Annotated in this window: 52 protein-coding genes and 2 pseudogenes; 26 read left to right on the top strand and 28 right to left on the bottom strand. The window is 61.0% G+C overall.

What is annotated here, in order from left to right; genetic code table 11:
• Positions 1–139: 139 nt before the first annotated feature.
• A complete protein-coding gene (locus GGR20_RS19275; RefSeq protein ID WP_183312362.1) occupies positions 140–436 on the top strand; it encodes a DUF982 domain-containing protein in 297 nt (98 codons plus the stop codon).
• 89 nt (positions 437–525) lie between these two features.
• Positions 526–1260: a YjiS-like domain-containing protein gene (locus GGR20_RS15895; RefSeq protein WP_183312361.1), complete on the top strand. Its 735-nt coding sequence runs from the start codon at positions 526–528 to the stop codon at positions 1258–1260.
• Positions 1261–1445: 185 nt separating this feature from the next.
• Here the strand turns inward: GGR20_RS15895 and gdhA are convergent, their stop codons facing one another.
• The 4 genes from gdhA to GGR20_RS15875 all read right to left on the bottom strand — a co-directional run bounded on the left by gdhA (position 1446) and on the right by GGR20_RS15875 (position 4066).
• Positions 1446–2801: an NADP-specific glutamate dehydrogenase gene (gene gdhA / locus GGR20_RS15890; RefSeq protein WP_183312360.1), complete on the bottom strand. Its 1356-nt coding sequence runs from the start codon at positions 2799–2801 to the stop codon at positions 1446–1448.
• A 258-nt stretch (positions 2802–3059) separates the two neighbouring features.
• A complete protein-coding gene (locus GGR20_RS15885) occupies positions 3060–3221 on the bottom strand; it encodes a hypothetical protein (RefSeq protein WP_420827454.1) in 162 nt (53 codons plus the stop codon).
• Between the two features lie 93 nt (positions 3222–3314).
• Positions 3315–3857, bottom strand: a complete 543-nt coding sequence (locus GGR20_RS15880; protein ID WP_183312359.1) for a DUF488 domain-containing protein — start codon at positions 3855–3857, stop codon at positions 3315–3317.
• 2 nt (positions 3858–3859) lie between these two features.
• Positions 3860–4066 carry a hypervirulence associated TUDOR domain-containing protein gene (locus GGR20_RS15875; RefSeq protein WP_183312358.1) on the bottom strand — a complete coding sequence of 69 codons (207 nt, stop codon included), beginning with the start codon at positions 4064–4066 and terminating at the stop codon, positions 3860–3862.
• A gap of 157 nt (positions 4067–4223) precedes the next feature.
• Here GGR20_RS15875 and GGR20_RS15870 point away from each other — a divergent pair.
• The 5 genes and pseudogenes from GGR20_RS15870 to GGR20_RS15850 form a co-directional block, all read left to right on the top strand.
• A pseudogene (locus GGR20_RS15870) lies at positions 4224–5075 on the top strand (HAD-IC family P-type ATPase); the annotation flags it as partial.
• Positions 5076–5452: 377 nt separating this feature from the next.
• Positions 5453–6709, top strand: a complete 1257-nt coding sequence (locus tag GGR20_RS15865) for a tetratricopeptide repeat protein (RefSeq protein ID WP_210283221.1) — start codon at positions 5453–5455, stop codon at positions 6707–6709.
• Between the two features lie 22 nt (positions 6710–6731).
• A complete protein-coding gene (locus GGR20_RS15860; protein WP_183312355.1) occupies positions 6732–7388 on the top strand; it encodes a hypothetical protein in 657 nt (218 codons plus the stop codon).
• A 193-nt stretch (positions 7389–7581) separates the two neighbouring features.
• The gene (locus GGR20_RS15855; protein ID WP_183312354.1) at positions 7582–7830 is read left to right on the top strand and encodes a hypothetical protein; all 249 of its coding nucleotides are present in this window, start codon (positions 7582–7584) and stop codon (positions 7828–7830) included.
• Between the two features lie 187 nt (positions 7831–8017).
• Complete coding sequence (locus GGR20_RS15850) at positions 8018–8503, top strand: MarR family winged helix-turn-helix transcriptional regulator (RefSeq protein ID WP_183312353.1); 486 nt, start codon at positions 8018–8020, stop codon at positions 8501–8503.
• Here GGR20_RS15850 and GGR20_RS15845 read toward each other — a convergent pair.
• Together GGR20_RS15845 and GGR20_RS15840 are read right to left on the bottom strand one after the other, a co-directional pair.
• Positions 8487–8858, bottom strand: coding sequence for a response regulator (locus GGR20_RS15845; protein WP_183312352.1), 372 nt, complete (start codon positions 8856–8858; stop codon positions 8487–8489). The two genes, GGR20_RS15850 and GGR20_RS15845, sit on opposite strands and share 17 nt — an antisense overlap.
• Positions 8855–11155, bottom strand: a complete 2301-nt coding sequence (locus tag GGR20_RS15840; protein WP_183312351.1) for an ATP-binding protein — start codon at positions 11153–11155, stop codon at positions 8855–8857. Before GGR20_RS15840 ends, GGR20_RS15845 begins: the two co-directional genes overlap by 4 nt.
• 363 nt (positions 11156–11518) lie before the next feature.
• Here GGR20_RS15840 and GGR20_RS15835 point away from each other — a divergent pair, with 363 nt between their 5' ends.
• Both GGR20_RS15835 and GGR20_RS15830 read left to right on the top strand, forming a co-directional pair.
• A complete protein-coding gene (locus GGR20_RS15835; protein WP_183312350.1) occupies positions 11519–12271 on the top strand; it encodes an outer membrane protein in 753 nt (250 codons plus the stop codon).
• Positions 12272–12396: 125 nt separating this feature from the next.
• Positions 12397–20700, top strand: coding sequence for a type I polyketide synthase (locus tag GGR20_RS15830; RefSeq protein WP_183312349.1), 8304 nt, complete (start codon positions 12397–12399; stop codon positions 20698–20700).
• Positions 20701–21518: 818 nt separating this feature from the next.
• On the opposite strand, the gene GGR20_RS15825 is transcribed toward GGR20_RS15830, so the two are convergent.
• From GGR20_RS15825 to GGR20_RS15805, 5 genes are read right to left on the bottom strand one after another with little or no spacing between them, the layout of a single operon-like run.
• A complete protein-coding gene (locus GGR20_RS15825) occupies positions 21519–22292 on the bottom strand; it encodes an enoyl-CoA hydratase-related protein (protein ID WP_183312348.1) in 774 nt (257 codons plus the stop codon).
• Between the two features lies 1 nt (position 22293).
• Entirely contained in the window at positions 22294–23064 is a 771-nt protein-coding gene (locus GGR20_RS15820; protein ID WP_183312347.1) for an enoyl-CoA hydratase-related protein, read from the bottom strand.
• Positions 23065–24267 carry a 3-oxoadipyl-CoA thiolase gene (pcaF, locus tag GGR20_RS15815; protein WP_183312346.1) on the bottom strand — a complete coding sequence of 401 codons (1203 nt, stop codon included), beginning with the start codon at positions 24265–24267 and terminating at the stop codon, positions 23065–23067.
• Positions 24268–24270: 3 nt separating this feature from the next.
• Positions 24271–25080, bottom strand: a complete 810-nt coding sequence (locus GGR20_RS15810) for an enoyl-CoA hydratase/isomerase family protein (protein ID WP_183312345.1) — start codon at positions 25078–25080, stop codon at positions 24271–24273.
• On the bottom strand, positions 25077–26606 hold the full coding sequence (locus tag GGR20_RS15805) for a long-chain-fatty-acid--CoA ligase (protein WP_183312344.1): 1530 nt from the start codon (positions 26604–26606) through the stop codon (positions 25077–25079). Before GGR20_RS15805 ends, GGR20_RS15810 begins: the two co-directional genes overlap by 4 nt.
• Positions 26607–26788: 182 nt before the next feature.
• Between GGR20_RS15805 and GGR20_RS15800 the strand changes: the two genes are divergently transcribed.
• A complete protein-coding gene (locus tag GGR20_RS15800; RefSeq protein ID WP_183312343.1) occupies positions 26789–27544 on the top strand; it encodes an IclR family transcriptional regulator in 756 nt (251 codons plus the stop codon).
• Position 27545: 1 nt separating this feature from the next.
• Here GGR20_RS15800 and GGR20_RS15795 read toward each other — a convergent pair whose 3' ends face one another.
• The 6 genes from GGR20_RS15795 to GGR20_RS15770 form a co-directional block, all read right to left on the bottom strand.
• Positions 27546–29042, bottom strand: coding sequence for a 3-hydroxyacyl-CoA dehydrogenase (locus tag GGR20_RS15795; protein WP_183312342.1), 1497 nt, complete (start codon positions 29040–29042; stop codon positions 27546–27548).
• Positions 29043–29051: 9 nt separating this feature from the next.
• Complete coding sequence (locus tag GGR20_RS15790) at positions 29052–29825, bottom strand: SDR family oxidoreductase (RefSeq protein WP_183312341.1); 774 nt, start codon at positions 29823–29825, stop codon at positions 29052–29054.
• Between the two features lie 14 nt (positions 29826–29839).
• A complete protein-coding gene (locus tag GGR20_RS15785) occupies positions 29840–31144 on the bottom strand; it encodes a TRAP transporter large permease (protein ID WP_183312340.1) in 1305 nt (434 codons plus the stop codon).
• On the bottom strand, positions 31123–31644 hold the full coding sequence (locus GGR20_RS15780; protein ID WP_183312339.1) for a TRAP transporter small permease: 522 nt from the start codon (positions 31642–31644) through the stop codon (positions 31123–31125). The genes GGR20_RS15785 and GGR20_RS15780 overlap by 22 nt, the downstream gene beginning before the upstream one ends.
• Before the next feature lie 37 nt (positions 31645–31681).
• Entirely contained in the window at positions 31682–32662 is a 981-nt protein-coding gene (gene dctP / locus GGR20_RS15775; protein ID WP_183312338.1) for a TRAP transporter substrate-binding protein DctP, read from the bottom strand.
• Between the two features lie 1013 nt (positions 32663–33675).
• A complete protein-coding gene (locus GGR20_RS15770; RefSeq protein WP_183312337.1) occupies positions 33676–34122 on the bottom strand; it encodes a hypothetical protein in 447 nt (148 codons plus the stop codon).
• Positions 34123–34754: 632 nt separating this feature from the next.
• On the opposite strand from GGR20_RS15770, the gene GGR20_RS18820 reads away from it, so the two are divergent.
• The 3 genes and pseudogenes from GGR20_RS18820 to GGR20_RS15755 all read left to right on the top strand — a co-directional run.
• The gene (locus tag GGR20_RS18820; protein WP_246349689.1) at positions 34755–34937 is read left to right on the top strand and encodes a Z1 domain-containing protein; all 183 of its coding nucleotides are present in this window, start codon (positions 34755–34757) and stop codon (positions 34935–34937) included.
• Positions 34931–35071 (top strand): hypothetical protein, encoded by a 141-nt coding sequence (locus tag GGR20_RS15760; protein ID WP_183312336.1) that lies wholly within the window; start codon positions 34931–34933, stop codon positions 35069–35071. Before GGR20_RS18820 ends, GGR20_RS15760 begins: the two co-directional genes overlap by 7 nt.
• Before the next feature lie 304 nt (positions 35072–35375).
• Positions 35376–35633: pseudogene (locus GGR20_RS15755) on the top strand (DUF5131 family protein); the annotation flags it as partial.
• On the opposite strand, the gene GGR20_RS19145 reads toward GGR20_RS15755, so the two are convergent.
• Complete coding sequence (locus tag GGR20_RS19145) at positions 35626–35799, bottom strand: AIPR family protein (protein WP_253560371.1); 174 nt, start codon at positions 35797–35799, stop codon at positions 35626–35628. The pseudogene GGR20_RS15755 and the gene GGR20_RS19145 sit on opposite strands and share 8 nt — an antisense overlap.
• 950 nt (positions 35800–36749) lie before the next feature.
• Here GGR20_RS19145 and GGR20_RS15745 point away from each other — a divergent pair.
• Both GGR20_RS15745 and GGR20_RS15740 read left to right on the top strand, forming a co-directional pair.
• Complete coding sequence (locus GGR20_RS15745; protein WP_183312334.1) at positions 36750–36914, top strand: hypothetical protein; 165 nt, start codon at positions 36750–36752, stop codon at positions 36912–36914.
• A 248-nt stretch (positions 36915–37162) separates the two neighbouring features.
• Positions 37163–38029 carry a hypothetical protein gene (locus tag GGR20_RS15740; protein ID WP_183312333.1) on the top strand — a complete coding sequence of 289 codons (867 nt, stop codon included), beginning with the start codon at positions 37163–37165 and terminating at the stop codon, positions 38027–38029.
• On the opposite strand, the gene GGR20_RS15735 is transcribed toward GGR20_RS15740, so the two are convergent.
• Positions 38026–38247 carry a hypothetical protein gene (locus tag GGR20_RS15735; protein ID WP_183312332.1) on the bottom strand — a complete coding sequence of 74 codons (222 nt, stop codon included), beginning with the start codon at positions 38245–38247 and terminating at the stop codon, positions 38026–38028. The two genes, GGR20_RS15740 and GGR20_RS15735, sit on opposite strands and share 4 nt — an antisense overlap.
• A 199-nt stretch (positions 38248–38446) precedes the next feature.
• Here GGR20_RS15735 and GGR20_RS15730 point away from each other — a divergent pair, with 199 nt between their 5' ends.
• Entirely contained in the window at positions 38447–38761 is a 315-nt protein-coding gene (locus GGR20_RS15730; RefSeq protein ID WP_183312331.1) for a hypothetical protein, read from the top strand.
• On the opposite strand, the gene GGR20_RS15725 is transcribed toward GGR20_RS15730, so the two are convergent.
• From GGR20_RS15725 to GGR20_RS15690, 8 genes are all read right to left on the bottom strand, one after another.
• On the bottom strand, positions 38742–39833 hold the full coding sequence (locus tag GGR20_RS15725) for a hypothetical protein (protein ID WP_183312330.1): 1092 nt from the start codon (positions 39831–39833) through the stop codon (positions 38742–38744). The genes GGR20_RS15730 and GGR20_RS15725 overlap by 20 nt on opposite strands.
• A gap of 126 nt (positions 39834–39959) precedes the next feature.
• Positions 39960–40361, bottom strand: coding sequence for a hypothetical protein (locus GGR20_RS15720; protein ID WP_183312329.1), 402 nt, complete (start codon positions 40359–40361; stop codon positions 39960–39962).
• A complete protein-coding gene (locus GGR20_RS15715) occupies positions 40304–40873 on the bottom strand; it encodes a DEAD/DEAH box helicase (RefSeq protein WP_210283220.1) in 570 nt (189 codons plus the stop codon). Before GGR20_RS15715 ends, GGR20_RS15720 begins: the two co-directional genes overlap by 58 nt.
• Before the next feature lie 10 nt (positions 40874–40883).
• Positions 40884–41477: a hypothetical protein gene (locus tag GGR20_RS15710; RefSeq protein ID WP_183312328.1), complete on the bottom strand. Its 594-nt coding sequence runs from the start codon at positions 41475–41477 to the stop codon at positions 40884–40886.
• A 17-nt stretch (positions 41478–41494) separates the two neighbouring features.
• Positions 41495–42376, bottom strand: a complete 882-nt coding sequence (locus tag GGR20_RS15705) for an ATP-binding protein (RefSeq protein ID WP_183312327.1) — start codon at positions 42374–42376, stop codon at positions 41495–41497.
• A gap of 1 nt (position 42377) precedes the next feature.
• Positions 42378–42863, bottom strand: coding sequence for a hypothetical protein (locus GGR20_RS15700; protein WP_183312326.1), 486 nt, complete (start codon positions 42861–42863; stop codon positions 42378–42380).
• 11 nt (positions 42864–42874) lie between these two features.
• Positions 42875–43084 (bottom strand): helix-turn-helix transcriptional regulator, encoded by a 210-nt coding sequence (locus GGR20_RS15695; RefSeq protein WP_183312325.1) that lies wholly within the window; start codon positions 43082–43084, stop codon positions 42875–42877.
• 206 nt (positions 43085–43290) lie between these two features.
• Entirely contained in the window at positions 43291–43980 is a 690-nt protein-coding gene (locus GGR20_RS15690; protein WP_183312324.1) for a hypothetical protein, read from the bottom strand.
• Between the two features lie 111 nt (positions 43981–44091).
• Between GGR20_RS15690 and GGR20_RS15685 the strand changes: the two genes are divergently transcribed.
• Positions 44092–44754, top strand: a complete 663-nt coding sequence (locus tag GGR20_RS15685; RefSeq protein ID WP_210283219.1) for an XRE family transcriptional regulator — start codon at positions 44092–44094, stop codon at positions 44752–44754.
• A gap of 13 nt (positions 44755–44767) precedes the next feature.
• Positions 44768–45622, top strand: a complete 855-nt coding sequence (locus tag GGR20_RS15680) for a DUF3427 domain-containing protein (RefSeq protein ID WP_210283218.1) — start codon at positions 44768–44770, stop codon at positions 45620–45622.
• 35 nt (positions 45623–45657) lie between these two features.
• On the opposite strand, the gene GGR20_RS15675 is transcribed toward GGR20_RS15680, so the two are convergent.
• A complete protein-coding gene (locus GGR20_RS15675) occupies positions 45658–46359 on the bottom strand; it encodes a thermonuclease family protein (protein ID WP_246349674.1) in 702 nt (233 codons plus the stop codon).
• Here GGR20_RS15675 and GGR20_RS15670 point away from each other — a divergent pair.
• The 8 genes from GGR20_RS15670 to GGR20_RS15635 all read left to right on the top strand — a co-directional run bounded on the left by GGR20_RS15670 (position 46349) and on the right by GGR20_RS15635 (position 56595).
• Complete coding sequence (locus GGR20_RS15670; RefSeq protein WP_246349673.1) at positions 46349–46657, top strand: hypothetical protein; 309 nt, start codon at positions 46349–46351, stop codon at positions 46655–46657. The two genes, GGR20_RS15675 and GGR20_RS15670, sit on opposite strands and share 11 nt — an antisense overlap.
• Before the next feature lie 315 nt (positions 46658–46972).
• Positions 46973–47425: a DUF2924 domain-containing protein gene (locus tag GGR20_RS15665; protein ID WP_183312320.1), complete on the top strand. Its 453-nt coding sequence runs from the start codon at positions 46973–46975 to the stop codon at positions 47423–47425.
• A complete protein-coding gene (locus GGR20_RS15660; protein WP_183312319.1) occupies positions 47422–48747 on the top strand; it encodes a recombinase family protein in 1326 nt (441 codons plus the stop codon). Before GGR20_RS15665 ends, GGR20_RS15660 begins: the two co-directional genes overlap by 4 nt.
• On the top strand, positions 48744–49124 hold the full coding sequence (locus tag GGR20_RS15655; RefSeq protein ID WP_183312318.1) for a hypothetical protein: 381 nt from the start codon (positions 48744–48746) through the stop codon (positions 49122–49124). Before GGR20_RS15660 ends, GGR20_RS15655 begins: the two co-directional genes overlap by 4 nt.
• Positions 49125–49198: 74 nt before the next feature.
• Complete coding sequence (locus GGR20_RS15650; protein ID WP_183312317.1) at positions 49199–51637, top strand: N-6 DNA methylase; 2439 nt, start codon at positions 49199–49201, stop codon at positions 51635–51637.
• Positions 51634–52791, top strand: coding sequence for a restriction endonuclease subunit S (locus GGR20_RS15645; protein ID WP_183312316.1), 1158 nt, complete (start codon positions 51634–51636; stop codon positions 52789–52791). The genes GGR20_RS15650 and GGR20_RS15645 overlap by 4 nt, the downstream gene beginning before the upstream one ends.
• Positions 52792–52823: 32 nt before the next feature.
• Positions 52824–55895 (top strand): type I restriction endonuclease subunit R, encoded by a 3072-nt coding sequence (locus GGR20_RS15640; protein WP_183312315.1) that lies wholly within the window; start codon positions 52824–52826, stop codon positions 55893–55895.
• Positions 55882–56595: a M48 family metallopeptidase gene (locus tag GGR20_RS15635; protein WP_183312314.1), complete on the top strand. Its 714-nt coding sequence runs from the start codon at positions 55882–55884 to the stop codon at positions 56593–56595. Before GGR20_RS15640 ends, GGR20_RS15635 begins: the two co-directional genes overlap by 14 nt.
• The last annotated feature ends 439 nt before the right edge of the window (positions 56596–57034 follow it).

The raw sequence follows: 57034 nt of genomic DNA, 5'->3' as shown, positions 1-57034 counted from the left end.
GCTCGCAGCTAATAGAAAACAGTGTAGAATCTCAGCAATAACAACAACACATAAGACAAAACGTCCTCAGACTTGAATTACTGGAACAAATATCAATATTTATACTGATCAAATCTACACGTCAAAAAGGAGATGCGGAATGGGCACTAGAAACTTCAAAAAACCGGTTTTCCTCTCGCTCAAACAGAGCGGCGTTGCGAGCTATCGGGTCGATAATGCCGCTGACGCACTGGATTACCTCAAACGGTTTTGGTCCAGCCCTCGAACGATCGAATATCGGCGCGCCTATGCGATTTGCCTGAGCGCCTTGGACAATCTGGGGTCAGCAGAGTCGGCCCGAGCCTATCTTATCGCCGCGGCGGAACGGGCTGGTGTCCTCTACCGCCTACACGACCGACTGGGCCCAAGAAGAAGTCGAACCGACGCCAGAGCATAGGCCGAGGCATATCGCGCCTGAACATGTCAGCCAGTTTCAACTCGTCCTGCGCCCGAGCGCGCGGGCTCTTTTAGCTGAGAGGACTTTCCATGCAGATCAACCATCCAACCACCCTTACTGCCGACGATCATGTGATGCTCGCCAGGTTTATGCGGGCGCTTTCAGAGAGTGAGAAGTCACTAGCCGCGATGGCCCGGCGTAAGCTCGAAACAGCGGTGATCCTTCATCCCCAGGCTGCAGCTGACGACTTGGTGAGCAGCGGCCGCCGGGTACGCTACTGCGTCAATGGCGCGATCGAAGCAGAACATGCACTGACGTGGGACCTGCCTAAAACTGCCGCCGCGTCGGCGATTTCGCTGCGGCGGCCGCTGGGACTGGCTCTGTTGGGTCTGCGCACCGGCCAGAGCGTAGCTTTCCCGACTGAAGCCGGCATCGAAACGGTAGAGGTGATCGGTGTGTCCGCTGCACCGGGCACCTCGACGGATGCGGCGCCGAGACCAGTGACGGAACCCGCGAAACTGCACCGGGTCGCGGCAGCGATCAACCGACAGCTACGATCAGCGCTGGCGCGTATGCAAAAGGCACGGGCTGAAACAACCCTCCGGCAGCTTAGCGACGGAACGCTCAGAGACATCGGCATCACGCGTAGCGAGATCCCGTATGTCGCTGGCGTTGTTGCTGGTCTGATACCAGCTGCGACGACTGACGAGCTACAATCGGACGGAGACGCCCAGAATGTGCCTCGCCCCGAAGCGGAAGGCACTCAGGCAGCGAGAGGAGGAGCTCGGCGATCCGCCGATTTCGAAATGTGCTCCAAGGGCTAAGCGGACCGTGCACTGAGCCGGACATTTAGTAACCATGGGCCAATCGGGCCGCGATGAGCTCCAGCGCAAATTCCCTGACCCAGATGACCCTATCGAAACAGGAACTCCACCGGGCAAAAAGCCCGCCAACCTGAGCAAGGAAGCACTACGTGCCGCAGTCTCAAACAGGTTGCGCTTGCCAAGGATCAGATTACGCCCAATGTGCGCATGGCATCGGCTACCCTGACAAAGCCGGCGATGTTGGCGCCCAGCACATAGTCACCCGGTGCGCCATATTCGTCGGCTGTGCTGGCGCAATTATCGTGAATGGTTTGCATGATCTCGGCCAGTCTTGCCTCGGTCTTGTCGAAGCTCCAGCTGTCGCGGGAGGCGTTCTGCTGCATCTCGAGGGCCGATGTCGCGACCCCGCCGGCGTTGGCAGCCTTGCCTGGCGCGAACATGACCCCAGCCTCCCGAAAGATGCGGATAGCCTCAGGGGTTGAAGGCATGTTAGCCCCCTCCCCCACAGCGACAACGCCGTTGGACACCAGGGTCTTGGCGTCCTTGCCGGTAAGCTCGTTCTGCGTAGCGGAGGGCATAGCGACATCGCATGGGACGTCCCAAATGGACCCTTCCCCGCCTTTAACGAAGTGAGCACCACCGCCTGCTCCCTTGAGCTCCAGATAGTTGGCAATGCGCCCGCGGCGGACCTCTTTAACCTCCTTGAGTAGCTCAAGGTCTATCCCCGCTTCGTCAACCACATAACCAGAGCTATCGGAGACCGCGACGACCTTGCCGCCGAAGGACTGCACCTTCTCGACACTGTAGATCGCAACGTTGCCAGAGCCGGACACCACCACCGTCTTGCCTTCGAAGCTCTGATCTTTGGTCGCAAGCATGGCTTTTGTGAAATAGGTGTTTCCGTAGCCGGTTGCTTCGGTACGGGCCCGTGAGCCGCCATAGAACAGCGCCTTGCCGGTGAGCACACCCGCTTCGTAGCGGTTGGTCAGTCGCTTATACTGGCCGAACATATAGCCGATCTCTCGCCCTCCCACACCGATGTCACCAGCTGGGACGTCGGTGTGCTCCCCGATGTGGCGGGACAGTTCAGTCATAAACGATTGGCAGAATCGCATGACCTCGCCATCGGACCGTCCCCGCGGGCTGAAGTCCGACCCGCCCTTGCCGCCTCCGATGGGCATGCCGGTCAGAGCATTCTTGAAAGTCTGCTCAAATCCCAGGAACTTGATGATCCCGACGTTTACGGAGGGGTGGAAGCGAAGGCCACCTTTATAGGGCCCCAGAGCCGAGTTGAACTGAACTCGAAAGCCACGATTGATCTGCACCTGCCCCTTGTCGTCCACCCAGGGCACCCGGAAAATGATCTGTCGCTCGGGTTCGCAGATGCGCTCAATGAGGGCATGCTCGATATAATCGGGCCGCTTTGCGACCACCCGTCCGAGGCTTTCCAGCACTTCGCGAACCGCCTGGTGGAACTCTGGCTCGCCCGGATTGCGGTGCAGCACCTGTTCGAGGAGCGGTTCCAGTTTCTCGTCGATCATCGGTTTGCTCTTTGAGTCCGTAAGCACATGGTCGGGAACTCATTATCTCACTGAAATCAGGATCGCGAACAACAAACAGGCATTCTGCCCATTTTTGTCGCAGCAAAGCTGATCTCGAGGTTTTGGGACGGAGCTGCTCCCACAGGGACAGACCTGGCCGGTTACTTGGTTCGTGCAGACGCGGGCGGTAGGACGGGTTGCTACGTCACCGAGCAGGGAAAATCATGCGTGGGAGTTGCCTCAACCTCACCGCACCTCTCACATGTCCGGCAGAAAGACTGTAAACAACCCGGCTAATGGCAAAAAAGAGCATAACCAGAAGACATGCTCTATGCTGGTGATATCTGCCGAGGCACCGAGCGCGGCGGCCGCGATTCCGCCGGCACCGAAGGCAAAACCGAAGAAGATGCCGGCGATCATTCCTATTCGTCCTGGCATGAGTTCCTACTCGAACACTGAATAGCCCGCGTTCTGTAGACACCTTCGGCGACGAACTCGCGCGGCTCTATATGTCTAAGTGGAGACAACTGGGTAATGGATGCTACCGTCAATGAGGACTTTAGATCCAGGCGTAATGGCCGCAGGCACAGACCTTCCCACGTCCATGATGTGAAAGACTTGCACGTTCCTAGACAGCAGGTAGTCGGTGATGATCCTACGGTGACACCGCCACCAAACGGCTTCGGAGCACATAAGCGTCAAACGAGCTGACATCGCGGCGACGATGAGTTCAGCGACAACGGTCTGAAACTGAGGCGTCAAAGCATAATCGGCATAGTTATGAAAGCTCCGATTACGCCATAAAGCGTTGATGTCGTAATTCTTTTCTTGCTGCTTTGTCCGTCGCCCTCCCAGATCAGCCCAATGCTCGTACCCTATTTGAACGTCCTTCAAAGTGCTCGGCAGCACATCGAAATTGTATTGTGGGTTCGATCTCGAGCGAGGGAATGAACGGACGTCGATCACCTTTTGAACTTGCTCAGCTCGCAGCATCTCGATGAAGATTGCCACGTCGCGATCAGAGTGACCTATGGTAAAAATCGGGTTCTGGCGCATCGTCATATCCTGCGCAACGCCGACCCTTTGTGTGCGGCCACATGATCTGTCTTGTCACTTTTGATTTCATATTGGGGTTCGTCCCTGGAAGCGCGGCGAGTATGGCCCTTGTAAGAGAAGTCCTTGGTGTGGATCTTGCTGATGGTGCCTGACACCCATCCTGCCTCTGAATTCCATTTAACGTGATCACCCAATGAAAAAATGGTCATGCCGGAGCTCCTTCTTCATCGGCAATGGGGCAGCTTAGAGTATAGTTCCCATTCGCTAGGATCTTAGAAGTACTCGGCTTCGCTCGCGTCCAGCAGGAAGTGACGAGCAGACCTGGCGCCGCACCAAGTTCACCGTTTACCTCAAACCATTTCGCATATGCTTCGCATGGCGGCGGCGCTGGAGAGCGGGTCTTCTCATCCACTGGCGATGGCGATCCTGGCAAAGGCCAAGGAGCTTAAAGTGCCGGTGCCGCCTGCCTTCGGTGCCAAGGCACTTGCCGGCAAGGGCGTGTCCGGGAACATCGGCGGGGTCGAGGTGCTGCTGGCCTCGCCGGCCGCTGCTGCCGAGATCGAGGATATAGAATCTGACCTAACAGCGCGCATGGATGCGTTCAACGACGAGGGCAAGACGGTTTTCATGATGGTGGCCAACGGGCAAGTCGCGGGCGTGTTTGCGATCGGGGACGAGGACCGTCCGGATGCCGTCGCCGGGTTGAAAACGCTACGGGATGCCGGGATCACCCCCCCCGTCATGCTGACAGGCGACAATCGGCGCACGGCGAAGGCTGTTGGCGCTGGCCTGGGGCTCGAGGTCAAGGCCGAGCTGATGCCAGAGGACAAGCAGCGGATCGTGCAGGAGATGCAGTCGGCCGGTCAGATCGTCGCCAAAGTCGGCGACGGCATCAACGACGCGCCGGCGCTGGCGGCTGCAGATATCGGCATCGCCATGGGCGGCGGTACCGTTGTGGCGCTGGAGACAGCCGACGTTGCGGTACTGCATGGGCGAGTTACTGACATTGCGGCGATGATTGCCCCGTCCAAGGCGACAATGGGCAACATCAAGCAGAACATTGTCATCGCGCTGGGGCTAAAGGCAGTGTTCCTAGTGACGACCATCGTTGGGATCACGGGTCTTTGGCCTGCCATTCTTGCGGACACCGGGGCAACCGTATTGGTTACGGTGAACGCCAAGCGGCTGCTCGGATGGCAACCAGAGCAGTCAGCATGACCATACGCTTTGCTGGCTTTCTATCGTGCAGCGGACAGTCCATTTTCAACCCTACTGTCGTCATCGTCTTTACGTGAGCGGACCGGCCGCTTTAGGAAATTGAAAAGCCAGCCCGAATGGCGGAAATGGGGCGCTCACCTGCCTGGCGGCTTATAGAAGCCCCCTGCCCTCAGTGCCAACTTCGTAGGCCACAGCTGGAGGGCGCGTTGCTGACCAGCAGAAACCGATCCCATTTTCGTCGTAAAGGACTTCCCCTGCATCCTCCAGGATCTGTCAGTTTGCGCCGGGATGACGCGCCCCCTCCGTCCCGTTCGCACAGGTCCGTAGACCGGTCTTAAGCATTCGATAGGGCTTGCCCCGAAGCTCATTCTCATTTAATGATCAGTGATCATTTTAAAGAAATGACGATGCTGAAGAAATGGGTTGCTCCTTTGTCAGGCTTGGTATTGGCAGCCCTTCCCGCGGACCGGGCGGTATTGGCCGGACCCGCTAATGATTGCACGCGTATCGCGGCATCACCCTTCGAGCCGGGTTACGAAAGCAATCCTCAGCGCATCATTGATGTGCAGCGTGCTATAGCCGTCTGTGAAGCAGCACACTTGGCAGCCCCCGAAGATGGCGCAATCGCCGCATGGCTCGGGCGGGCCTATCTCGAAGCGTTCAATGACCGGGCGGCAGTGGCATCCCTCCAAAAGGCAGCGGCGGCGAACCATGCAATAGGGACCGCTCTTTATGCAACGCATCTCCTTGATAACCCACACATGGAAGCGGACCCGTCCCGAGCGGTATCGATGCTTCGCCCACTTGCCGAAGCGGGCCTCGCGCTAGCGCAACACGGCCTTGGTCGTGCCTATGACTTTGGTTACGGCATCGCCCCCGACCCGAAGCAGGCGGTCACCTATTATCGGCTCGCTGCAGACCATGGCTATTCGCGAGCTCAGGCCGCCTTGTCCTCACTCTACGAACTGGGCCTGGGCGTCGAGCAGGACCATGGCCAGGCCCTGCGCTGGGCCCAGGAGGCCGCGTCGCAGAACGACCCCTATGGCATTTGGCAGTTGGCCTGGCTTTACGAAAACGGTTTGGGCAAGGAACCGGATCGAGTTGAAGCCATCAGGCTTTATCAGCGCGGCGCCGACCTAGGAGATCCGCTGGCCCTCAATCAACTTGGTCACATCTACGCCGAGGGCATTGGTACGAATATTGACGAAGTGAGGGCAATCGCACTCTTCTCGCGCGCAGCAGCTACAGGCGAACCCCTCGCCATCGCCAATCTGGGACAAATGTATTTGCTTGGAAAAGGCGTTGCAGCCGACCCGGAATATGCCGGCGAGCTGTTGTTGAAGGCAGCAGAACTCGGTGAGCCCACTGCGATGGTCGCCTTAGGTCATCTCTATACCACCGGAGAGGGCGTTTCTATCGATTATGCAGAAGCTTTGCGCTGGACACTCAAGGCGGCAGACCTAGGAGAGCCACTGGCGTGGAATAATCTGGGCAACCACTACGAAAAAGGGCTCGGTGTGCCGCGCGACTTGGTCCTAGCGCGGCAATGGTATCAGCAGGCTTTGGATGCTGGTGTCGAACTCGCTCGCCGGGGGCTTGAAGACGTCACCATCCTCGAAAATACAAGTCGCTAGACACAAGCTTAAGGATAATTACATGCGCACGACCCCTGTAACACTAGTTATGGTCGCGATGTTGCTGTCACTCCATCCAGTGCTAGGCTCGGAAATCGATCAGACCAACGATCTTAGATTGCGGTGCGGGGTCGGATATCTTCTCATCGCGGACATGCCGGAAATGAACAATACGGCCGAAGAGAGTGCGGCGTTTAAGCGTATGTCGGATTCTCTTCTGAACCATGCCGATACGATTCTCGCACAACAGGGAATTTCCACCGTGGAGCGGGAAGAAATCGGCGAGCGTTATACTCGGGAAATGGACGAGATTCTGCAAAAGGACCTAGAGTTGGGATTCGATCCCGATGACTGTATCGACCTTGTGGCCGAAGCCGATGCCGTCGCTGAAGCAGCAGCGCTCGATGCTGAGATCGACATCTACATGACCTGCGGCGCAGGCTTCCTTGCCGCCGCACGCGTCAAGCAAAATGAAGGCGAAACAAAAATTGCGGCGGAGCTCGAAGCCTTGGGCACACGGCTCGCAGGTCTCGGGGATGACCTGATGATTGGGGCTGGATACAACAAAACGGCACGCCATCAGGTGGGGCAACTCTACGGAGAGTCCGTAGGAGCAAAGTTCAATTCGGGCGAAGATCTCAAATACGACTGGGACACTTGTGCAGGTCTCGGCCAATAGACCACGCCCGCCGGGGAAAGCAGCAGATGGGCTTTGAGGCGCAGGTTTGACCGGCGGGCAACCTATCAGACGCAAAAACAAATCTCAGAAGAGCGGTCCCTTCGCTGCAGGACCACTGAGGACCAGGTCGGCGTCCGGCGTGGAACCGAGAAGGCTTTGAGGAACTCATTCTAGCGATGCATTGGAGGGGATTATGATGCTGGAAATGGGATTGATAGTCGGCGGCGCCGCAATTCTTGGCGGTGCGTTATACCTGCGTCGGACCATGCCCTGGCCCTTCAAGTATGAAGAGAAAAACTACCGTCGCATGCCTGACGGAACCTTTCAGAACGCCAACAAGCAGGTAGTTGTCGATGCAGCGCTCATACCGCGCTTACGCAAAGCGTACGAAAGCGCAAAATATGGCGAAAAGGACATGTCTGACTGGCCGGACGCCGACTGAGCCACGAGCGGGACTGCTTGTACGGAGTAAATCGCTGTGGCGACTAGAGAGCGAGACGGTGTTCGTTGGCCGCCGGTGCCCAGAGCTCGACTGCCAGCAGAACCAGATCGCCGACTTGCTTTCGCCGGCCCGTATGCCATATCTGGCGCTGCGCCGGGTGGCGTCGTATCACCCTGGGAGGGTCCATTTGACGTCTGGCACTTCCCATCCATCGAAAGCCGACGCAGCCCTGGCCGGTCTGCTCGATCAGGTGACACGGCACATCCACTCCAGCAACCACGCCGCTGACCTCTATCCGGCGCAATGGAGCGCCTTGCGCTATTTTGCCAAGGCGGACCCCCCGCACCGTAGCGCCATATCCCTGGCGCGTTATCAAGGGATCGAGCCCGGCCCGACTACCCGGACGGTGCGAACGCTGATAACCAAGGGACTGCTCGAGGACGCAGGATCGCTTGGACGTGGCCGTATCCGGCGCGTCGATGTCACCGACAAAGGGCGCGAACTGCTGCTGTCCGATCCCCTGAACATCGTGGTTGAGGCACTAGCAAGCCTTGAGGGAGTCCAAAAACGCGCACTTGCAGAGGCGCTTGAACGCATGCTGGTCCGCTTGCAATCGCAGAAGCGACAGCCTGAAGATGGCGGCCCGGGCGGCGCAGTTAGCGATTCAGAATAGCCTGAACCAATTGCTCCTCGTCGAAAGGCTTGACGAAGACGCGCTCAGCACCCCAGACCTCGGCTAGTGAAACGGCAGTCTCGACCGTGAAGTCCGGCCCACCGCCCGTCATCGCGAACACTCGCAAGTGGGGAAACTCGGTTGTCAGCAGCTTCATGAGCGAGAGCCCGTCCATGCCGGGCATCCAGATGTCAGTTACCAGCACGTCGTATGGCGCGCTCCGGAGCCGAGCGAGGGAGTCAATTCCGGTTGCTGTAGTGTCGACTTCGAAACCGGCCTGCCGAAGGCTGCCGGCAACAGATTCCAGCAGGGGTGCAAAATCGTCGCACACGAGGACCCGGGGCGAATGTTTCATGAGCCGGCGCCTCCTTGGGCGAACGCGATGACCACGGACGTGCCCTGGCCGGACACGGATTCAATGCGGGCCGTCGCGCCCCAACTTTTCAGCAGCCCGGCCACGACGGAAAGGCCCAGCCCCGTGCCGCCGCTCTGCGGGCGCGTGGTGAAGAACGGCTCAAAGGCGCGCGACGCGACATCGTCGGACATGCCTGAACCGTTGTCGCGCACAACCAAACGGGGGGTCGCCCCTCCCTCCAGGATGACCTCGATGACACCCTCATTGTCTATGGCGCGCATGGCATTGGCCACCAGGTTGGTCATGACCTGCAGCATCTCTCCCGCATGAATTTCTGGGCATTCCAGCTCAGCAATATCTGCTTTGAGCGCAATGCGCGGCGGCAGGATCGGCCGCACGGTGTCAAGGCTCCGGCGCAAGGCGGTGCTGATCGGCAGGCGGGTGGTGTCCTGATGTTCGACCGCCGTTGTAGAGCGCAGGGATGCCACAATGTCGCGCATGTCTTGGGACAGTTCGATGACCGTGTCCATGAGCCGTACGGTCTCATGGTCGTCCTGGGCGCGGCGCCTGGCCTGTCGCGAGAAACTCATGATGGGGTGCAGGAGGTTATTGATCTCGTGGGCGACATAGGCTGCTAGCTGTCCGAGGGCGGCCATTTTCTCGCGACGTGTCGACTGTTGCAGATGCGCATCCCGCTCAGTCGCGTCAACCAGAGTACCGGCAAAGCCCGATACCCGCCCGCGCGAGTCGCGTGCAAAAGTGCCGCTGATCAGAACCTCCCGGCTCTTGCCGTCATGGTCAAGCACGGCGAGTGCAACATCCCGGAAGGGTTCCCCCTCTTCGAGGCAGCGTCGAATGTGGGCCAACGCCGAGTCACTGTGGCGCGCGACCGCGGCCAGTGACGGCACGAGAGGCTGTCCAACCTCGAGGGACAGGTCGGCAAATTGTGGACCTTCGAGGTAGGTGATGTCTCCCTGGGCCGTAGTTTCCCAAAAGCTATCTGCGGCGCTGTCGGCAAAGTTGCGGAAGCGCGTCTCCATGAGCTCGGCTCGCTGGCGCAGGCGGCGCTCGCGATGCTGCAGGCTGTCTGAGACCAGCACGCCATAACAGAGCAGCGAAGCGGTGGCGCCGACATAGAGTGCGTTGGCGAACAGTACCGAGGCACCAATGCCGGGGAACAGGTCCAGCGCCAGCCGCAGGAACGCCGTGGCTATGGCCGGTGACCAGCCCAGCAGGAATAGAATCGCCCGGGTGCGCGTTCGCCAGAGTGCAACCACTGCGACCGCCAAGCATATCACTAGCGCCAGCATCCCTGCGAAAGCCGAGAATAGGCGCACGAATTGCTCACCTACCAGTGTTTCGCGGGCTGTCTCGGCGGCTAGCAGCCCGAAGGCAATGGCAGCAATGTTGAGAGCGCGATCTAGCCCCTTGGACCAGGACCGGACGTCGAGCCAGTAGCGGGTAAACGTCAGAAGCGCTGCATAGATGAGGATGGTTGCACTGAGGGAGACAAGACGGGCAACTGTCTCTGCGCCCGGCAAGATGTGCGTATCGAGGATGCCCCTGTCGGCGAGCATGTAGCAGGTGAAAGCGACGATGACACCAACCAGCGATCCGAACAAACGGTCCCGCAAAGTCACGGCCATGACCCCGATATAGACGGCCAGACCCAGCAATACGCCGGAAAGGATGCCCAGCGTGACTGATTCCAAGCTGTAGTCGCCTATCAGCACCTGGAGGGGGCGCAGGTGCAGCATTGCACGCATCGAGGAGCCGGTGACGGTGCGCAAGTAGAGTGTCTTGCCGGCGATATCTTCACCCTCAAGGGCAAAGATCGGATAGCGCGTGAGGCTAGACCAATCACCGCGCCGCCATTGCATCTGCCGGTGGCCGTCGTCCCGAGGTATGAAAAGATCGGTGTCCCGCGCCCGCGTCAGCTCCAGGGAAATCCCGTACTCGCCCGGGTCGAGTCGGGGCACTTCGATGCGGAGCCAGAATGCAGCCGTCGGCGCTGGAGACACGCCGCGGTTGGCAATGTCACCGAAGAAGCTGTCGCCCTGTTCCAGTATGTCCTGGAGCCTGAGCGAACCGTCCGGATCCACCGCCGACATGATGCGTCCCGCCAGCGCGATTTCGTCCCGTTCTGCGGCGGGCCTGCCAGATAGCGATACGATATCGTCGCGAACCGCCAAGATGAAGATGATGGCAAGGCAGGCCATCAGCATCAGCCAGATCAGCCGCAGGCCCCCTTTGCTGAGCCGCTGCGATTCGTGAATCCAGTAAAATCTGTCGGCCATGAACGCGGCGCCCTCCTCGCTGCGAAGTACGGCAGTACCCTATGCCTTGGCAGAGCGCCAAACGGTTTGTGGCCTTGCACCGCTGCAATCTGGTCACAATCGCCGACCTTTTAAAAGCTCAGTGATCTTTTTAATTGTGTCTTTGAGATAAAGGTGCTGAATTCCCGCTCACCCGAAGGAGTTCAGGGTCGTCCAATCGATGCATCACGCCAATTGCGCCGACGCCGACTTCGATGGGAGGCAATCCGGCGCGCATGCGGAATCTGGCGCCGGCAAAAAGACAGCCCGCGACCGATTTCCGGACCAGCGGGGAGGGCAACACAAAGCGCGGGTCCGAGGGCACTGCGTGCTGGAGATACTATTATGCATTTCAAAGGAATGGCTGCCGCTTTGGCGGTTTCCCTATTGGTGGTTAGCGCGGCTTGTGCAGCCGATCAGGCGCTGCCCCAGGTCGATGCCATCTACATGGCCGACGATGCTGCCACGCTGAACTGGTACGCATCTGCCAAGATCGGTGTGGCACTGCCGGGCACGATCAACATGACAGCCACCGCTGGCGGCCTCCCGGACCTGAACGGCGACGCCCGCTTCAAGGCCGGCATCGCGGGGGCTGTAGCCGTCGGCAAGTATCTTTCGCCGAACTTCCGCGCCGAGGCCGAACTCGCCGTGGCCAACAATGCCGGCGATTCGTTCACCGGTGCATTTGCTGGCGTCGCCGGCCAGACTACGGGGACCCTGACAGGCAGCGTGACCACCGTCTCCGTGATGGCAATGGGCTATTATGAATTCTCCCAGTTCGGGGACTTCGTGCCTTATCTGAGCGCCGGCCTCGGCGCCGCCAACATCAATTCCAACCTCACTTACAACGACCCGGGCGCGCTCGGCTTTGCCATCAACGGTACGATCACCGGTAGCAGCACTGTTTTCGCCGGGCGCGTCGGCGCCGGCTTCCAGTATGCCTTGTCGGACAACGTAGAACTCACGGCAGACTACACGCTACTGGTCGGTTCGCGCGCCAACCTGACGTTCACCGGGGCTGGTGGCGTGGGGAACCGCAATGTCAATGCCAGCGTACTGGGCCATGTCCTCGCGGTCGGCCTCAAGGCCCGCTTCTGATTGAAGCAGAGGGGCGCCACTGCCCGCCGCTCTGCACCGAGCCCGTCGCCGGCCCTCGACCGCGTGACGGGCCCATCTTTCCGTTCCTAGGCCGGCTCCCGACCGGCCCGAAAGACCTTGACCGCATGAGTGAACGCGCTTCACCCCCACCGGGCATCGCCATTCTGGGAATGGCTTGTCGACTTCCTGGTGGCATTGACGATGCCGAGACCTTCTGGGAGTTGCTGCACGCTGGGCGCTCGGCGATCACTGAATTGCCGCCCGACCGGTTTCTGACCAATGCGGTTTTCGATCCGGACAGGGCCGCCACTGGACTGTCCTACAGCAAGTGGGGCGGCTTTCTCCGCGACATTGCCGGCTTCGATCACGGATTCTTCGGGATTTCACCGCGCGAGGCCGAGGCTATGGACCCGCAGCAGCGCCTGCTGCTGATGGCCGCCTATGAAGCCATGGAGGACGCCGCCCTCACGCGCGCCGACCTGCAACTGGCTCGCACGGGCGTTTTCGTCGGCGTGTCGGCCGCCGAATACGCCAATCTGCAACGCTATCGTCGGACCCAGGGCGATGCATTCACCGGCACCGGCGCAGCCCTGAGCATCGTGGCCAACAGATTATCGCACCGCTTCAACCTGAGCGGGCCTAGCTATTCCATCGACACTGCTTGTTCGTCTTCGCTCGTAGCCCTCGACCAGGCAGTCCTCAACCTTGAGCGAGGGAATTGCGACATTGCCATTGTAGCGGGCGTGCATGTGCTGGCCGATTTCGGTGGTTTTGTTGCCTTTTCAAAGGCAGGCATGCTCTCGCCGACCGGCGAGATTGCCACCTTCGATGCCCGCGCCAACGGTTATGTCCGCGGCGAAGGCCTGGGCGTGGTCATTCTCAAGCGGGAGCCCGACGCGCTGGCGGATGGGAATCGCATCCTCGCCCGCATTCGCGCCACGGCGGTCAATCAGGATGGGCGAACGCCGACCCTCACCGCCCCAAACCCGGCAGCACAACGCGCCATGCTGGAAACTCTCTGCCGGCGCGCAGAAGTCGACCCGATAGCGGTCGACTATGTAGAAGCGCACGGCACCGGCACACCGGTCGGCGATCCAATCGAGGCCAGCGCAATCGGTGTGGTTTTCGGGGGCGAGCGTCGCACGGCCTCGTTGCCGGTAGGCTCGGTCAAGCCCAATATTGGCCATCTGGAGCCGGCCGCCGGCATCGCCGGGCTGATCAAAGCCATGCTCGTGGCCAGAAGGCGCCAGGTGCCACCCAATCACGGATTCCGGGACCCCAACCCCGACATCGCCTTTGACGCTCACAACCTGGTGGTTCCGAACGAAGTCGTACCGATTGGCCGGAGCGGACAGCCGGTTCTAGTGGCGGTCAACTCCTTCGGATTTGGGGGGACCAATGCCAGCGTGCTGGTCGAGTCTGTTGAACTGCAACAGGCCGGGGCAGCAGCCCCGCCGGAGCTTAGGCTTCCGACGGCCGTGCCACTGTCCGCCGGTTCCCCGGCAGCGCTCAGCAGGCTTGCGGAAAGGACCGCGCAAGCGCTCGATGCCAGCGCGGCAGGGTTCGAGGACAAAGTCGCCGCGCTCAGAAGCCGGGATCCCAAGCCTTGGCGGCGCACCTTGGTCCTCCATTCAGAAAACGAGCTGGGCCCACGCCTCCGCGAGCTAGCTACTGGGACAACTGAGCCGACTAGGAGCCTTGCCGAACCTCGGCTGGCATTCACCTATGGCGGGCAAGGCGGACAATGGTGGGCCATGGGCCGCCGTCTGCTGCTCGAAGACGCCGCATTCGGCGACGCGTTCCATGCGTTCGAGCAGAGGTTTCAAGCGCTGGCAGGTTGGTCGGTACGCGAGACGCTGCTGGCGACTGAGCAAGCTTCTCAACTTCACCGTTCGCAATACGCTATGCCTGCGCTGTTCGGGCTTCAGCTGGGGCTCTCAGCATATTGGACTGCGCAAGGCGTCCGTCCGGAGTTCGTCATGGGACACAGCTTTGGCGAGGTGGCTGCAGCGGTGGCCGCCGGGGGCCTGACGCTCGATGATGCGACCAAGCTGATCCATGTGCGAAGCCAAGTACGGGATCGCATTGGGCGCGATAGCGCGATGTTGGTAGTGGGCGCGCCGCCCCGCACTGTTGAAGACCTTATCCCAGAAGCGCTGAACATAGACCTGGCCGCGATAAACTCTGCCGGCGTAGTGACGCTCAGCGGAGAACAGGAGGATATCGTCACCCTGGAGCGGCATCTGAGGCAGACACGACCGGATTGTTTCGTGCGGCGGGTCCAAAGCGATACTGCGTGGCACTCGCGGTTGTTGGACCCGCTGGAGGACTGGTTCCGCGCGGCACTGGGCGACATTGCTTGTCGACCACCCGACTTGTTGTTCATCTCCACGGTGACCGGGGAACCAGAGAGCCGCCTGGATGCCGACTATTGGTGGCGAAACCTCCGTGAGCCGGTGCGGTATGCCGCCGGCGTGCATCAGGCGCTTGAGCTCGGCACCAATGTGCTGCTTGAAATATCGCCGCATAGGGTCCTCACCGGCAGCAACGCGACCATCGCTGCCGAAGTAGGAAAGCCGATCCGTGCGATTGCATCGCTCCAGCGGGAAAAGGATGATTTCGAATGCCTCGCAAGGGCAGCGGGTGGCATCTGGGAAGCCGGCCTGGATCTGCCCGGAGCACGGCCGGGGCCTATCTCTGCAAATGAGGTTCGACTGCCCAACTACAGCTGGGACCTGACCCGCCACTGGCGCATCTCGGAAGAGGCCAAGGCGTTGCTGCTGACCGCGCCGAGCCACACACTACTCGGCCGGCGCGAGCGCAGCCCGGGGTACTCCTGGTCGAACGAGATCAGCCTGGCCGGCAATGCCATGCTGGCCGATCATGCCCTGGGTAGCAGTGTCGTCTTTCCGGCCGCAGGCTACCTTGAACTCATGTTGGCTGCCGGCAGGGAGGCCTTGGGCGAGGGTACGCTGGAACTCGAAAAATTCGCCATTGTCTCAGCCCTCTTCATGGGTCCTCAGGACGAGGTGCTGATCTCGACGCGCTTCGATCCGTCGACCGGGCAGATTGCCGTTCACACGCGCCTGCGGCAGAGCAGCGAGACGTGGACGCTGCGGGCCACGGGCCATTTGAGGCTGACCGACATTAACCCAAGACCCGTCCCCGCATCGTGGGAGCGCGGCACCCTCCTTTCGGCAGAGGAATTCTACGCCGAGGCCGGTCGCTTGGGTTTCGCCTATGGTGCCGCCTTCCGGACTATCTCTGAGCTCGAGATCTTCGAAAGCGAGGTCCGAGCACGACTCGTGCTCCCGCCGAATGGCGCCAGCCCGATGCAGGGCTATCTTGCGCACCCGGCACTCCTCGACGGGGTTCTCCAAACGGGTCTGGCCTTCGCCTTTGCGGATGACCCCGTCGAGCCGAGGCGGCTCCTGCTGCCCACGACAATTGCACGCGTAATCTGCCATGCGGCCTTGCCTCCGCAGCTTATCGTAACCGCGAAATCTCGTGCGACCGATGATCTCGGCGCTGATTTCTCGGTGACGGACGAGGATGGCAATCCACTTCTTTCGATATCGGGCCTGGGCATGCGCGAAGTGCCACAGCTCGCGCATGATCAATCCACTTCTGGTCCGCATTTCGTAGTCGAGAACTGGATCGAACAAAGCGACGGAGCCGCACAACCGGCACAGCCGGAATTTTGGCTGCTGACCGGACCGGGACTGGCAGACCATTCCCAACATGCAGCGCTGGACCTGGTGCAGATCGAGGATCGGCTGAGCCAGTCGCCGCGCATCGCCGAACCACACATTGTGTTCGTCGCTGCTCCGTCCGGACCGGAATGCGACGCCGTCGCATCCGCATATGAAAATATCCTGGCGCTGATCAATCTGGGCAAGGTCCTTCGCTACTCGGCCCGCTCGGCACGTCTTACCATCGTGACGAGGGGGGCCAGATCTCCAGATGGGCGCGGGATCGACGAGGCAGGACTGGCTGCGAGCCCGCTCGTCGGCTTGGCCCGCACCCTGGCCAGCGAACTGAACAATGTACGCGTACGACAGATTGATCTGGGGCCCGAGGACCCGCTGGAGCTGTTCGAGACGGTCGCGGCCGAAAGCCAGGAAACCGAATGGGCGCTGCGGGGCGACCGTCGCTGGGTGCCCAGGCTGAATCGGATTGAAGGCCAGGACCTGCCAGTGCAGACGACTTTGGCGACGCCTGCGACGGACAATTTCGCATTGACCATGACCGCGCCGGGCTCGCTGAGTGGGCTATACCACGACAGTCGCGACATGCCCTGCCCCGGTCGCGGTGAAGTGCTGATCGAGACGGCCGCGGTCGGTCTCAACTTTCGGGATGTCATGGCCGCCACGGGGCTTCTGCCGCAAAAGGCCGAGGCGCGGCCGGCGTGGCAGACCTTGGGTCTTGAATTCAGCGGCACCGTGCGGCAGATCGCACCGGGTGTCGTAGCCGTGCAGCCGGGCGACCGTGTGCTCTGCATGGGCAAATTGGCCATGCAGGCTTGGAGCGTACGGCCGGCAGCCGAGGTTGTGCTGATCCCCGATGAGATGAGCTTCGAACAGGCGGCCAGCATCGGCTCGGCTTTCGCCACCGCCCATTACGGATTGGAGCACGTCGCGCGCATTCGCCGCGGAGACCGGGTTCTCATCCACCTCGGTACAGGCGGGGTGGGGCTCGCGGCCATCCAGATCGCCCGCGCTCGGGGCGCGGAAATCTTTGCAACGGCCGGAAGCGCGACCAAGCGCCAGTTCCTGCGCGACATGGGCGTCGACCATGTATTGCATTCGCGCAGCCTCGCCTTTGCCGACGAAATCATGGCCCTGACCGGCGGCGAGGGTGTGGACATCGTCCTCAACGCGCTTTCAGGACATGCACAGGCAAAGAGCCTGTCGCTGCTTCGTCCCTTCGGCCGGTTCCTGGAAATCGGCAAACGCGACGTCTACGACAACCGGCAGATTGGGCTCGAGGCGTTGGCGCGGAATATTTCCCTTCACGTCATCGATCTGGCCGCAATGAACGAGCAGCGGCCCGAGCTCCTGCCCCAGGTATTTTCAGAGGTCATGGAGGGTTTCAAATCCGGTAGGCTAAATCCGCTCCCCATCACCAGCTACCCAGCGGCGAGGGCTGAAGAGGCCTTTCGGCTGATGGCCCAGGCGAGGCATATCGGCAAGATCGTGTTAGACTATCAGCAGGGACCGGTGCCGGTTCGGCAGAGGCTGGACCAGGTCGATGTGCGTCCAGATGCGGTCTATCTCGTGACCGGCGGGACCGGTGGCTTCGGCGCATCGGTCGCTCAGTGGCTCGCAGAGAAGGGCGCAGGCCGGATCATACTCGCGTCCCGGAGCGGGCGCCTGAGTGAAGAGGCGCGCCCTGTAATCGACAGCCTTGTTGCCCGTGGCAGACAGATCGAGACCATGGATCTCGATGTGACCGACTCTGTGGCAGTCGACGCCTTGTTTGCCGCGCTGCATGCCGAAGGGGCGGCACTGGGGGGCGTGATCCATGCGGCTGCCGTTCTCGGCGACGCGATGCTCGGCCAATTGACCAAGGACAGCGTTGAAGCCGTGCTCGCGCCCAAAATCTTTGGGGCATGGAACCTGCACGCGGCAACGCGAAATTACGGCTTCGATCCCGACATCTTCTGCTGTTTTTCGTCCATCGCCCAGACGGTGGGATCTGTCGGACAGGCAAACTATGTGGCGGCAAACGCCTTTCTTGAAGGACTGGCCCGCCACCGGCGCACGCTTGGACTGCGCGCCCAAACGATTGGCTGGGGCCCCCTGCAGGACGTCGGCATGGTGGCCCGCAACAAGGCCATGCTTTCCTACCTCGAGAGTGTCGGCTTCAAACCCATTTCCAACGCGGACGCCCTGGCGGCCCTGGACCTTGTCCTGGCGCGGAACGTCAGCAATCTGGACTATGTGGACGCCGATTGGAACGCGGTGGCGCGCGCCGCAGGAGAGAAAGGGCCTCCGCGCGTGCAAGCCCTGACCCGGTCAGAAATGACTGGCGGACAACCGCTGTTGAGCGAACTGTCGCAGACACCGAAAGGCGGCTGGGCACCCCTTGTAAGTCGAATGCTGGCCAGGGAAATCAGCCTTGCCCTCAAGCTTGACGGGAGCGAGATCGATGCGGCCCGCCCTCTGGTCGATCTTGGGTTTGATTCCCTATCGTCGATTGAGTTGAAGAACCGCATCGAGGCTCAGCTCGGTAGTGCTATTCCAGTGGGAGCATTTTTCGGTACGCCAAGCATCCAGTCCCTGACGGCACAAATTACTGCCCTTGCCGAGGAACGCTTGGCCCAAGGACCGGCGCAAGCCGGCGGAGAGAATGAGGCCGAGGGTCCCGGGGAGAGCGATGATGCGGACGTCCGCAGACACCGGGCTTACTGGTCGGCGCATGCTGCCCGCTGGCCCTGCGCGACACCATTCGCCAATCGCCAGCACCCCAGACTGCCATCTGGTCCACCAATCCGCTTCGGGCCGACCGAGGCCTTGCGCATAGACCTCGACGTAACAGAGAGTGGTGCGAACCAACCAACCGACACGCAGTGGCTTGAGGCCTTCGGCCGGGCTCTGGCGATTCAAATCGACCAAGAAAATGTTCTGGTTGCTGCGATTGTTGCAGATGGCGTCGTCCCCGTTGTGGTCAATGCCCGGGACAGCACCGACAGCGTGCGTCGTCAGCTCGAGACGGGCCGTCCGCACGCCAACTTCCCGATCAGTTCGCTTCCGCGTGAGACCAGTTCAGGACAAAGCAGAGCATGGCCGACACAATTCGCGTTCTATGGGTCGGACGTCCCGCTGCAAATGCCGAGGCACGACCTTGCGGCCGCAGTCTCACGGTCGGCGGACGGTATCGCCCATCTCACCTTTGCTTTCGACAGCACGGCGCTCGACACCGACTTCATTCGTGCGCTTTTCCAAAGCACCTTGGCATGCTTGGCCATCCGGTGGGACGGGCAGGTGCAGTGGGTCTGCTTGGACGAGGGCGAGCCAATCAGGCCCATGAACGCTATGGATCGGGGGGTAGTGGCGAATGGGGATGACGCCCTCCTCACGCCGGATGCGATGAGGCTGCTTGACCTGATCGACAGTGACAAAGCCAGCAGGCAGTTTCGGCGAGCCTGGACACTGAGCCAGGCGATCCGCATCTCGCCAGGCGTGGATCCCGTCCGATTACAACTGGCGGTCTCGACGCTGACCGAACGGCATGAGAATCTCCGGATTCGTTTTGAGGGCATGAGGGGACATCGGCGCCCACGCCTCGACCCCGAGGGCTGCGCCGTGGCTACGCATGATTGCCGCCCGACCCCGCCCGAGGACTACATGACTGTCGTACGGGTGTTGGCCGGCAGAGCGTTGCTGCCTGAAGGAGAGCATCTGTTCGAGGCGCATCTACTACAATTCGACGGTTTCGATGTTGTGGTCGTCAAAGTCTTCGAGCTCGTCGCGGACGGCTGGTCGTTAGCGCTTGTCTGCGATCAACTGATCCGGGCCTATCTCGGATTCGATCTGGGTCCCCTCCCCGCCTCTCTGGCCGAAGCCAAATCTCTCCTTGCCCAATGGGCAGGCGACAACGATGCGACCGCCGCCATGGAAGCGCTGCCGCCACTCCCTTGGGTCAATGTTGGGCGTCCCCCGGACCCGAGTCGGCCCGCAGGGCCCTGGACGCTTGCAAACAGCGAAAGGCTTACCGTTCGATTGGCCCCTGCCCAGGCCCGGTCGCTGCGCCAATCGGCGCGCGCCCTTAGCACCACGGAAAACGCGCTTCTTGCAGCAGCCTATACCAAGGCGATAGCGGCCGCAGGGGGCGTCGATGATGTGCTATTGCATGTGGTTCAGCCGGGGCGGTCCGTGGCGGCGCTCGAGAACTATGTCGGCTTCGTGCGACGAGGCGCGGTGTTGGCCGCGCGTGATCTGCGCCACACCCCCCTGGCAGTTACTGCGCGAACCATCGCCGATCAGTTCCTCACCATGCCCGGGGCCGAGCCTCATGACATTCACGCCGATAAGCACCGCATGGACGAAGTTGGGCTGTCCGCACAGGCCTTTCCAAGCCGCTTCGGATACGCCCGGCTTCTTGCCGACCGGACATTGAACGACACACTCATGGGAACGCTGGCTGATCACCAGGATACCATCATTTCCGCCTTTTCTCTTGAGATCGAGCCACTCGACTTAGACCTCTTCGGATTGCAGGAAAATCAGCTCCAACTGCGTCCTCTGTCGCGTATTGACGGCATTGATCTCAATTTCTATTTCGACCGTGATGTGTTCACACCACAGGATGTCGAGGCCATTGCTGAGGGTCTTGTCAGCCAACTGCTCGATCTTGCTCAAGGACCAGATGAAGGATCCCTCCTTTCCCCTGTGCGCATGCTCCTTGACGAATTGACACCAGAGTGACTGGATTCCTGGATATTTGGCTGATCGACCTTGAAGGCGACGCCGAGCGCCTTTCGGCTCGAACGGACCTTATTGGAGCGATGGAGCTGAGGCGCAGTGAGGCCCTGTTAAGGCGGGCGGACCGGGTCGCGTATCTCGCCAGTCACGCTGGGCTCCGTATTATCTTGGAAAAGTATGGCGCGCCGAGGGGGGAACTGTTTCGCGACGAGTGCGGCAAGCCGTATCTGGTCGGCGCGCCCGAATTCAGTCTATCGCGCACACGCGGAGTTGCCATCGTTGCTGTCGGAGACAAGCCAGTGGGCGTAGACATAGAAGCCATTAGACCAGTCGTATTGACCGAGCCAGTCGTAACTTGGACGGCAGAAGTGCGTGGGGTCACTACGCTTGAGGCCTGGACCGCCCTTGAGGCATGGGCGAAATGGAAAGGCTGCGGGATGGCGCGACTTCTGGGATGTCTTGGACGCTCTGAAACGTTGCGATCAAACTGGCTCTCACTGGCACGCAAGCGACTGGGGACCGTCTTGCTCCCGGGCCACGCCCGCGTTTGCGCAGCCATCTGTAGTGACGCAGAGCTCCCATTGCACGCCCTGAGATTATAGCCGTTTAGGTGACGTCCCCTCTCTACCCCTTTGCCGCCACCTAGGTTGGGTAAGCAGACCGGCGGCTCTCGGGAAGTCGTGGTTGCAGTCTGAACGGCAGGAATGGGCGCGCACCTGCCCGGCGGCTAAAATACCACACCCTACTCGCCAACGTCGCAGGCGGATGCGGGGCCAGCGCCCAATTGCGCCGATTTGCGCACGCATCCGTCAGCCTCCTCCTTAAGAGCTGCGGTCGATAAAGGAACGCAGTGCCGCGCGGTAAGCAGCGCCTTGACCGGCGCGTGTCTGGGCAGCGGCCTCTCGCTTGAGTTGGGTCTCCAGATCGCTGTCCAAGCTCGCCGAAAGCAGCGACTTCGTCGCTGCCATCACATCCCGCGACCGTCCGGCCAGTTTTTGTGCCGTTTCGCAGGCAATGACGTTCAGATCTTCTGTCTGTTGGGCAGTTTGATGAACCAGTCCCCAATCGAGCGCCTGCAGGGCGTTGATGGGTACTGCTTCGAGAAATGTTGAGGTAGCGCGGGCCAGACCGATCTTGCGGGGAAGCAGCCAACTGGCACCACTATCCGGAACCAGCCCTAGCCGCGAAAAGCTGAAATGGAAACTGGCATCATGACTCGCCAGAACGATGTCGCACGCAACCGCCAGGCTGGCCCCCGCGCCGACGGCAAGGCCCTGGACGCACGCGATGGTAGGTTGTGGAAGCGTGGCGAGTTCGAGAATGATGCGGTTGATGCCCTCTTCAAGCGCGACCCCAAGGTCGATGGCCGTGCCGGCAAGGATCGGCGCGCGCTCCGCAAGGTCCTGGCCCGTGCAGAAAGCCCTCCCCGCGCCGCGCAAGACCACACAGCCAATATCGGCGTCTGCGCCGACACGGCCCAGTACGTCTAGCAGTTCGTCGCGCAACGCAATGGTGATCGCATTAAGCTTGTCGGGGCGGTTGAGGGTTACATAGGCCACACCCTTGGCCGTCTCAAGCGTAACGAGACTACTCACGCTATTCGCCCGTATAGGTCGGTTTGCGTTTTTCGAGAAACGCATTCATCCCCTCTGCCTTGTCTCTGCTGGCGAACAAAATCTGCACCGCCTTCCTCTCGAGCGCGAGGGCGGTCAAGAGCGGCGCGTCGGCACCGGCAAGGATCACTTCTTTGATCTGGGCAACCGCAATGGGCGGCAATGCGGCGATTTTTTCGGCCAACTTGAGCGCGGTATCGAGAACCGCGTCATCTTCGACAATGCGGCTAACCAGTCCCATCTCGAATGCCTCCTGGGCCGAGATGATTTCACCGGTCAGGCACATGAGCATCGCCCGGAACTTGCCCACTGCGCGGGTAAGTCTTTGCGTGCCGCCGGCGCCTGGCATGATCCCTACCTTTACTTCGGGTTGTCCAAGTTGCGCACTCTTTCCGGCAAGAATAATATCGGCATGCATCGCGAGTTCTAGGCCGCCGCCGAGTGCAAATCCGTTGACGGCTGCAATCACCGGCACCGGGCATTCCCCAACCGCCGCCCAAAGGCGTTCGGTGTGGCGATGATACATCTCGATGGCATCAATCCGCGACATGTCCGCGATGTCAGCCCCAGCGGCAAAGGCTTGTTCGTTGCCGGTGAGCACCACGCAGCGGAGCGATGTATCGTCGGCGAGATCTCGGAAAATCGCGGCCATTTCCTGGCGAATGGTGAGGTTGAGCGCATTGCGCACCTCTGGACGGTTAAGCCTGACGAGGGCAATGGCGTCCGACGGGCGTTCTATCAGAACCTGTGCCATTTACGCGGCCTCCAACATGAGTGCGATACCCTGACCAACACCAATGCACATGGTGCAGAGCGCACGCCTGGCATCACGATCCTGCATCTCGATGGCCGCCGTGAGCGCAAGGCGCGCTCCGCTCATCCCGAGCGGATGACCAAGCGCGATGGCGCCACCATTGGGATTGATGTGTTCAGCTTCGTCTGGCAGGCCTAGCTCGCGCAGGACGGCGAGCCCCTGTGCGGCAAAGGCCTCGTTGAGTTCGATGATGTCGATGCTCGAAACGGAAATGCCGAGCCGCTCGGTAAGATTGCGGGTGGCCGGCGCCGGCCCGATACCCATGATGCGCGGGGGAACGCCCGCGGTGGCGAGGCCGGTGACACGGGCCAAGGGTGTCAGCCCATATCTGGCGATGGCGGCTTCGGACGCCACAATGAGCGCGGCGGCGCCGTCATTGACCCCCGAGGCATTGCCGGCGGTGACACTGCCCCCGTCCCGGAAGGGCGCGCGCAGCTCGGATAGCGCCTCGAGTGTCGTTTCGCGCGGGTGTTCGTCCGTATCGATGACAATGGGGTCGCCCTTGCGCTGGGGCTTTTCCAGCGCGACGATCTCACGGGCCAGCCGTCCACTCTTCTGCGCTGCGGCGGCCCTTTGCTGTGAGCGCAGGGCGAACTTGTCCTGGTCCTCGCGCGACACCGAGAAATCCTCGGCGACGTTTTCGGCCGTCTCGGGCATGGAATCGATGCCAAATTGGGATGCCATCGAAGGATTGACGAAGCGCCAGCCAATGGTGGTGTCGAAGATGTCCGCCTGCCGGGCGAAGGCGGTTTCCGCCTTGGGCAGGACGAACGGCGCGCGGCTCATGGATTCGACGCCACCGGCAATGATCAGATCGGCCTCGCCGGCCTTGATCGCGCGGGCAGCCTGACCGACGGCATCCAAACCAGACCCGCACAGCCGGTTGAGCGTGACGCCAGGCACCTCGACGGGCAGGCCGGCCAGAAGACCGGCCATGCGCGCGACATTGCGATTGTCTTCGCCCGCCTGATTGGCGCAACCGAGGTAGATATCGTCGATCCGGGCGGTGGCAAGCGCCGGGTGATCGGCGATGAGCGCCTTGATGACATGAGCTGCCAGATCGTCGGGTCGGAAACCGGCCAGCGCCCCGCCGTACCGGCCAATGGGCGTACGGACCCCCGCGCAGATATATGCATGTGCCATGATCTAAACAGCCGAGTTGGGATCGAAATTGGGACGGCGCTTTTCCTTGAGCGAAGCCAGCCCTTCGCGCGCATCGGGACCGGTGAAACCCATGAATTCGAGCGCCAGCGACGTGTCGAAGGTGGGGCCCGCCATGCGGAACCAGTTGTTGAGCGCGTATTTGGTCCAACGCAGTGCCGAGGGCGAGCCCTTGGCGAGCTTGCGGGCGACTTCTAGGGCCTTTTCCTGCAGGTCGGCCTCTTCAACGCACAGCGAAACGAGTCCGATACGCTCCGCTTCCTCGCCACTCACCGCTTCACACAGCATAAGGTAATACTTGGCCTTGGCCATGCCGCACAGCAGCGGCCAGACGATGGCGGCGTGATCGCCTGCGGCAACGCCGAGGCGGGTATGTCCGTCGATGATGCGCGCTGTCCTGCTAGCAATTGAGATATCGGCCAGAAGCCCCGCGACAAGGCCGGCGCCCACTGCAGGACCCTGCATGGCCGAGACCAGCGGCTTGGAGCAATTGATGATGTTGTAGACGAGGTCGCGAGCCTCCTTCCAAACACGCGTCAATGTGCCGAAGTCTTCGGTCATCTCCTTGACCAGATCGAGGTCGCCCCCGGACGAAAACGCTTCACCTGCCCCACGGATAATCACCGCATTGACCTGCGGATCGGCATCGATATCGCGCCAGACGCGGACCAGTTCGCCATGCATCACAGCGTCAGCGGAATTGAGGCGACCAGGATTGTCCATGGTGATGCGCAGAATGCGCTCTTCGGGCCAGTCGAATTTGAGCCGTTTATAGTCTGCGTAACGATCGCTCATATCTTCTTCTCCCTGTCCTTCCAGTAAGGTTCGCGCAGGACATTCTTCTGTATCTTGCCGATCGGGGTTTTGGGGAATTCGGTGACAAACTTGACCAGGCGCGGGCGTTTGAAGCGGGCCAGATGCTTGGCGCAATGCTCGACCAACACCTCCTCGCCGAGTGCTTGGCCAGATTTCAGAAGCACATAGGCCGCGGGGACTTCGCCCCATTTATCGTCCGGTATGCCAAACACGGCGCATTCGGCGACGGCAGGCAGCTCGTAGATGACGTTTTCGATTTCCTTGGGGTAGACGTTTTCACCACCGGAAATAATCATGTCCTTGGAGCGATCGACCAGAGTGATGAAGCCCGCCTCATCGATGGTCCCCACATCGCCCGTCCAGCCCCAGCCGTGGCGGAAGAACGCCTTGGTCTGTTCGGGCTCGTTGTAGTACTCGAGCATGACATTCTCGCCGCGCGAAACGATCTCGCCAATCTCGCCGGGCTTGACCGGCTTGCCTTCGGGATCGACCACGGCAACATCGACATTATAGGCCTGTCGTCCGATCGAGGAGAGCTTCTCGGGCAGGTACCAGTGGCGCAGGGCAGTGAGGACGCCGACTTCAGACTGGCCATAGATCTGCGTGAGTTTGAGCTTCGGCAGCTTCTCGAGCAGCGCACGCTGCACCCAGTCCGGCATGGGCGCACCAGCAAAGGAGAGCTTCTCGAAACCTGCGAAATTGGCCGCATCGAAATCGGGATCGGAAACCATCATCGAGGCCTGTGTGGGAACCATAAATGCGGCCGTCATCTTGGTCCGCCGCGCCATGGCAGCGAAATCGGCGACGTTCCATTTCGAAAGCAGGGTCACCGTTGCACCCACCAGCATGGCAGGCTGAAACATGATGTTCAGCGCCGCCACATGGAACATCGGGGTGACGATGCCAACCACGTCGCGCTCATCGATCGATTCCTCGACGACCACGGTATGCGCGGTGATCATGCGGTTGCGGTGGCTGCACAGGACGCCCTTGGGGCGCCCAGTCGTGCCACCAGTGTAGGTCATGGAAAACGGATCGTCTTCGCCTATGTGCACATCCGGATAGTCTGCTGAGCCCTGGGCAAGCAAACCTTCGAAGGTCTGGAAATCAGCGCCCTGACCGATGACGATGACCGACTTGAGCTTGGGCAGTTGGCTGCGGACGGCAGCGACCTTGTCGAGGAAGATGTCTTCAATCAGGAGCACCTCGACATCGGCCTTGCTGAGCACGAACTGTAGCTCTTCGGATGCGTACAGCACCGACACATTGACCAAGACTGCCCCGGACCTGGCCACGCCAAAAAAGGCAGTGGCATATTCGGGCCGATTGCGGCTGACAATGCCAACTTTAGTGCCTTTGGCAACGCCCAGATCGATCAGGGCATTGGCCAACTGATTGGCGCGTCGGTTGAGATCGGTGTAGCTCAGGCTGGCATCCTGCCAGAGCACGGCCGGCTTGTTGGGGAAGCGCTCAGCTGAGCGCCGAAGCATGTCACCGGTCAACATCGGGCTTTGGTGTCCTTGGGTCGGGGCGGGGTAAGTCGCCGTCTTTGGGGGTGAACGCGCCATCGTTCCGGCTCGGCGCAGCGGCTTTGTCGGCTCGACTTTCGGGGATGGCCGTGATAATCGCAACACAGAATTGCGAAATAGCATTCCGCTGTGCGGAATACTTTAAGGTTGGGGGAGCCATGGCCAGCGACGATCGGCAATTTGTAGATGCTCTGGCAAGGGGGTTGGCCATTCTGGAGTCGTTGTCACGTGCGCAGCGACCCTTGAACAATGGCGACATCGCGCGCGCCACCCAACTGGCGCCGTCCACCGTTTCCAGGCTGACCCATACGCTGACGGCGCTGGGCTATACGCGGCTGACGCCCGGAGGCCGGGCTTATGAACTGACCCCCAAGAACCTGACCTTGGGCTATCCAATCCTTGCCAGCATGTCGCTGATCGAGCGCGCGCGTCCCCATCTCAAACACATATCTGACCTTACCGGCGAAACCGCAGCGCTTGCCGTGCGTGACGGCCTCCACATCACTTTCGTCGAGGTCGTGCCCGGTTCCAATATGGTTGCGGTGCGGTTGGCCATGGGTGGGCGCTTGCCAATTGCGGTTTCGGCGGCCGGCATCGCCCTGGTCGCGGCGATGCCCGAACGCGAGAGCCGCACTATCGCAAGCCGCGTACGCAGCTACATCGGCAAGCGTGAAGGCGACCTCGATACATTCAACCTCTGCCTCGCCCAGGCGAGGGAGGAGGGTATAGCCATCATCCGGGACGCCTGGCGTCCCGGAATCGGTGGGGTTTCGGTCGCCGTGCAGGCGGACAACGATGTGACAGCGCTCACCATCCCGGTCGCAACCGGCAGCGTCTCCGAGCACACCATGCGGGGGCCCCTTGCCGATGCGCTGCGCGAGGTGGCGCAGAGCCTGGGGCGCGGCGCGTACTAGTTCAGCTCGCCATCGCCGAAAGCCCGAGCTGGGCACGGCGGCGCAACCACTGACTGGGGCGGTAGCGGTCATCGCCCGTCAGGCGCTGGATCTGGGTCATGATCGTGTAGAGCTGATCGGCACCCATGGCGTCGGTCATCTCCAGCGGCCCACTGGGGTAATTGAGCCCCAGCCGCATTGCTGTGTCGATGTCGTTGGGCTTTGCAAGGCCGGTCTGGGCCATTTCGCAACCAAGGTTGGCAATCATTGCGCAGATGCGCTGTGCGATGAATCCTGGTGAATCCGCAATCGCCGTCACAGCGCGACTCTGCAAAAGCAGCGCCACGACGCTGTCTCGCGCCGCAGGGTCGGCGTCTGGCGCAGTCATGACGGTGATGCGCCTGGTGGTGTCGACGGCCAGATCGAGGGCCACAAGGCGCCTGTGATCGGCGCCCGTGCGCTCGCTCAGTGCGGCGCAATCTTCCCCAATCGGGGCGCAAAGGATTGGACAAACCCCGTCATCAGCGGGCAGCACCGAGAGATCAAGTTCGCGGGCGAGAGCGACCAGCGCCTCGTTGGCTTCGAGCAGCGACACAGTGTGCGCGGGCGGTGCCGAAGATGTGGCGTCGGCGCTCGGTCGAGCCGCCCCATCGCGATAGTCGAAGAAGCCCCGGCCGGTCTTGCGACCCAACTGGCCTACATCGAAGAGATAGCGATGGAGCGGCGTTGAGCGCAGGCGTGGGTCCGAGAAGTGGCTTTGATGGACAAGGGCGGTCACCGGGTAGTTGATGTCCATGCCCGTCAGATCCATCAGCTCGAAAGGCCCCATGCGGAAACCACAACAATCGCGCATGACCGCATCGACCTGAGCGGGTGTCGCGACATTCTCGTGGACGATGGCGAGGCCCTCCGTCGTATAGGCGCGTCCACCGAAATTGACCAGAAAGCCCGGCGTATCACGTACTTCGACAGGAACCCGACCCATCTCGCGCGACAGGTGCATCAGTCCGTCAACGACCTCGTCGGCAGTGTCGGGAGTGCGGATGACCTCGACGAGCTTCATCACCGGGACTGGATTGAAGAAATGGAGCCCTGAGATCCGGCTTGGATTGGGCAGGCCCGAGGCGATGGCGCCAATGGGGATCGACGAGGTGTTCGACGCGAGGACGGTATCTTTCGCGACCATGGCCGCAAGCTCGGCGAACAAAGCCCTCTTTGCATCAAGGTCTTCAATGATCGCTTCAACGATGAGCCCGCAACCGGCAAGGGCCGACAGGCTCTCGACCACCTGAAGTTTGGCAACAAGCATATCGACCACATCCTGGCTGGCCTTGCCCTCCGCGACGCGCTTTTCCATGCGCGTGATGATGCCAGCCCTGGCAGTCGAGGCTGCGCCGTGGCGCTGGTCAAAAATCAGAACGGTGCGGCCTGAAGCTGCGGCCACCTGCGCGATCCCGGAGCCCATAGCGCCGGCACCGACGATGCCGATCACAAGGTCGTTGTGGGTCAAATCGGTCACGATAGTCTCCTAGATCAGCGCACGAACCAGCCCACCATCGATGGTCAGGTTCTGGCCGGTAATGTAGTTGGCATGGCGCGAGCACAAGAACGCGCAGGTAGGGCCGAAATCTTCAGCCAGACCGAGGCGCTGCATAGGGATCGACTTGGCCATGTTGGTCTTGGCTTCGTCTTCGCTGACGTCCTGCGCCTTGGCCTGTGCAGCGTAAACGCGGTGCAGCGCGCCGGTGTCCATCAGCCCGGGAAGCAGGTTGTTGACGGTTACACCCTTGTCGGCAACCTCACGCGCCAATGACGCCATGGCTCCGGTAAGGCCCGCCCGCACACCGGTCGCAAGACCCATATTAGGGTAAGGCTCGCGAACCGTGAACGAGGTGATATTGACCACACGTCCAAAGCCGTTGGCGATCATGCCGGGCAGCACGGCCCGGGTAAAATCGATCGCCGAGAGCATGTTGGTCTCAATCGCTTTAAGCCAGATGTCGTGCTCATGATTACCGAAGGGGCCCGGCGGGGGACCACCGGCATTGGTGACAAGAATATCTATACCACCGAGCTCTTCATGCGCAGCAGCGAGGATATCGCCCCGCGCTTCGGCGGTCGACACATCACCGGCAACCCAGTGTGCGCCAATGACGGCGGCTGCCGAGGCGGCGCGCTCCGCGTCCCGCCCGTTGATCACGACCCGTGCGCCTTCTTCGGCCAGTGCCTTTGCACAAGCATGTCCAAGGCCCTGACTGCCGCCCAGAACGAGGGCCCGACGCCCGGAAAGTCCCAAATCCATGGTGTGATAATCTCCTAGAGCAGCGCGGGAACAGCGAGGATGATGTCGGGGAAGGTCGCGAACAGAGCAATCGCCAGCATGCAGATGCCAATGAATGGCAGGGCCGCGCGATAAACGCTCTGGATTGACGCTTCCGGAATGACGCCCTTGAGCGCAAACAGCGTGTAACCGAAGGGTGGAGTAATCCCACCGATGGACATGTTGATCAGGAAAATCATCCAGAACCAGAGGGGATCAAAGCCGATCGCACTGATGATGGGCGTGTAGAGCGGTACAAGCATGATCATCAACGCGATCTGATCGATGAACATGCACAGGACGAACGGCACGAACTGCAGGAGAATGAACATCAGGACCAGCGGCAGCGCCAATTCAGTGACGGTCTGCACCAGCTGCGAGGTCGCCCCGCTCATGTTGAGCACCTGACTGAACGAGACCGAACAGGCCATGATGATCATGATCATGCCCGAGATCGACGCGGTCGAGCGCAGGGAATCACGGATGGTGGGCCAGTTGAGATTGCCAAACATCGCACACACGACGACTGCCGCGACACAACCCACGGCGGCCGATTCCGTTGGTGTCGCGATGCCCGCGAGGATGAAGCCCAGGATCACGCCGATGATCAGCAGGAAGGGCAGCGCTTTGACCACCAGCATTAGGCGCTGTTTGAGCGGCAAGCTGGTGTCATCGCTGATCGGGGCCAGGCTGGGATTGATGCGGGTACGGATCACGACATAGCCGAGAAACAGGATTGACAGGATGAGGCCCGGCACGATGCCGGCAATCAGGAGGGCCGAAATCGATACATTGGCCAACATGCCCAGGACGATGGCCATGACGCTGGGTGGAATGATCGGGGCCAGGCTGGACCCGGCCAGCATTGTTCCCATTGAGAGCTTTAGATCGTAGTTCCGGGCCTTCATTTCGGGCCAGAGCGACGAGCCCATCATCGCTGCGACGGCCATGGCCGAACCCGACAGCGCGCCGAACAGAGTCGAGAGCAGGATGGAAACTACATAAAGACGGGCGCGAATGTTGCCCACCACCCCATCAACTGCGTCGAACAGAATTCTCACCGAGCCCGAACGGAAGAGTAGCTCGCCCAAGAGCACGAACAGCGGAATGGCCGCCAGCGACAGCGACGTGCTGGTCGAAAACATCGAGTTGATGATCAAAGTCACGCCGTTGAAATTGCCCGAGATCAGGAAGAGACCGGCAAGATTGAGGGCGAGAAAGGCGATAAAGACGGGAAGGCCAACCGCAAAGAGGGCCAGGAGCAGGAAGAACGCCCCGCTCAGGAATATGTACCACTCCATTTAGGGTCGTCCTTGTGGGAGGTGAGAAAGGTCGCCAGCAGGTGCCGCAGGAAATAGAGGCCGGAGCTTGCAATGCCGTAGACGATGACGCCGGTCACGATCCATTTGGGGATGCGGGTCGCCGCGATCATGGAAATATCGTTGGCAATCTGACGGCTGGTTTCGATGCCGCCAAACCACACCAGCATGGCGCAGACCATAACGGCCAGCAGCAGCGAGAAACGCTGCATCCAGACCGATATTGCGGGACGGGAAGTTTCCACCACGAATGTCATGGCCGCATGGCCGGAACTGCGGGACAATTCGGGCGCGGCGAGAAAGGCGATGAAGGCGAAGGCGACAGCGCTTGTGTCCGGCGCCCAGTCGGTCGGCGCACGAAAGAAATAGCGCGAGACCACTTCAAAGGCCGTCACGGCGGTGAGGTAGAACACCGAGGCCATGGCGACCCAGAAGGCCAGGCGGGTGACACCGTCATGGATGCGCGCAAGCAATGTGAGCATTGTCCGCTCCTTTCCGATGTCACCCGCCCGAGGAGGACTATTCTGCCGTCAGGCCCTTCTCAAGGGCCAGCTGATGCAACGCGGCGCCATCTTCCCCGGCGCGGTCTTCGACCTGGCGCCAGACGCCTTGGGCAAAGATGGCCTCGACGCGGTCGGCATATTCGGGTCCGAACTGGGTGATCTCAAGCCCTGCCTCCTGCATGGCAGCATCTTCAGCTGCCCACAGACCCTCGAATTCGGCACGACCCGAGACTTCGAGCTCCTCGGCCGCTTCGATCAGGATCGACTGCTGGTCCTCGGAGAGACCGTTCCAGGTATCGAGATTGATGAACAGCGAATGGTTGTTGATACCGAACATGGGGCGAGTCATGTAGCTGGCCACTTCATACCAACGATAGTCCATGGCCCCGAAAACCGGCCACGCAGCACCATCGACAACGCCGCGCTCGAGCGAGGAGTAGATATCGCTAGCCGGCATGGTCACAACCGAGCCGTTAAGCGTGGTCACGAAGTCATGATAGGTACCCGAGGCACGGATACGCCGGCCCTCCAAGCCACCATCCTCGCCGATGGGGTCGCGCAGCATGACGTGGTAGCCTGAGGCGGCCGAGAAAACGCCGAGCAGCTTGAGGTTGTGTTTGGCATAGTGTTGATCGATGAGATCGTAGAGACCGCTCTCGCGACGGGCGGCCGGATCGTCGGTGACCGCGTCCATACCAAACACCATCGAGGTCTCGCCGAGGTGGTAGGCACCATGGGTGAAGAGCATGTTGAACAGGCCGGCTGAAACGGGCTGAAGCTGCTCGAAGGGCGGAACGGATTCGGGGCCGCGGAGGTCGATATCGATCTCCCCGCCCGACTTTTCGTTGACAAGATCGATGTAGCCCTGCGCAAAAACCGGCACGGCGTTATAGGTCTCGTCCCAACTCGACAGCATGGTCATCGTCTGAGCGTACGCAGGGGCAACACTCATCATTAGACCCATGGCCGCGGCAGCGAGCGTGAAGCTCTTCAACATAGACTGGTCTCCTCACCTGGGATGCTTTTCTTGGGAGCGTGGTTGAATTCCACGCCGTTCAATCTGTTGCCACCAAAGCTGGACTACCCCGCTACCGTCAAGCGGAATTGCAGAAATCCATTCCGCTGTGCGGAATAGTATCAGAGCCACCGTTACTCGCTCTTTGCCGTGAATGAAATGTTGTCGCGACGCGACCAGTCTTGGTTCGATACCGATCGGCTTGGCCTCTGGCCGCAGCATTTATGGAGGATGCGCTGCCTTTCAAGATGCCATGGTAGGCACCCTGCCTGTGTTTCGGCGTGCAGATTTGACCCCCTGATGGAGTGGGCCCATCCGACCAAACACAATCAGGTTTCGTCTCTGACCATGAGGCGTGCGTATTGATGCTCGAAATGCACCGGGCTGGCTACATTGACGCGGCGACATTTCCGAGGATCTGAGATGACCAGACCGGCTATGATCGCTGTCATCCCCATCCCGCGGCGAGTGCTAGATATGCGCGATCGGGCGCACGGTCTTATCGATGCTCGCAATCGGGCCGCTGCAGCACAGCTCGCGGGAGAGCATGATCTAGAGCCGACGCCGTCCATCGCCCAGCCGTGTTCGACGGTCTTGAGCGTCCAGCGCTGCAGGGGTTGGCTTGCCAATATGACACCCCGTTCGTCGCGCGGCTGCAGCGCGGGCGCGGAAAGCGGCTTAGGGCTAGTCGTTGTGCAGGCAATCGTCGCATAGCCCGTGCCCACCGGCAGATGCCAGCGCCGTCGAAAATGGCCGGTGGCAATGGATGCACTCTGCGTCGTGTGTTCTGACGTCTCGAATAGCCTGCTCAGCGGCCTTTTTCGCGGCGCCTGTGTTCTGCCTCAATCTCTTCCTTGGTGAATTGTGTCATGGACGGCCTCCAGGCGAACGATGCTTGGTTTGGCCAAATCAGGCGAGAGCGCTTGAAGCGCGTTCGCTAACTACTCGAGACTCGCCCCGGCCGACACTGGGGATTTTCCTGTCCCCCGGTCGAGCTATGCCTCTCCCGCGTATGGCACGACCTGGTCCCAATCTTGCGATTCTTCGCCACTGGTCATCGTCTTTAACAGCGAGCCAAAGTTTGGCTCGTAGAACACCCCCGACGTGGAGCGCAAATAGTCTATCAGTGCCAAGGAATGCGGCGGCGCTGACCATTCAGGCGCCTCCCGCATATAGGCCCAGTTGGCCCTCTCGGCGACGGGGGTGGCGTACTCCTCGGCGAGCTCGTCGCCCTCGGCACAAATGAACAGCAACGCCTGGCCGGAGTTCTTGTGACGCAGCTCCCACCACCCGCGCATCACGTCGCCACGGTGTGGGTCATACATCGGCACCAATAGTAGGCCGTTGCACTCACGTGCCTCGGCTTCATTGGGCCACATCCCGCGCAAGTCGGGGTGGTTTGGGTTGCGGTGTCGATACACCCACTGCCAGGTGCTAGCCATTTGCGCCTCCTGTTTTGCTCGTGAAATTACAGAACCGAGTCCGGTCGGCGTCAAGTGCTTGTTCTTCATTTGTTCACATCGTATAGTGAGGCGCTCAGACGATTGAGGCCGGCATGACCATTGCAATCCGCTTGAACACCGCAGAACAGATCCGGAGGGCGAAGGAAGCCCATCCGAGAGCGACAAAGGAGGAATTGGCGACAAGCTTGGGTGTCACTGTGAGCCAAGTCAAAGCTGCGCTGGCGTATCGCCGGCCGGGCCAGAGTCGCAGGTCGTCACTCCGAGAATGAGTATGACTCGAAGCCGCCGACGACTTGAGGCTTGCAGGCTCAAACACGCCGCCGAAGAGGGGCGGGCAATCATCTACTCCTGCCAGGCCTGCTGAAACGAGACGGCCTTTCTGGCCACGGACGTTTTGGACCTACACGGCGACGCCCTTTGCGAACATCTTCATTCATGACCGCGGGGAGACACAGGAACACGGACCGGACCTCTTCCCGGCAGCCTCCATCACACGCCTTGCGGCACAATCGAACTATGTCGGGCCGGGTCGCGTCTTCGGATCGGCTTCCAGCACGCCCGAAGATCTGCCCCTAGTGCGTCCGTTGTCGGACAACGAGTTCCAACCGTGGATGCCGCCGCGACACAAGAACGGCTACCGGCCGCGATGGCAGGGAGAGGATCGTGTGCCGGACTCGCTCGCAGAAGCGATCCGTTCCTTCGTCTATGCCTGTGCGGTGCGGAAGCTGCGCGGGCAGGGCAGCAAACACTCCTCGATGCTCATCCACGTTACCCAACCACGCGGAACATGTTGAAGGCGGAAGCTTTGCCGCAGTGGGTCAAGCTCTCGCCAGAGGACCGGATGAAGGTTCTGCCTTCTATAACCGGGTATCGCGCCTACCTGGCCAAGAACAGCGATCTCGAAACCATCCATTTTGCCGGTATCTGAGCTATCGGCGCTTTAGGGGCTATGCCGAGGCCGCTGCTACAAAGCCCGAAAGCATTGAGACATGGCGGGACGTCTGGCAGAGGCGCGAGAGTTTGCCGTCTGGCCCGTTTGGAAATGGGGGCCAGTGCCCGGTCATGCCGGATGCCGCGTCCCCATCGACCTTATTAAGTCGGGTGATGACACCCTTGGCAGGAGGTCAAGGCTGCATGAGTGCCCCCCACCAAGCGTGATTTGAGTTCCGCTTTCGTTCTCACTACAGTTTTTTTACCGGGCGCACTCATTTTGAAGGGCAGGAGTGGTTGCTATGGCCGATACCTCAATCGAATGGACGGATGCGACGTGGAATCCGGTGGCTGGCTGCACCATTGCCACGGCAGGCTGCACCAATTGCTATGCTATGAGGATGGCGGCCCGCCTCGAGGCCATGGGCGTAGAGAAGTACAACGGCCTTACTCGAAAGTCGGGTGGGCGGGCGAAATGGACCGGTCGAATAGCGCTCGATCAAGCCGCGCTTGATGTGCCGATGACATGGAAAAAGCCCCGTAGGGTCTTCGTCAATTCTGGCCTCCGTTCACGATCTGGAGCCCCTTAACCGCTGTAATGTGGCGGGCGCCGGTCTCGGCGTCATGCCTGACCTCAATCTCGTCGACAGTAGCCACAATGCCATTGTTGTAGGCCATGAAACGATCCGGACGCGTGCGAAGCGTGTCGCGAATCCCCCGGTTCACCTTGCCCCTTGCCTGAAGGAATGATCGGACGTTCTTCTCGAGAAGTAGCGGACCATATCTGTCATAGAGCTGGAAGAGGATCTCCCCGGGTATGAGGGCGAGATAGGCGTCGTAGTCTTGGGAAATCTCTGGCGCGTGAAGGCAACGAAGCCCTTCGTCGGAGTAGATCGTGAAATCCACCACGATCTCGTCGCGGGGCAGCCCTGCCTGAACCAGCCGGTAGAGCCTCTCGATGTCCACGACTTCGAATACAACGAGAAAATCCGGCCGGAGCCGGATCGGGAGAACGCTTTCGCGAGGGCAAGTGGCGGAGAGGAAGGGAAACGGCGCCACTCAACAAAATCAATGACTTACGCTGTCGCAATCGAGGCGTTTTGTCACCATTTGTGACTTCACTTTTGTCGCCTTGCCGCGCGCCCGTCAACATGGAAAATTGATAATGGCGGGGTGAGCTGATGGTCAGACGATTCGTAATATTGAGCGCGACGCTGGCGCTTGTTGGATGCGATGCACAATCGGAATCCTTCACTCTGTATCGCGACAGCCCAATCGATCCTTCAATGCGAATTCACATTTCGACTTTCGATAGTTCGGAAGGGGCTGATTACAATCAAGAGAATTGTCGGCTTGCGGCAGACCTATTCGGGCAACAGCCGGGAGTGGTGTCGCGCTTCTGGTGTGAAAAAGGCCGCTTTGAGCGATGAGGGTTCTGCGTTTTCTCGGCCAGTTGTTTCTAGTATCTGCGGGCATCGTCATCGGAACTTTCTACGTCCTAACCAATCACTCGGTAACGCAAACGGCGCTTACCTGCACGGGCACCTGGGTGCGTGGAGCAGACTTCATTCGAGGCCGCCCGGAAACTGTTATGGCGGTGATCGAGGAATATAGGCCGTGGGTTTTTGTGGACAGACAGCGATGGCAATGTGCGCGCCGAGTCTAGGGAAATACCAATGGCCATCTACTTCCCTCATATGCGCAGGTTTGGTGCAGAGCCAATGGTCAACTACCAGTTCAGCAAGGATAGCGGTGGCCCGATATTGGGCGGCTATCGCGGATCCTTCAGGGAATTAACACTGCAGTTTACTGAGGACACTGTGTTCGACGGCAAGTGCTAAGCTGTGAACAGAAACCGAACAAACTTGCGGCCTTTTGCGTTCTATGACTACGGTTACCGTATTGCTTTTGAGGGATGCGGATGGCCGGAAGCCAAGTCTGGAACAATATTGCAGTGGCTCTTGGGGCGGAACCTCGAGAGCACCCAGTGCTCAAGGGGGCGTCTGGACTTGAGCACACATTCCTTTCAATTGCCGTCGATGACGCGACAAAACGAATAATACTAGTGTCGAGCGAGCCAGACTCAAGGATGGCCGCTCTCACGCAAGTCGATGTCCAAGCGGCGATGCCAGACATGCGCATCTTAGTAGCTCGACCCATTCTCCTCGATCTAGGTGTCTTGTCGCGGCAACTTGTCGAAAAGATCGGCTCCAATCAATTTCACGTCGGTAAAGCTATAGCTGCGATTGACCGGTTCTCTAAGCTACCGAAGTCGAAACAGGACAAAATATTGACTTCCGCTGTCGGCGTAGGCTTCGATAGGTTGAAAGTTGCTTTCGAGCACGTTTCCCTTCCAATGCTAGCGCAGTTTGTTACTGTCTTGCAGCAGGCCGCCAATTTTGATTGGGAGTCCGCCATAACTGCTGCTGCCGAGAAGAATCCAAATGCAATAATTAGCTTGGCAGGTCTTACAGCGATCGACAACATGGCGCTTGATCGGAAGAATGGGATTTGTCCCATTCCGCTGTATGAGCTTGACGAAGCCGAGTGGAGAACGCTCTCGACGTCGAAAGATGTTGGGGAGGTGAAGGAACGGCTCGAACGGATGGGTGTCTATCAATACTTTTTCCCACCCGAAGATGATTTGGCGCTTGGCTTCATCGATAAGGGCCTCTCGGGCGCGGCGGCGCTGCAGAACGCAGTTACAAAGACCCAGGAGCTGGGCCATCAGATTGCTGCGCCCACACTGACTACGGCCGCTGGCGACGTTCGCGAGACCGTCGAGCAGTTGCAGGAGCTCGGCTATGTTGTTGAAGGCGAGTTTGGATATGAGGTTTCAGCAAGCGGCGAAACGCGGCGCGCCAACTTTAAAATCCGTCCACAGGAGAGCCTGTTCTCCAAAATCCTTGGTCGGGTCAGTGTAGGCGTGACCTTTGACCCGACCAAACTCGGTTAGGCTGTTGCTGTCTCGGCCTCGATGATGCCACGCCACTTCGCCGGCCAGATGTTGAGCATGCCGCCCAACTGGTCGGCGACCATATATTCCTCGACCTGGCCGGAGAACGGGCAAAGCTTGACGCCCAGGCGCTGCCGGAGCTCATCTTTAATCGAGAGCCGGAAAAGCAGGTCGGCCCATGTCGCTGTCGAGAGGTAAGTCGGTTCGTCGTAGTGCATCGTATGCCCCCAATCGGTGATGCAGGGAATCATCGCGGGGAACCGACTCGCGGTCAACGATTTTTATCGTTCTATTTCAGTATGTTAAAGTAAGTAAACTTATATTTATCTGCAACTCAGTTGCGGCTCTCGCGCGAACTTCTGTGATTTTGATGAAACGCCGATAGATCGTTTCTCGTGTTACTGATAGGGCTTGTTTATGGAGACGCTTTTCTACACCATGATGCCATTGGCGGCGACGGGGTTCGCTTGGGTGGCTTATCGTCATCCGGCGGAATATGGCAAGGTGAGCGGCGTCATTATTCTATTAGGCCTCGCTGTGCTGGTCGGCATTGCGGGATTCTCCATCGGCTGGAATTCCGCCGTCGCTAGGGTTGAGGATCAAGCGACTGACATTCCAAAAGCGATGCCAGAGTATCTCTGGCTAATTCTCTATTGGACAATGGGCGTGATCGCCTACCTGCACCTGCTGCAATTGCTGCCCATCATTGGAATTAAACACAAGCCGGACTAGGCTTCGCCAGTCCGGGCACTAGACCAACCGTCCAGTCCTGCTCGGCTAGAGCGCGCAGCGAGCTCGAGACCATCCCAACCTTGTCGGTGCCGAGCGCCGTGACCGTGCCGGAGCGGGTCTTACTGAAATAGGCCGTCCAGCCATCGGCGTCATAGAGCTCGGCGACCTTCACCTGGCGCGAACCTGCATGGCCTTTGATCTTGCCGCCGGCCGTCGCCAGGGCACGCTTGAGGGCGTCGAGCTCGACCATGGTCGCCTGGTCGAGGCAGACGACACCATGGGCGTGCAGCCGGCCGGCAGGGCTGATCTCGAGCTGCACCGCGAACGGAAGCACCTTGCCGAGTTCGACCTTCATGGCGCGGTTGATGTAGGTGGCAAGAAGGCCGGCCGGGTCCCTGGACGCGCGCAGGGCCTCTTCGCGTGCCTGGGAGAGGTTGAGCGTGATCGCGGCGCCGTTCCTGGTCTGGCTGGAGCGGATGGCCTGGGCGAACTTGTCGGCCGGCGTCGAGCGTGACCAGGTGGTCGAGCTGATGACGGTTGGCAGCTTGAAGGGAGAGGCCGGGGTGCCGAGCAGGTGCGAGAGGGGTGACGGCTGGCTGGTGCGCAGACGCTTCCACAAGGGGATGATCGGGGTGGGCTTGGTGGGGGTGTATGGAGGGGTAAGGGAAGCTACTGGACAAACACCAGCACCATGGGCCGGAGAGGTCGGCGTTCCCTGGGCAATCGCGGGATTTTCGGCGCTGGAATTTGTCGACGTTTTCGTGCCGGCCGGGGTGGTGGCGTCGTCGGCGAACAGTCCCTCGAGCTCGGCCAGGATCGCCAATTCCTCGGCGCTCGGCGTGATGGTGGCGGCGATCGGCGCGGGGGCAAGCTCGGGAGCCGGTGCAGCGACCGGAGCGGGCGACGGCTCAGCCAAGAGCTCGGCCAGCATGGCGTCGAGGTCGGCCAGGATCGGATCGACTACAGTGGGTTCGATGACAGGTGCCGACCGACCCACGACAAGGCGCCGAATGAAGTCGACAAAGCGCACCAGTCCGCGTCTAAATCCTTGATTTTCTTTCTGAATTTCCATACTATAGAACTGTTCTCTCCTGAACCGAACTTGTAAGTGCAAAGCTCTCGCGATGGCCGTCGCGGGAGCTTTTGTTCAGCGCGTCCGTTGTGCGGAATGCGCCGTTCATATCAATCGTTATAGCGTTCAGGCGGTCGCGACTGCGCGAACGATGTCAGCAAGCTCGCGGGCGATCGACGGTGCCAAGGTGCGCTCCCCCCGACCCCCCTCCCCCACGATCTTAATGCTGGTGCCGCGCCGCGACACGCCGACGTGCTGCTCGGCGCCACTCATAGCTAGGTTGAAATCGCGCAACTCCTGCGAAAGCTGGTTGAGGGCATCGGCGTTCTCACGGTCGAAGGCCGCATAGCCGTTCGGTGTCTTGGGAGTTGCAAAAAGGTAGAGCGTTGTAGCGAAAGCCTGAGCGAGCTCGTGGCCAAAGACACGCTTGAAGTCGCCAAAGTCGATCTCGACGTTGTCGCCCTTGCGGATCACGTCGATCGTCGGAATGGCGCGGTCGAGGTTATCGGCCTTGATCTGCTGCTGCACATATTCGCCGATGAGGTCGAGAACACCGGGCGCAGCCCGCGCTTATCGCCCCGGTTGGGCGTGGCGGTAACACCATAGATGCGGCACATGGGATTGCGCTTGAGCGCGGTGTCGATGATGCGCCGATAGCTGTCCGCCGCCGCGTGATGGGCTTCGTCGATCACCAGGAGGTCGAGCGCAGGGATCTGATCGAGATTGCCGGCGCGTGCCAGCGTCGGCACCATCGCAAAGGTAACCTGTGCGCCCCAGGATTTCTCCCTGGCGTCAACGACCGAGGTCGTAATCGTCGAGTTCACCCGACCAAACTTGCTGCGGATCTGAGTTGTCAGCTCGTCGCGGTGGGCAAGCACGCAGGCCTTGGCTTCGGTCTCGGCGACGATGCGCCCAGCGACAGCAGAGAGCATGATCGTCTTGCCCGCTCCCGTCGGGGCGACGCCCAGAGTGTTCCCATGTTCGCGGAGCGCGCGGACGCTTCGCTCGACGAACTGCTTCTGGCGGGGGCGCAACAGCATGGCGGCGGCCTCACTGCGCCCAGGACGGGCGCACACCCGGCTGCGGCATTGAAGTGTGGGCAGGCTGAGATTGAGGCTGGAACTGCGGCGGCTCCACCGTACCGGCCGCGCCCATGATGGCGGCGTATTCCTTGTGGTCCGGCGTCACCGCCGCGCGAACCTCGTTCTTCTCGTCGCCATTGGTGTCTGTGCCGATGTCGACCTTTGCGACGAACTCGAGCCCGTCGAGATCGGCGAAGCTGCTGATGCGGCGGGCAGCCTGCGCCTGTGCAGAAATGTCCTTGTCCGAGATGCCGCGCGCAGAATTCAGCATGCCGCGGATCAGGCTGCGGCCCATGTTTGCCCAATCCGGCCCTTTTGGGCTGTAGAGCCCGATCAGAGTGAAGATCTTCCGTCGGGCATAGGGCCCTTCGAGCACCGTGAACTCGCCCGAGAGATAGACCGAACCGGTCGTTCCCCGCGTGGCGTATCCACCGGTCCAGCCCTGCGCCGGGTCGTCGAAGCCGCCCGGGCGGATCGTCAGGCGGACCTTGGCCAGCGTGCCCTTGGGGATGATGTTGGTGTTCTGCTTGGCGTCGTTGAAGTCGTTCCAGGATCCAGACATGGCTGGGCTCTCCTCGTTCAGGCGGTTTCGGAATGGGTGTCGGTGGCCGGAGCGGCGGCGGTCGGTGATGGGCTGCGGTAGTCGAGCCGCTCGGAGGCGGGTTTCACCGATCCGCGGATCTTCGCCATGAGACGGCCGAGATGCGGCTCCTCAACAGCCAGGAGCCGGCCGGAGCGGTCCTTCGCGGGGAAGTTCCAGGAATTGATGGTCTGGCAGACAAAGGCTCGGTATGGCGTGCCGGCCTCGTCCTTGATCTCGGCCATCGTCAGGACTTCATCGACGATGCCAGGGAGCTCGAGGCCGGTCTTGGACCCGTCGATCTGCGCCGAGAAGACGCGCCGGTTGAAGTCGTCGAGCTTCTCGTCGAGGATCCCGACGAACCAGACGTTCTTCGCTCGCGTGTGCTGCAGATGGGTGAGCCACGCAATCATCTCGCGGCCGTGCAATCCGTATGCGCCGCGGATGTCGGGCTTGCCCGTCTTTTCTGAAAAGGCTTCGGGTTGACCCTTGCACCACTGGAAGCAAAGTCTGGCCGCCACGGTGATCGAGTCGATGAAGATGGTCTGGTAGCGGTCCAGCGCCGCCGGATCGCCGAAGCGCTCGCACACTGCAGCGTGATGGGCCTCGCTGTAGACCTGGTCGTCTCGGAGCGCTGGATTGGGCCCGCCAATGAAGACGGCGAAGTCACGGCATTCGGCCCATGTACGCGGTCGGACGCTGTCACCAGACCAACCTTCGATGGCGAGGTCGCCCGCCTCCAGATCGATGAAGAGTGTGGTGGCTGGATCGAGCGTCCACAGCAGAGTGGTCTTGCCGATGCCGGACTTGCCGAAGATCGCGCCCTTGATGCCGCGCGGTTCGGCGAGCCGCTGATCGGCCGAGATGATGGGGAGGGTCATTTCATTCCTCCCCGGCCCGGATGAGCCTGAAGGTCATCTTGCCAGTACGAACGGTACGAGCCGGTTCGAAGATCTTGCGGATGTGAGAGGGCCAGGCTGCGTAAGCGCGCTCGGTGATGTCGAATTTCGTCCTGACGTATTCGGCAGGGTCTTCGCCAGCGGCTCTGATCTTTTCGACGAGTGCGGCAAGGATATGCTGATCCCAGTCGACCCTCTTGGGCGTGGTCACGGCAACGACGACGCCGTCCTCGTCCGCAAGGCGTACGGTGCCGGTGTCCTTTGCGGCCTCCAGGCGCGCCATGGCGGCGCGGTCGGTGTATTTGACTGCGATGGCGCCGTTGAGCCACTCGCTGATCGCCTCGGCGGAGCGCAGCCGTTCGCCAGCTTCCTCCTGCAGACGCGCCAACTGCTCGGCCGGCAGAGCGGCGATGTCGCCGACCGGCATGAGCCCGAGATCGTCAAGTGAAATGCGGTTGGAATCTCTCATCGCGGCACCCCTCACGCCGCAGGATAGGTGAAGGTGCGGGCAGTGCTCGCGCGGATCTGCTCGCGCTCGTACTCCTCAATGTCCTCCAGCCGGTACACGACCCGGCCGCCCAGCTTGACGAAGCGCGGGCCTTCGCCCGTCCACCGCCACCGCTCGAGCGTGCGGTGCGAGATGTTCCAGCGCGCAGCCAGATCAATTTGGTTGAGGTGTTTCGTAGCCATCTGTCTGTCCTTCGGTTCCAGTCGAAAACCTGCGGAGAGGATGGCGAAGGATCAGAACTGCGTCGTCGGGACGGAAAGTGGATCGTCAGGGGATGAAATAGGATGATTTTCCCACGCCGAGGCGGATGGCTGGGGGATGTTGATCAAGCAAGCCAGGCTCGTTGAAAGCGAAAAGCCCCGCTGAACCGGGCTTCTTGGTGGGGGGATCAGGAGAACTTAATGTTGAGCCGATATCGGCCGCGCCGATCGGACTGGATGAGCTTGCGCCATTCCGGCTGTGTCTTGAAGAGATCAGACAGCCGGGTGCAGGAGGAGCCGGCATCCGCCAGCACCGCCTTGCCGTGCTGCCATGGGCACCCGTTCATGGCGGCGTCATGGAGGATTTTCACGACGCGAGCCTGGAACTGCCCGAGCATGTAGGTTCGCTCTCCGAGTACCACCTCGCTGAAATCATCCCTTTGCTCGAAGACGATCTCGGAGCCGCGCCCCGTGCCCGCCAGTCCGTGCTTGGCTTCAGCCCGATCCCGCTCATCTCGCCGGACAACTAGTTCATCCTGCTTGATCAGGATGCCGTTCTCCGGCTGCAGCACCACGCAGTAGCGGCCAGAGGGAGCATCGAAGCGCTCCACGCGCAGCGCACCCTCGTGGAACAGACGATAGGCGTCGTGAGCCCTAAGATCCTGAAGCCCGTGAAATAGATTCTGATCTTCGGGGATGCTGCACCACTGGCCCTTATCCACCTCCTCGTAGATGCCTTGTTCCAGGCGAACGCCATAGAGGCGCACCGAGACTTTAAGCAGTCCGTTTTCGGCAAGGTAGACCAGATCGCGGTGAGGCAGTTCCCACCGCTCCTCCAGCTCTTCGAGCGCAAAGTACTCCTTCTCGATGCCTGCCATGCGACGGACTCGCCCACTACCATTCGTTCCGTGTTTGTTCTATTTCCTTGACGCGGACGAATCAATCCGTCTATGTCCACATTATCCACATTTTGGATGGTCCAGATGCAGATGAAGCTCGCCGAACGGCTCAGGGCACGCGCTCAGCAGTTGGCAATGAACGCGCGCGAAGTGGCGGAACAGGCCCGCGTGAACCGGTCGTTCGTATACGACATCATGCGCGGACGGTCGGAGCATCCCAACCTGGAAAAGCTCGACAAGATTGCAAGGGTACTCAAGGTCGATCGCAGCTGGTTGCTGCATGGCAGGGGCGAAGTAGAAGGCGAAGAGCCCGTAATGGGCGAAGAACCGGACGGGTTCGTTGCCATCCCCTCAGTCGAGGTCACTGCCTCGATGGGCGGCGGGAAGCTCGTCGCCGACGAGGTGGAAACCGGGGAGCCCTATCACTTCAAAAGCTCGTGGATCACCCATAACCTGCGCGCCAACCCGGCGAACCTGAGGATCATGCATGTCGAAGGCGACAGCATGATGCCGACCCTTCACGACGGAGATGTCGTCCTCGTCGATCTCGGTCGCGCTCTCCCAACTCCACCCGGCATCTTTGTGCTGTTCGATGGAATGGGCTTGGTCGCCAAGCGACTGGAACATATCCCCAACTCCGACCCACCACAGGTCCGCATCATCTCGGACAACACGTTCTACAGCCCCTATGAGCGGACGGCCGAGGAGATCAAGATTATTGGACGGATCAGGTGGTTCGGGCGAGAGATTTGATGGGAGAAACGCAGTGCCTTCATACACATCACCGCAGTTGGCGCTGGAGCACATCTACACGCGCGATGATCTGAGAGGCATCTTCGGCATCACGGATGCAACGCTCAACACCGGTGTTTTCCGGCCGAAGGACACTTCGTCCATCTGGCTCTTCATTACCGAGGAGAAGACATCGGATCGCACGCAGTACCGCGACCGCCTCGAAGGAGAGACCCTGTACTGGCAGGGGCAAACATCAGGCAGAACCGATGCGCTCATCATCGAGCATCAGCCCCGCGGCCTCGAACTGCTAGTTTTCTTCCGCAGGCGCAAATACGAACACCCCGGCGCCGGTTTCCGCTACCTTGGTCCATTCACTTACGTCAGCCATTCGGGAAGTTCTCCGACAAGCTTCGTCCTCAGGCGGCAAAATCAGGAAATCGCTGTCATCCGGCCCGAGGACGCCGATGATGAGGCGTTTGATCCCTCCAGCGTCGATGATGCGAGGCAACGAGTGCTGCGCTCGATTGCACAGCGCCGCGGCCAACGGGCGTTTCGCGACGCTCTGATGAGCGCCTATGGAGGGCGCTGCGCGATAACTGGTTGCGCTGTCGCAGACGTCCTCGAGGCGGCGCACATTTATCCATATCGCGGAGCGGCCACGAATGTCGTTTCGAACGGGCTTCTCTTGCGGGCCGACTTGCACACGCTGTTTGATTGCGGCCTGATCGCCATCGACGCCGTCTCGAGAACGATTCTGGTTTCTTCACGGCTTAACGACAGCGAGTATGGCGAACTTCACGGCCGAAAGCTGCGCTCGCCGCAAACTTCAGCTCAATTGCCGAATGAGGCCGCCCTCAACATGCACCGAGCTTCAGCGGGACTCTAACGCAGTCCTTGCCACGGGCGGCGCCGTCGTCGTTCTCATCGTTGCGCCCGCCGCCAACCAGCGTCTTGCGCTTCAGCCTCGCTGCAGAACCAACGCTCTCCGGCACGCTCGTTGATCTGAGTTTGGTCATAATCGCGCATGCCTGGAATGTGATAGATCTGCTCGCCACTCCTGCTGATGTTGCCCTTGATGCCGCAGCCGTCCGACGTCACCGGCGCAATCAGAGGAGCGACAATTGAAGAGTTCCGTTGCTCAGCCCGCCACTCCCATGGCGGCTGAAATTCGCCCTGCCAGAGCCCTGCTTTCGCGGCGGCGGCCACAGACTGCTCATTGGCATAGGCGCCGCTACTGTAGCGCGGCCAGTCCAGAGCCATGCCGGCGCGCACCAGCGCAGCTGCCACGTTCACTCCGTCCGCCCGGAAGCAGTCGCCCACAACCCTACCGTACTGGTCGCGCTCCACGAACTCGCAGCGGAGAGGTCGGGATTGAGCCAGCAGTTTGTCGAGTGCGCCTGCCGCAATGGCTCCGCAGCGGTATGATCGCTGATGCTGGTCTTGGCAGAGTTGCGATGATTCCGGCGCGTCGATGCCGTTGATCCGGACGCGTTCGCCGGCGATCTCGATTGTGTCGCCGTCGATGACCGAAGCACGACCAATCAACGGCTGGACGCTCTCGGCGCCATGCGCCGATACTGCCGGACTTGCAACAAACGCCAAAGCGGCAAAGATGAACGGCAAGAACGCTGGTGGGGTCATTGGGATGTTTTCGGCTATTTCGGAATGGTTTGAAAGACGCCGTGAACTAAGGCGGCTTTGTCGGGATGATGCGCGTCAGCTTATCAACCGGAATCCACTCACTGCCTATTATGATGCGCAACGTGCCGCCGCTCGCGCGCGATTTTCAGGTGATGGTCGTGCATTTATGCATTGGGCGCGTGTCGCGGCCGAAGTCGCGCGAATCAGCGACGCGCCAATGAGCTTAGAAGTTGTCGAAGCGATTGTTGACGAGGAAGAGCGTAGAGCCAAGTCCTCGTAAGCGGATTGCGCAGCACCGCTCGACGCTGCTTTTGTTTTCTAGTGGCTACTCTAACGCGTTGTTTTTGCTGTTCTTTCCGACATTTGCGTGGTTGCTTCCCTGCAAGACGGAGGCAATCGAAAGCATGAATCCACTTTCCCCGGACCGAATGAGCCCAGCTGAGCGTCGCGCAGCACTTTGCGCGATCCTCGGCCGCGGACTCGTCCGGCTGCGTATGCGCGAGCAGACGCAAGTCTCTGACGATACTGGAGAAAGTTGCCTACACTTGTCGCCCGACCAATGCCGTCATGCAACCGCAACTCAGCGGAGCAACGCATGACCAATCTCGATCCGATCCCCGCGCGCCTGGCCGCGCTGAAGACCACGCCGACTCCCGAACTGAAACAGCAGTGGCGCGAACTCTTTGAGTCCGAGCCGCCAGCCTTCAACCGTCGCTACCTCGAGAGCAGGCTGGCGTATCGTATCCAAGAGCTCGCCTACGGCGGCTTGAAGCCGGAGACGGTGAAGCGCCTTGAAGCTCTTGGCGAGCAGCTTGATGGCGGCAATATCACCACCCGCCGCATCCGTGCCGATCTCAAACCGATAGCGGGCACGCGCCTTCCGCGCGAATGGCAGGGCGTCGAATACATCGTCACGGTCACCGCTGACGGCTTCGAATGGCAGGGGCGGCCCTACAAGTCGCTGTCCGCCATCGCCCGCGCGATCACCGGCACGCGTTGGAACGGTTGGGTATTCTTCGGCCTCAAGAACCACAGGGGGCGGACGTGACAAAGTCGCTCGACAAATCGAAGGTCGTCCGCAAGCTGCGGTGCGCCGTCTACACCCGGAAATCGTCTGAGGAAGGGCTGGAGCAGGAGTTCAACAGCCTGCACGCCCAGCGAGAGGCCTGCGAGGCGTACATCGCCAGCCAGCGGTCCGAGGGCTGGGTGCTGGTTCGTGATCAGTATGACGACGGCGGCATCTCCGGCGCCACGCTGGAACGACCCGGCCTCAAGCGATTGATGGCCGATATCGAAGACGGGCTCGTGGACGTGGTCGTGGTCTACAAGATCGACCGCCTCAGCCGCTCGCTCGCCGACTTCGCCAAGCTGGTCGAGGTGTTCGACCGTAACGGCGTGACCTTCGTCTCCGTCACCCAGTCGTTCAACACCACCACGTCCATGGGGCGGCTGACGCTGAACATCCTGCTCTCCTTCGCGCAGTTCGAGCGCGAGGTGACGGCCGAGCGCATCCGCGACAAGGTCGCGGCCAGTCGGAAGAAGGGGATGTGGATGGGCGGGGTGCCGCCCTCCGGCTACCGCGTCGAGAACCGGAAGCTGGTGGTAGACGAAGAAACCGCCGCGCATGTGCGCTGGATCTTCGCCCGGTTCCTCGAGATCGGGTCCTGCACCGAACTGGCGCGGGAGGTCGGCGCACGCGGCATCCGCACGCCGCGCGGCAACCGCATCGACAAGAAGTATCTCTATCGGCTTCTCTCCAACCGCGCCTACATCGGCGAGGCGGTCCACAAGGGCGACAGCTATCCCGGCGAGCACGAAGCGATCATCGACCGCGAAACTTGGGACAAGGTTCATGCTATCCTGCAGGAGAGCCCCCGCAAGAGGGCTGCCCGGACTCGCGCCGACACGCCAGCGCTACTGAAGGGTCTGTTGTTCGGTCCCGGTGGCGCCGCGTTCTCGCCGACGCACACCCGAAAAGGCGACCGGCTCTACCGCTACTATGTCAGCCAGACGGTGCTGAAGCACGGCGCGGGGGCGTGTCCCATCGGCCGCGTGCCTGCGGGCGAGATCGAGGCCGCCGTCATCGACCAACTGCGTGCCGTCTTCCGCCAGCCCGAGATTATCGCGGGCACGTGGAAGGCAGCGCGTGCTCACGCCGCCGACATCACTGAGGCTGACTCTCGCGCGGCCCTGCAGCAGCTCGACCCGCTGTGGGACAAACTCTTCCCCGCCGAACAGGCCCGCATCGTGGCGCTGTCGGTGGAGCGGGTCGACATCGGCGTGGACGGCTTGAACGTCCGGCTGCGCGTGGACGGCCTTAGTGGCCTCGCGCGCGAGATGCTGGCCGGCGACATCGGAGAAGCCGCATGACCCGCCGGGCTCCGATCCCCGAGACGGTGACCCTCCACGTACCGTTCCGCGTCGTGAAGCGCGGCGGTCGGAAGGAGATGCAGTTGCCGGAGGGAGCCGTGCAGCCAAGGCGGGCCGACAACACGCTGGTCAAGGCGCTGGCCCGTGCGTTCCGCTGGAAGCGGATGCTCGAGTCGGGAGACTTCGCATCGATTTCCGAACTGGCAGAAAAGGAAGGGATCGCCTTCACCTACATGGCGCGCGTCCTCCGCCTGTCCTTGCTGGCGCCCAACATCGTCGAGGCGATCCTGGATGGCCGACAGAAACCGGAAGTGACGCTGGCGCGATTGCTGGCGCCGTTTCCGGTTGAATGGTCATGGCAAACATCGGATAGATAACACAATCCCCTGAGCACCTTCAGCATACCGTGCCGCCAACTGGGGGCAATGCAGTAATCTGGCAGGGGCATCGAATGGCCATCAAGAAGAGCGACATCTACAGGTCCCTCTGGGAAAGCTGCGACCAGCTCCGGGGCGGCATGGATGCCTCTCTTTACAAGGATTACATCCTCACCCTTCTGTTCGTGAAATATGTCTCGGACCGCTCTGGCCAGCCCGATGCGCTGATCGAGGTGCCGGCTGGCGCATCCTTCTCCGACATGAAAGCCCTGCGCGGGTCAAAGAATATCGGCGAGGGGATGGACACCATCATTTCGCGCATCGCCGAGGAAAACGACCTTAGCGGCGTGATCGACCGGGCCTTCTTCAACGACGCAGAGAAGTTCGGACGCGGCCAGAAGATGATCAACACGCTGACCGCGCTGATCAACATCTTCAGCAGAGAAGAACTGAACTTCTCGAAGAACCGGGCCGACGGCGACGACATCCTCGGCGACGCCTACGAATACCTGATGCGCAACTTCGCGACCGAGGCGGGCAAGTCCAAGGGGCAGTTCTATACCCCGGCCGAGGTCTCGCGCGTCGTCGCCGCCGTGGCGGGCGTCAGCCGCGCGACCAGCCCGAAGCAAACCGTCTACGACCCGACCTGCGGCTCGGGCTCGCTGCTGCTGAAAGCTGCCGAGACCGCCCGCATGCCCATCACCATCTTCGGGCAAGAGATGGACATCGCCACCCGCGGCCTCGCGCGCATGAATATGATCATGCACAACCGCGCCACAGCCGAGATCGCGCAGGGCGATGTCATCGCCGAACCGCACTTCCTGGCCGACGCCCACACCCTGCAGACCTTCGATTTCGTTGTTGCCAACCCGCCCTTTTCGGCCAAGGCTTGGGCCGCCGGGCTGACCTCGGAAACGAAGTACGGCCGGTTCGACGATGGCGAACCGCCCGCCAAGAACGGCGATTTCGCATTCCTCCTGCACATCCTTGCCTCGATGAAGGCGACCGGATCAGGCGCGGTCATCCTGCCGCACGGCGTCCTCTTCCGCGGCAATGCCGAGGCAAAGCTGCGCGAGAAGATCCTGAAACGCGGCTACATCAAGGGCGTCATCGGCCTGCCGGCCAACCTGTTCTACGGCACCGGCATCCCCGCCTCGATCATCGTGCTCGACAAGTCCGAGGCCACCGCCAACCGCCCTGTTTTCATGATCGACGCGTCCAGGGGCTTTATCAAGGACGGCCCCAAGAACCGCCTGCGCGAGCGCGACATCCACAAGATGATCGACGCCTTCACGCGCGAGCAGCTGATCCCCAGCTATTCCCGCCTCGTCCCCTTCGACGAGATCGCCCGCAATGACTTCAACCTGAACATCCCCCGCTACATCGACGGCTCCGACCCCGAAGATTTGCAGGACATCACCGCCCACCTCCACGGCGGCGTGCCGGAGAGGGACATTGACGCGCTGGGCGATTTCTGGGCCGTCATGCCCACGCTGCGCGCCACGCTCTTCGGGCCGAACCCGCGCAAGGGCTACGCCGATCCGCTGGTCGTCCCCGATCAGGTACGCACGACCATCCGCAACCATTCTGATTTCGCGGCCTTCCGCGCGCAGGTCACCGCCATCCTGAACGGCTGGATCACCGCCAACACCCCACTCCTGATGGGCATCAAACAGGGCGACCACCCGCGCGACCTGATCCACACCATCGCCGAGGACATGCTGACCCGCTTCGACGCCGCCCCCCTGGTCGACAAGTATGAGGCCTATCAGCGCCTGATGGCCTATTGGGCCGCGACCATGCAAGACGATGTGTTCATCATCGCGGGCGGCGGCTGGCTGGCGGCGCGTGATCTGCGCGAGGCGCGGAAAGAGACGAGCGACGACGGCAAGGTGAAATGGCTGGAAGAGGGCGACCTGGTGGTGAACAAGGTCCGGCTTGTGGCCGATGTTATCCCGCCCGCCCTGATCACCGCGCGCTTCTTTGCGGACCTAAAGGCAGCGCTGGATCAGGCCACTGCCCGGACCGAGGAACTGGGGCGCGAGATCGAGGAACTGGCCGAGGAACACGGGGCCGAGGGCGGGCTGTTCGAGGACCTTCTGGCCGACGGGGCCAAGCTGACGGCGGGCGGGGTGAAGGCGCGGCTGAAGGACAGGGGCCTGGAGGCGGATGAAAAGGCCCTGCTGAAACAGGTGGCCCGGCTGTTCGAGGAAGAGGCCGAGGCGAAGCGCGCGGCGAAAGAGGCCGAGGCGCGGATGACCGAAGCGGTGCTGAAGAAATACCCCACCCTGACCATGGGCGAGATCCAGACCCTTGTGGTGCAGGACAAGTGGCTGGCCGACATCACCGCCGCCATCGGGGCCGAGGTCGAGGCGTGGACGGAAACGCTGACCGCACGCGTGCGGGTGCTGACCGAACGCTACGGCCAGACCCTGCCGCAGATCATGCAGGATCTGGCCGGGCTGGAGGCGCGGGTGGCCGGGCATCTGGCGGCGATGGGGGTGGCGGGATGAAGTATCGCCAGACCGTAGGAAGGACAGACAGCCCACCAAGGGGGTGGATCAAGGCGAAACTGTCAGATTGCCTGCACATGAAAAGCGGCGACATGATCACCGCCAAGAGGATTGTCGAGGTCGAGGCGTATCCCGTTTACGGTGGTAATGGCCTACGTGGTTTTACCGACAGCTTTAACCGTGAAGGCGCCCACTCGCTGATCGGGCGCCAAGGTGCGCTTTGCGGGGCAGTGCACTTCGCAGATGGCCAATTCTACGCTTCCGAACACGCAATCGTGGCGAAGGCTCTTGGGAAGAATGACCAGCGCTTTCTGACCTACGTTCTCGACGCCCTCAATCTCAATGAGGTCTCTGAGGCGTCAGCCCAGCCTGGGTTGTCGGTTGAAAAGCTGCGGAGCATCGAAATCCTTTGTCCAAAATCGCCCGATGAACAACAGGCCATCGCCGCCGCGTTGTCGGATGCGGATGGGGTGGTGGCGGGGTTGGAGCGGGTGATCGCCAAGAAGCGCCTGATCAAGCAGGGCGCGATGCAAGACCTCCTCACCGCCCGCCGCCGCCTCCCGGGGTTCTCGGGGGAGTGGGAGGTGAAGCGTATCGGTCAACTTGCAAATGGATTTTCTGGGGGAACGCCCTCAACTCAGGATCCGGCCAACTATGGTGGTTCGATCCAGTGGATCACGTCGTCAGATTTGAACCAAGCTTTGGTTACAGAGGTTTCGGGCAGGATAACAGAAAAGGGACTTCGGTCGTCGGCTGCAAAGATGGTCCAACCCGGGATGGTGTTGCTTGCCCTGTATGGCGCCACGGCGGGAGTGTCTGCAGTTTGTAACTGTGATGGCGCAATCAACCAAGCCATACTTGCCCTTGGCGCGCATGCTTGCGACGCAGGTTTTCTTTTTCACCTGCTGCAAGCATCAAAGGACCTAATGGTTTCTACTCTAACGCAGGGCGGGCAGCCGAATCTTAGCGGCGCGCTTGTTAAAAACTTCGAAGTCAGACTTCCCGCAGACAGACGAGAACAACAAGCCATCGCCACTGTCCTTTCCGACATGGACGCCGAAATCCAGACCCTCGAGTCCCGCCTCGCCAAGGCGCGAGCAGTGAAGGAGGGTATGATGCAGAATCTTTTGACAGGTCGGGTCAGGCTGGTCTGACTAGGGGACGAGTTTTTCAGGGGGGTATTTCCATGGCCATCGGCGATCCGGAACGCGCCACGCAGAACCGCATGATCGCGCAGCTGTGCGGCGATACCTCCGGGCAGACCGGCGGCCTCGGCTGGCGTTACCTCGGCGACTGGCAGAAGCGTGAAGGCAACGCCAATATCGAGCCCAGCCTGCTGCGCCCCTGGCTCTTGTCCCGCGGCCATGACCCCGAGGTGGCGACCAAGGCCATCGCCGAGTTGCAACGCGCCGCCCGGATGGACGGGCTGAAGCTCTATGAGGCGAACCGCGCCACCTATGACATGCTGCGCTATGGCGTGCAGGTCACCCCCGGCCCCGGCGAGGCCCCTGTCACCGTGCGCTTTGTCGATTGGGACAACCCCGCCGCCAATGATCTGGGCGTGGCCGAGGAGGTGGCGGTCACCGCCAAGAACCCCAAGGCCTATAACAAGCGCCCCGATCTGGTGATGTATGTAAACGGCATCGCGCTGGGCGTGGTAGAGCTGAAGAAATCCACCGTGGATCTGGGCGCGGGCATCCGCCAGACACTGGACAACCAGCGCCCCGAGTTCATCCGCCACTTCTTCACCACGGTGCAGATCACCCTTGCAGGCAACGACATGCAGGGCATGCGCTATGCCGCGATCCAGACCCCGCAACCCTATTGGCTGGCTTGGAAGGAGGAGAGCACGACCCCCAACCCGCTCGACCGCGATGTGGCGCAGATGCTGGCCCCCGCGCGGTTCTTGGAGCTGATCAACGATTTCATCCTGTTCGACGCAGGCATCAAGAAGGTCGCCCGCCCCAACCAGTATTTCGCGGTGAAGGCCGCGCAAGAGGCGGTGGCGGCGAAAAAGGGCGGGATCATCTGGCAGACGCAAGGCTCAGGCAAAAGCCTGATCATGGTTATGCTGGCCCGCTGGATCCGCGAGGCCCGCCCCGATGCGCGCATCCTGGTGGTGACCGACCGCAAGGAACTGGACGACCAGATCGAGGCGGTGTTCGGCAACACCGGCGACAAGGTTCGCCGCGCGAAATCCGGCGCCGACCTGCTGGCCGCATTGGCCGACCCGAAGGACAGGGTCGTGTCCTCGCTCGTTCACAAGTTCGGGCGGCGGGAAGAGGACGAACTGGGCGCCATGATCGCCGACATCCAGCGCGGCCAGATCGGCGCACCGGTGGGCGAGTTCTTCGTCTTCATCGACGAGGCGCACCGGACGCAATCGGGCAAGCTCGCCCGCGCGATGCGGATGATCCTGCCGGGTGCGGTGTTCTTCGGCTTCACTGGCACGCCGCTTCTGCGGTCGGACAAGCAGACATCGCTCGAGGTGTTCGGGCCCTACATCGGCACGCCCTATCGCTTCAACGAGGCGGTCGAGGATGGCGTCGTGCTGGACCTGCGGTATGAGGCGCGCGACATTGACCAGCGCGTGGCCTCTCCCAAGAAGATCGACGAATGGTTCGAGGCCAAGACCAAGGGCCTGACCCCGGTGGCCAAGGCGACCCTGAAACAGCGATGGGGCACGCTGCAGCGCGTGCTGTCCTCGAAGGATCGCCTGGAACAGATCGCCAACGACATCATCATGGACATGGAGCTGAAGCCGCGGCTCAAGGCGGGCCGTGGCAACGCCATGCTGGTGGCGGGCTCGATCCCCGAGGCGTGCCGACTGTTCGAAATCTTCCGCAATTCCGGCTCGGACCTTGCCGGGAAATGCGCCATCGTCACGTCGTACACGCGCAACGCCTCGGAATTGACCGGCGAAGAGGCCGGGATGGGCGAGACGGAAAAGCAGTACGTCTATCGCGTCTATGACCGGTTGATGACCGATCTGGGCACGGATGAAGAGGCCTACGAGGCCGAGGCCCTGCGGAAGTTCCGCAAGGAACCGGCGCAGATGAAGCTGCTGATCGTCGTCAGCCGCCTGCTGACCGGCTTCGATGCGCCGACGGCGACCTACATCTACATCGACAAGCAGATGCGCGACCATGGCCTGTTCCAGGCGATCTGCCGGGTGAACCGCCTGGACGGGGACGACAAGGACTACGGCTATGTCGTCGACTACAAGGACCTGTTCAAGAACATCGAGACGGCCGTCGAGGATTACACCTCGGGCGCCTTCGACGCCTTCGATGCGGCCGATGTTGAAGGGCTGATCTCTTCGCGGGCCGAAAAGGCGGGCGTGGATCTGATGACTGCGCGCGATGCGTGGTTCGGGCTGCTGGACCCCGTGGAACAACCCAAGGGCGACGATCAGGTGCTTGCCTATTTCTCCAGCCCGGGGGGATGGGAGGCCGATCCACAGGCCGAGGAAAAGGCGCGACGGCGGCAGGCGCTTTACAAACTGGCAGGAGCTTATGCCCGGGCGTTCGCATCCGTGGCTGACGATCCTGCGGCGTCGGGCGTGAACGACCTGCAGCTGGCGCAGTACCGCAACGAGGTGGAACGGGCGATTTCGCTCCGCGATGCTGTGCGCCTGCACAGCGGCGATGCTGTGGACATGAAACAGTTCGAACCCGCGATGCGGCACCTGATCGACACCTACATCAAGGCCGACGAATCCGAGGTGATCTCGCATCTGGACGATATCAGCCTGATCGACCTGGTGGCGAGCAAGGGGGCCGCAGTCGAGGGGGAGTTGCCGAGTTCTCTGAAGAAGAAGCGCGAGAACGTGGCTGAAGCCATCGAGAACAACGTGCGCAGGTTGATCATCGATGAAACGCCGGTGAACCCGAAGTTCTACGAACGAATGTCAGAGCTGCTGACCGACCTCGTCAAGAAGCGGAAGGACGACGCCATCGCCTACGCGGAATACCTGGAAAAGATCGCAGAACTGGTCAGAGCGGTAAAGGCGGGGCATGGCAGCGAATACCCATCGTTCATGACCACGCCGGGGCGCAAGGCGCTCTACGACAATCTCGGTCAGGATGAAGCCGCGACCATGGCGGTTGATGAGGCAATCCGAATCACGGCCCAGACGGGATGGCGCGGTAACAAGATGAAGGAGCGGATGCTGCGGCGAAAACTGCTTGAGATCCTCGATACCGAGGACGCCGTGGACAGCATCATCGAGATCATCCGGTCGCATGATGAATACTGAACTGATCGAGATCGCCGGGCTGTCGGTGGAACTGGTCCGCAAACCGATCAAGAACCTGCATATCGGGGTCTATCCGCCCTCCGGCCGCGTACGTGTCGCTGCCCCTCCGGCCATCAGCGAAGACGCCGTCCGAGTCGCGGTTGTCACCCGGCTCGGCTGGATCAAGAAGAAGCAGCGCGAGTTCGAAGGTCAGGCGCGACAACCCGAACGCCGGTACGTCTCCGGCGAAACCCATTTTTTCTTAGGCAAGCCGCTTCGGCTTATGGTCCAGACGAACGACAAGGACCGCTGTGCAATTCGTCCAAATGCTTCGGATCGCCTGACGATGTTGGTGCCAGCAGGCTCAACGCCCGACCAGAAAGCACGCTGGATGGCGACATGGTATCGATCGCAACTGCGGGAAACTGCTGCCCCCCGCATCGCCAAGTGGTCGGATCGGCTCGGCGTACCGATACCGCGCTGGGGCATCCGGTTGATGAAGACGAAGTGGGGCAGCTGCAATCCCGAAAAGGGGCTGGTCTGGCTGAACCTCGACCTGGCGAAGAAACCTCTGGCCGCCCTCGACTACGTCATCCTGCATGAGGTGGCCCATTTCGTATCACCGCGACACGACGAGCTCTTCTTGAACACCCTCGATCGAAACATGCCGGGGTGGCGACAAATCCGGTCAGACCTCAACGCGCTTCCCCTGTCGGATTGAAGCTCGCTGCAGGAGTTCGATTTCTGTTCCATCTCACGAACGCCACCGGCGTCGAAGTGTTCAGGTGCAGCGAGGATCTGCCCCTATATTTTCAATCGGTTACGGGCTCTACACCGGATGCTCGCAGTCGAGAGGTCCGGAGAATATCGGGCTTCAGAGAACCATTCCGGCTGCTGCAGCGAGGACGCCAGTGCAAAGCCAAGCGCGCATAACCCTCGAAAGCAACGGGAAAATCCGGCCGAGGCGGGATCGGGAGAACGATTCCTTGAAGGGAAGTGGCGGAGAGGAAGGGATTCGAACTCTCTGTACCAGAACCTCAGCGTTGGGGGCTCCAGCTACATCGAAGAAGCTCTGACTGCTCGTCCCAGTCCATCTCAGCTTCCGTGAGCTGGGTCACGGTCATGCCATTCGAGATGCTGCCATCGACCACCGCCTTCAC

Origin of the sequence: Devosia subaequoris, assembly GCF_014197055.1 — a bacterium.
GTDB classification, from domain to species: domain Bacteria; phylum Pseudomonadota; class Alphaproteobacteria; order Rhizobiales; family Devosiaceae; genus Devosia; species Devosia subaequoris.
The sequence above is the reverse complement of the archived record's forward strand: the minus strand, read 5'-3'. Positions and strand labels throughout refer to the sequence as shown.

Excerpts from the sequence above, each read along its gene's own strand:
- GGR20_RS19275 (WP_183312362.1), top strand. The coding sequence starts at position 140 with ATGGGCACTAGAAACTTCAAAAAACCGGTTTTCCTCTCGCTCAAACAG.
- GGR20_RS15895 (WP_183312361.1), top strand. The coding sequence starts at position 526 with ATGCAGATCAACCATCCAACCACCCTTACTGCCGACGATCATGTGATG.
- gdhA (WP_183312360.1), bottom strand. The coding sequence starts at position 2,801 with ATGATCGACGAGAAACTGGAACCGCTCCTCGAACAGGTGCTGCACCGC.
- GGR20_RS15885 (WP_420827454.1), bottom strand. The coding sequence starts at position 3,221 with ATGATCGCCGGCATCTTCTTCGGTTTTGCCTTCGGTGCCGGCGGAATC.
- GGR20_RS15880 (WP_183312359.1), bottom strand. The coding sequence starts at position 3,857 with ATGCGCCAGAACCCGATTTTTACCATAGGTCACTCTGATCGCGACGTG.
- GGR20_RS15875 (WP_183312358.1), bottom strand. The coding sequence starts at position 4,066 with ATGACCATTTTTTCATTGGGTGATCACGTTAAATGGAATTCAGAGGCA.
- GGR20_RS15865 (WP_210283221.1), top strand. The coding sequence starts at position 5,453 with ATGATCAGTGATCATTTTAAAGAAATGACGATGCTGAAGAAATGGGTT.
- GGR20_RS15860 (WP_183312355.1), top strand. The coding sequence starts at position 6,732 with ATGCGCACGACCCCTGTAACACTAGTTATGGTCGCGATGTTGCTGTCA.
- GGR20_RS15855 (WP_183312354.1), top strand. The coding sequence starts at position 7,582 with ATGATGCTGGAAATGGGATTGATAGTCGGCGGCGCCGCAATTCTTGGC.
- GGR20_RS15845 (WP_183312352.1), bottom strand. The coding sequence starts at position 8,858 with ATGAAACATTCGCCCCGGGTCCTCGTGTGCGACGATTTTGCACCCCTG.
- GGR20_RS15840 (WP_183312351.1), bottom strand. The coding sequence starts at position 11,155 with ATGGCCGACAGATTTTACTGGATTCACGAATCGCAGCGGCTCAGCAAA.
- GGR20_RS15835 (WP_183312350.1), top strand. The coding sequence starts at position 11,519 with ATGCATTTCAAAGGAATGGCTGCCGCTTTGGCGGTTTCCCTATTGGTG.
- GGR20_RS15830 (WP_183312349.1), top strand. The coding sequence starts at position 12,397 with ATGAGTGAACGCGCTTCACCCCCACCGGGCATCGCCATTCTGGGAATG.
- GGR20_RS15820 (WP_183312347.1), bottom strand. The coding sequence starts at position 23,064 with ATGGCACAGGTTCTGATAGAACGCCCGTCGGACGCCATTGCCCTCGTC.
- pcaF (WP_183312346.1), bottom strand. The coding sequence starts at position 24,267 with ATGGCACATGCATATATCTGCGCGGGGGTCCGTACGCCCATTGGCCGG.
- GGR20_RS15810 (WP_183312345.1), bottom strand. The coding sequence starts at position 25,080 with ATGAGCGATCGTTACGCAGACTATAAACGGCTCAAATTCGACTGGCCC.
- GGR20_RS15805 (WP_183312344.1), bottom strand. The coding sequence starts at position 26,606 with ATGTTGACCGGTGACATGCTTCGGCGCTCAGCTGAGCGCTTCCCCAAC.
- GGR20_RS15800 (WP_183312343.1), top strand. The coding sequence starts at position 26,789 with ATGGCCAGCGACGATCGGCAATTTGTAGATGCTCTGGCAAGGGGGTTG.
- GGR20_RS15790 (WP_183312341.1), bottom strand. The coding sequence starts at position 29,825 with ATGGATTTGGGACTTTCCGGGCGTCGGGCCCTCGTTCTGGGCGGCAGT.
- GGR20_RS15785 (WP_183312340.1), bottom strand. The coding sequence starts at position 31,144 with ATGGAGTGGTACATATTCCTGAGCGGGGCGTTCTTCCTGCTCCTGGCC.
- GGR20_RS15780 (WP_183312339.1), bottom strand. The coding sequence starts at position 31,644 with ATGCTCACATTGCTTGCGCGCATCCATGACGGTGTCACCCGCCTGGCC.
- dctP (WP_183312338.1), bottom strand. The coding sequence starts at position 32,662 with ATGTTGAAGAGCTTCACGCTCGCTGCCGCGGCCATGGGTCTAATGATG.
- GGR20_RS15770 (WP_183312337.1), bottom strand. The coding sequence starts at position 34,122 with ATGGCTAGCACCTGGCAGTGGGTGTATCGACACCGCAACCCAAACCAC.
- GGR20_RS18820 (WP_246349689.1), top strand. The coding sequence starts at position 34,755 with ATGCCGCCGCGACACAAGAACGGCTACCGGCCGCGATGGCAGGGAGAG.
- GGR20_RS15760 (WP_183312336.1), top strand. The coding sequence starts at position 34,931 with ATGTTGAAGGCGGAAGCTTTGCCGCAGTGGGTCAAGCTCTCGCCAGAG.
- GGR20_RS15745 (WP_183312334.1), top strand. The coding sequence starts at position 36,750 with ATGGCCATCTACTTCCCTCATATGCGCAGGTTTGGTGCAGAGCCAATG.
- GGR20_RS15740 (WP_183312333.1), top strand. The coding sequence starts at position 37,163 with ATGGCCGCTCTCACGCAAGTCGATGTCCAAGCGGCGATGCCAGACATG.
- GGR20_RS15735 (WP_183312332.1), bottom strand. The coding sequence starts at position 38,247 with ATGCACTACGACGAACCGACTTACCTCTCGACAGCGACATGGGCCGAC.
- GGR20_RS15730 (WP_183312331.1), top strand. The coding sequence starts at position 38,447 with ATGGAGACGCTTTTCTACACCATGATGCCATTGGCGGCGACGGGGTTC.
- GGR20_RS15725 (WP_183312330.1), bottom strand. The coding sequence starts at position 39,833 with ATGGAAATTCAGAAAGAAAATCAAGGATTTAGACGCGGACTGGTGCGC.
- GGR20_RS15715 (WP_210283220.1), bottom strand. The coding sequence starts at position 40,873 with ATGCTGTTGCGCCCCCGCCAGAAGCAGTTCGTCGAGCGAAGCGTCCGC.
- GGR20_RS15710 (WP_183312328.1), bottom strand. The coding sequence starts at position 41,477 with ATGTCTGGATCCTGGAACGACTTCAACGACGCCAAGCAGAACACCAAC.
- GGR20_RS15705 (WP_183312327.1), bottom strand. The coding sequence starts at position 42,376 with ATGACCCTCCCCATCATCTCGGCCGATCAGCGGCTCGCCGAACCGCGC.
- GGR20_RS15700 (WP_183312326.1), bottom strand. The coding sequence starts at position 42,863 with ATGAGAGATTCCAACCGCATTTCACTTGACGATCTCGGGCTCATGCCG.
- GGR20_RS15695 (WP_183312325.1), bottom strand. The coding sequence starts at position 43,084 with ATGGCTACGAAACACCTCAACCAAATTGATCTGGCTGCGCGCTGGAAC.
- GGR20_RS15690 (WP_183312324.1), bottom strand. The coding sequence starts at position 43,980 with ATGGCAGGCATCGAGAAGGAGTACTTTGCGCTCGAAGAGCTGGAGGAG.
- GGR20_RS15685 (WP_210283219.1), top strand. The coding sequence starts at position 44,092 with ATGAAGCTCGCCGAACGGCTCAGGGCACGCGCTCAGCAGTTGGCAATG.
- GGR20_RS15670 (WP_246349673.1), top strand. The coding sequence starts at position 46,349 with ATGAACGGCAAGAACGCTGGTGGGGTCATTGGGATGTTTTCGGCTATT.
- GGR20_RS15665 (WP_183312320.1), top strand. The coding sequence starts at position 46,973 with ATGACCAATCTCGATCCGATCCCCGCGCGCCTGGCCGCGCTGAAGACC.
- GGR20_RS15655 (WP_183312318.1), top strand. The coding sequence starts at position 48,744 with ATGACCCGCCGGGCTCCGATCCCCGAGACGGTGACCCTCCACGTACCG.
- GGR20_RS15650 (WP_183312317.1), top strand. The coding sequence starts at position 49,199 with ATGGCCATCAAGAAGAGCGACATCTACAGGTCCCTCTGGGAAAGCTGC.
- GGR20_RS15645 (WP_183312316.1), top strand. The coding sequence starts at position 51,634 with ATGAAGTATCGCCAGACCGTAGGAAGGACAGACAGCCCACCAAGGGGG.
- GGR20_RS15640 (WP_183312315.1), top strand. The coding sequence starts at position 52,824 with ATGGCCATCGGCGATCCGGAACGCGCCACGCAGAACCGCATGATCGCG.
- GGR20_RS15635 (WP_183312314.1), top strand. The coding sequence starts at position 55,882 with ATGATGAATACTGAACTGATCGAGATCGCCGGGCTGTCGGTGGAACTG.